Source organism: Bacteroides intestinalis, from assembly GCF_003464595.1.
Taxonomy (GTDB): domain Bacteria; phylum Bacteroidota; class Bacteroidia; order Bacteroidales; family Bacteroidaceae; genus Bacteroides; species Bacteroides intestinalis_A.
On sequence record NZ_QRZF01000030.1, the window covers coordinates 1 to 45,519 of the forward strand.

Below are 45,519 nucleotides of genomic sequence, written 5' to 3' on the forward strand. Positions count from 1 at the left end.
TGACGAAGAATGTAGCGAGTGGTATTTATCATATGGGTGATGACGAAACCCTATCTACAAATGAATTAATTGCTCTCATGTGTGAGGCTATGGGTAAAACACCTCACATCTGGAAGATGAACCGGAAGATGATGGAAGGTTGTGCAGGCTTAGGAACTTTACTTCATCTGCCGCTGAATACTGAACGTTTGCGGAAACTGACAGAGAATTATGTGGTGAGTAATGAGAAGATTAAAGCAGCACTTGGCATTGAACAAATGCCTGTTCGTGCTGCTAATGGGATTATGAAAACGATAAAATCGTTTTCAAATTAAGAATTAATAATTAAAAATTAAAGGGGCAAGTACGGTTATGTATTACCTGATTATATTGGTTCTGCTATTTCTGGCAGAACTTTTTTATTTTAGAATAGCTGATAAGTACAATATCATCGATAAGCCTAATGAGAGAAGTTCCCATACCCGGATTACTTTGCGTGGTGGCGGAATCATTTTCTATTTTGGTGCTTTGGCTTATTTCTTGAGTAATGAATGGGAATATCCCTGGTTCATGTTGGCATTGACCCTAATTACCTTTATCAGTTTTGTGGATGACATTCGTTCCACTTCTCAAGGCTTTCGGTTAGTGTTTCACTTTACCGCTATGGCTTTGATGTTTTACCAATGGGATCTATTTTCTCTTTCATGGTGGTGGATAATTATTGCATTGATAGTTTGCACAGGTATTATTAATGCTTATAATTTCATGGATGGTATCAACGGCATTACCGGTGGCTATTCATTGGTTATTCTAGGTGCATTAGCTTATATAAATTCTAAGATAATCACTTTTGTTGAACCCGCTTTGATTTATACCGTCCTTTGCTCTGTATTCGTATTTTGTTTCTTTAATTTCCGTAAAAAGGCGAAGTGCTTTGCCGGTGATGTCGGTTCTGTGAGTATCGCCTTTATTCTTCTTTTTCTGATAGGGAGACTCATTATTAAAACAGAAGATTTCAGCTGGATTATCCTGTTGTCCGTTTATGGTGTCGATAGCGTTCTTACTATCATTCATCGCTTGATGCTTCATGAAAACATTGGTTTACCTCATCGCAAACATATGTATCAGTTGATGGCGAACGAATTGAAGATGCCTCATGTTGTGGTTTCGTTGATTTATATGGTGGTACAAGCAATAATAATAATTGGATATATAGGATGTTTAAACTATGGTTATATATTCTTGCTGGGTGTAATTTTATTGCTTAGCTTTATCTATATATGGTTTATGAAGAAGTACTTTATCTTACATCAAAAGGTTTAATATCAATTGATTATATATTAATGTCAGAAAACAGCTCCCTGTGGGCTGTTTTCTTTGTTTATATCTGGCAATATCTTCACAGAACACTTACGGATAAAAATATTATAAATTCTGAAAGCGGGCAGTAAGAATATAGTTTGATGAACTATGTCTTACTGCCCGCTGTATTATTATAGTTTAAATTCTACAACTATTTTTCTATTCTTATAACTTTATTGTATATTTGCCGAAACAATTCTATATTCACTGAATGGGCTTATTTAGGAAAATAATATATAGCTTTCTGCTTTTCTTACTGATATCCCACATTGGGCTTTCATCGGCCTTTGCGGTGACTGGAGAACACCCGGTATTGATTATCAGTTCGTATAATCCGGACGCACGACAAACTTCTGGAAATATTTACGATTTTATGGAAGAATTTGAGCGACTGGGAGGAAAGGCTCCGATAGCTCTGGAAAACATGAACTGCAAAAGTTTCTCTGAAGCTCCTTTATGGAAAAATAAAATGGAGGAACTTCTTGCTAAATACCGGGGAAAACGTTCGCCTGTACTACTTGTGCTGATTGGTCAGGAGGCTTGGACAGCTTATTTATCACAAGCAGATTCCATACGTGGAAATGTTCCGGTGCTGGCTGCACTGGCAAGCCGTAATGCCATTATTCTTCCGGATGATTCAGTCGATCTGAAAACATGGATGCCTAATGCAGTGGATTTCTTTAATGACTTCCCTAATTCTTCAGTGAAAGCCGGATTCGTTTATGAATATGATGTAGAAGCCAATATTAATCTGATAAAGAAGTTGTATCCGAAAACCAGGAATATTGCTTTTGTTTCCGATAATAGTTATGGAGGTGTTTCTCTGCAGGCACATGTAGTGGAAGAGATGAAAAAACACCCGGAACTGAACCTTATTCTGCTGGACGGACGAACGAATACGATTTATACCATAAGCGATAAATTACATGAATTGCCTCCCAATACAGCATTGTTACTGGGTACCTGGCGCGTAGATATGTATGACGGATACTTTATGCGCAATGCGACTTATACGATGATGGAGGCTGCCGGTGATGTTCCTACTTTTTCTATAACTTCTGTAGGTATAGGCTATTGGGCCGTAGGTGGAGTGATCCCTTCTTACCGGGCATTGGGTAAGGATATGGCGCATCAGGCAGTTCGTTTGTTGCAGGGACCGGACAGCGACCGGGTGGAAGTAGAGGTAATTCCGAATAAGGTGCAGATGGATAGCAAGATTGTGAAAGATAAGCGTTTGGATCTGTCTTTCATTCATCAGCCTATAGAAATGGTCAATGAAAATCCATCGTTTTACGAACAATATAAATATCATATCTGGACCGTTGGTACTATCTTGGTCGTATTGCTGAGTGGATTGTTTATTTCTCTGTACTTCTACTATCATACCAAGAAACTGAAAGATGAACTGGAAGAGTCGGAGAGTGCTTTGAGAGAAGCGAAAGACCGTGCGGAAGAGTCAAGCCGTCTGAAGAGTGCTTTCCTTGCTAATATGAGCCATGAAATCCGTACGCCGTTGAATGCGATTGTAGGATTCTCCGATGTATTGGCTTCAGGAGGTACTTCGGTGGATGAACAGCAGGGATATGTCGATATTATTAAAACAAATTCGGACTTATTGCTTCGCCTGATCAATGATATTCTGGATGTTTCGCGTCTGGAGGCAGATAGGGTTACGTTTACAATTGAGAAGTGTGATGTAGTACCACTGTGTCAGCAGGTATTAGCTTCCGTCAGTCAGGCTCGTAAGTCGGAAAATAAGTATATTTTTGAATGTGATCGTGAGAGTGTGGATTTGCGGACGGATACCCAGCGTTTGCAACAGGTTATTATAAACTTACTCTCCAATGCCGATAAGTTCACCAGAAACGGTAAGATCACATTAAAGCTGGAAGTAGATGAAGAGAAGAGAGTAGCTACTTTTTCTGTATCAGATACCGGTACAGGTATTCCGTTGGAAAAACAGAAACTGGTATTTGAACGGTTTGAGAAACTGAATGAGTATGTGCAAGGCACAGGATTGGGCTTATCTATCTGTAAACTGACTGTAGAGAAGTGGGGAGGAGAGATCTGGGTAGATCCCGGATATACAGATGGAGCAAGATTCGTATTTACGCATCCATTTGAGATAGAACAACCAAATAAATAATTACTATGAAGAGATTTTACTTTTTCTTAGGGTGGATATTCTTCCTGACAGGAGCCGTGTTGGCTCAGGATAAAATAGTAAAGCTGAAAATTATAGAAACCAGCGATATACATGGTAACTATTATCCTTATGACTTTATACTTCGACATGAGGCAGGGGGAAGTCTGGCGCGTGTGTATGAGTTTGTTCAGAAGGAACGTGAGACTTATAAGGATAACCTGCTGTTATTGGATAATGGAGATATTCTGCAAGGTCAGCCTTGTGCTTACTATTATAATTATATTGATACCATTTCTCCGCATCTGGCTGCCGAAGTATTGAATTACATGAAGTATAATACCGGTAACATGGGAAATCATGATGTAGAAACGGGACGTGCTGTGTTCGACCGTTGGGCAGATGATTGCAAATTCCCTGTTTTAGGTGCTAATATCATTGATACGGCTACGGGGAAAACGCACTTCAAGCCTTATGAAGTATTGGAACGGGATGGTGTTAAGATTGTAGTGCTGGGAATGATTACTCCTGCTATTCCTGTGTGGTTGTCGGAAAACTTGTGGAAAGGTCTGCGCTTTGATGATATGGAAGAGACAGCCCGCAAATGGATGAAGATTATCCGTGAAAAAGAGAATCCGGATTTAGTAATCGGAATTTTCCATGCCGGACAAGATGCTCTGTTGATGGGAGGTAAATATCGTGAGAATGCTTCACTGGAAGTGGCCCGTAACGTTCCTGGTTTTGATATTGTTTTGATGGGACACGATCATGCCCGTGAGTTGAAGAAGATTAAAAATGTAGCGGGAGACTCTGTACTGATTATGAACCCTGCAAGCAAGGGAGTGGTTGTGGCGAATGCAGATGTTACTTTGAAATTGCGTAAGGGAAAAGTAGCCGAGAAACATATCGACGGAGTGCTGACTGAAATGAAGAACTATACTGCAAATAAGGATTTTATGACTCATTTTGCTCCACAATTTAGTGATGTTCAGAATTTTGTGTCCAAGAAGATAGGTAGTTTCACTGAAACGATTTCTACACGCCCTGCCTATTTCGGCTCTTCGGCTTTTATTGATCTAATCCATATGTTGCAACTTGAAATCACGAATGCGGAAATTTCTTTTGCTGCTCCTCTGTCGTATGATACCAAGATCAGCAAGGGTGATGTATTTGTAAGCGATATGTTCAATCTGTATAAGTATGAAAATATGCTTTATACTATGAAATTGTCCGGTAAGGAGATAAAAGATGCATTGGAGATGTCATATGCTTTATGGACAAACCAGATGAAATCTCCTGATGACCATTTGTTGCTGCTTCGTGAGAAGCGTCGTGAAGGAGCAACGGATCGTGCTTCATTCAAGAACTTCAGTTTCAATTTTGATTCGGCTGCCGGTATCATTTATACGGTGGATGTAACGAAATCCAAGGGAGAAAAGGTGACTATAACCAGTATGGCGGATGGAACTCCTTTCTCTTTGGATAAAATGTATAAAGTAGCACTGAATTCCTACCGTGGTAATGGTGGAGGAGAATTATTGACTAAAGGCTCCGGTATTTCTCAGGATGAATTGAAAGACCGTATCCTGTTCTCTACAGATAAAGACTTGCGTTATTACCTGATGCAATATATAGAGAAGAAAGGTGTGATTGAACCACATGCGTTGGGGCAATGGAAGTTTATTCCGGAAGAATGGGTGGAGCCTGCAGCTAAACGGGATTATGAGTACTTGTTTGGAAAAGTGGAAAAATAATCACTATCTTTGCAGTCGCAATTTTTAATAGACTGTAGGGACGTGAATAAAAAGATAAAGAGAATTATAGGGGCTGTATGCTTGTTGGTGCTGTTTGTGGCATATCAGACAAGTATTACAGCCTTTACTCATGTCCATTACGTCAATGGAGTGCTGATTACCCACTCGCATCCATTTCACGGTAAGCACACGCACTCTAAAAGTGAACTTGTCGTTATAGGTCGTTTGTCAACTTTCCAATCTCCGGAGGTTGATGTATATGAAGAACTGCACCCCATGCGGATACTTCTGGCTGTGCTGGAAGCAGAAAAACTAATATCCCTGGTGAAGGGAGAGTCGGGGCAGATCGTTTCTCTTCGTGCTCCGCCGGCGCTCGCGGCATAAATGATCCTTTATTTAATTTTTCAATACATACATTTTTGAGCGCAAATTAATGAAAAAACATATACTTGCGTTGGTGCTTACTATGGTTTGCATCAGCCTCTATGCCGTAAATCCTATAAAGGAAGGCAACATGATTTCCGGTCACGTGATAGTGAAAGGAACAGAAGAAAATATACCCTATGCAACTATATTAATCAAAGAAAGCGGTCAGGGAACAGTCTCTAATGAAGAAGGGCAGTTCGAATTCCGTAAACTTCCTGTCGGGAAATACACGCTTCGCGTATCAGCAGTAGGTTATAAGACGCAGGAAAAAGAGGTAACTGTCAGTAAAGACTTCACTGCAGTCATACATTTCCAGATGCAGGAAGAGAGTTTCATGACGGATGAGGTAGTGGTATCTGCCAATCGTAATGAAGTGAGCCGTAAGGAAGCTCCGGTAGTTGTCAATGTGATGAGTGCCAAGCTCTTTGAAATGGTCAATTCTACAGATTTGGCAAAAACACTGAACTACCAGTCTGGTCTGCGTGTGGAGAACAATTGTCAGAACTGTGGTTTTCCACAAGTACGTATCAATGGCCTGGAAGGTCCCTATTCTCAGATATTAATAAATAGTCGTCCTATCATCAGTGCCCTCAGCGGAGTATATGGACTGGAACAGATTCCCGTGAATATGATAGAGCGTGTGGAGGTAGTGCGTGGCGGTGGTTCTGCTCTGTTCGGGGCGAATGCGGTAGGCGGTACTATCAATATCATTACTAAAGACCCTATCAGTAACTCTTTCCAGGTATCGAGCATGTTTTCGTGCATGGATGGAAAATCGTGGGAACAATATATGGGTGGTAACGTCTCCCTGGTTGCAAAAGATAACTCTTACGGTATAGCCCTGTATGAAAGCTATCGTAACCGTAACCCTTATGACCGTGATGATGATGGTTTCTCCGAACTTGGTAAACTGAATATGAATACTTTCGGTTTCCGTGCTTACTATCGCCCTACGCACTTCAGTCGTATCAATCTGGAATACCATACTACTAATGAGTTCCGTCGTGGTGGTAATAAATTTGATCTGCAACCGCATGAGTCGGATATTACGGAGCAAACCAAGCACATTATTAATAGTGGTGGTGCCAGCTACGATTTATTCTGGCGTGAATATAAGCATAAGATTTCTCTTTATGGTTCTATTCAGCATACGGATAGAAACAGTTATTATGGAGCGCAACAGGACATGAATGCTTATGGTAAGACGGATGATCTGACCTGGGTAGCCGGTGGCATGTATGTAGGCAATATGAACAACTGTTTCTTTGCTCCTGCTACTTTTACCGGTGGCCTTGAATATCAGAATAACTCCCTGCATGATGTTATGACTGGTTATCATCGTGATATGAAGCAGGATGTACGCATAGCCAGTGCCTTTGTTCAGAATGAATGGAAGATGCGTCAACTCACTATGCTGGTGGGTGCCCGCCTCGATAAGCACAACCTGATAGACAAGTTGATTTTCAGCCCGCGTATCAATTTCCTTTATAAACCGACTGAGGATTTCCAGGCACGTTTGACGTATTCTACCGGTTTCCGTGCACCGCAAGCTTATGATGAAGATTTGCATGTGACAGCTGTAGGTGGTGAAGGAGTTCAGATTAAATTGGCTGATAACCTCCGTGAAGAGCGTTCCAATAGTTATAGTGGTTCTGTGGACTGGAGTACACATCTCGGACATTGGCAAGCGAATATTTTGTTGGAAGGTTTTTATACTGATCTACGCCATGTGTTCGTATTGGAAGATATCGGTAAGGATGATAACGGTGATGAGATCAAAGAACGTCGTAATGGTAGTGGTGCACGGGTATATGGTGTCAATCTGGATGCCAAGCTGGCCCATGGCAAAGAAGCACAGTTCCAGTTAGGTTTTACAGCACAACGCAGCCGTTATACGGATGCCGAAGTCTGGACCAAAGTGAATGGTGAAGAATTAACTACCAAACGCATGATGCGTACACCGGATTATTATGGCTATTTCACTTTCTCTTCCGCACCGTTGAAGAATTTCGATTTCTCTTTGTCAGGTATCTATACCGGAAAGATGATCGTTCCTCACTATGCTCCGGTGGATGCCCCGGAAGGTGCGTTTTGCAATATTGAGAAAGACCGTATGGAGAATACTCCTGATTTCTTTGATCTTAATCTGAAGTTAAATTATACCTTTGTTTTGCGTGATCACATCAAGTTGCAACTCAATGCCGGTGTACAGAATATCTTCAACAGCTTCCAGAAAGACCTGGATAAAGGTGAGTTCCGTGATTCCGGTTATTTTTACGGACCAACGCAACCAAGGACATTCTTTATCGGCTTTAAATTTATGAATTAGGCTGAGGTCTAAATTTAATATTGCAAGTGTTTGCAAAATTATTGCATGGGCTTATGAATTTATTGCAAGAGCATAATTTCATAAGCCCTTTCTAGTAGAAATGTTCCCTTTTTCTTTTTTTTAGGATATTTCGGACGGTTTTCAGCGAAATATTGCTTAAGTTTGCCACGCAAATAAGAAAGGGAGATGAAAAATATAAAGAACGTAGATATTGCAACTATTCGCCGTTTTCCGGCAATGGATTTTATTGGGAATGATTTTGCCATATTCGACAATATAGGAGATATCCCTTTGTTCGGTTATCCTACACGCCTGAATGCGTCTTGTCTGACACTCTGTATGAAAGGGCATTGCAAGATACGTATCAATCTGAAAGAATATGAACTTACCGAAGGTGTTCTTGTGGTTACTTTGCCCGAACAGATTTTGCAGCAGGTGGAGCGTTCGGATGATTTCACCGGTGTTTTTATAGTTGTCTCCGGTCAGTTTATAGATGATGTGCTCCCCACGGTACAGCAGTTATTCCCTCTGTTTTTTATGATTAAAGAGCAGCCCTGTGTGCGCCTCAATCCGGAACAAATGGAGGCTGTGCAGGAGTATTATTCTTTCCTCCAAAAGAAGGTAAAACTGAAAGACAATCCTTTCCGTAAAGAGATTACTCAGGGATTGATACTGTCTCTTTTCTATGAGATATATAGCATCTATCAAGGCAATGAACCTACTGTCAGAAAAGTAAAAAGCAGGAAAGAGGATCTTTTTGAACGTTTTGTCCGTGCAATTACAGAGTCGTACAAACAGGAACGCAGTGTTGCCTATTATGCCGACAAAATGTTCCTGACAGCCAAGCATCTTTCTACAGCAGTAAAAGAAGTCAGTGGAAAGACTGCCGGAGAGTGGATAGACAGTCTTGTTATTCTGGAGGCTAAAGCTTTGTTGAAATCTTCCGAAATGAGTATTCAGGAAATCTCCGATGAACTGCATTTTGCCAACCAGTCTTTCTTTGGCAAATATTTCAAGCATCACACCGGAATGTCTCCGAAAGAATATCGTAAGCAATAGTACACAGTGTCGGAATATTCTTTATTTTTGCAGGTATCAAATACCCCCAAAAATAAGAAAACATGGAAAAAAGAGAAATTGACCTTGCTGTTTCCTGCTATGGAAAAGTGAAGGATGTGAAGTATGATGCCGTTATACTTCCCTGGGGCGCAACAGAGCCTCATAACTTACATCTTCCGTATCTCACCGATTGCATTTTGCCCCATGACATTGCTGTAGACGCTGCTACGCTGGCACTGGAACGTTCCGGTGTGCGTTGTATGGTGATGCCTCCTGTTCCATTCGGTGCCCACAACCCCGGGCAGCGTGAACTTCCCTTCTGCATACATACCCGTTATGCCACCCAACAGGCTATTTTGGAAGATATTGTCGCTTCTCTTTATGCTCAGGGTATGCGTAAACTGATTATTGTCAGTGGACATGGCGGGAATAATTTCAAAGGTATGATACGCGACCTTGCCTTTAGCTATCCGGACTTCCTGATTATTGCTACCGACTGGTTTAGCCTCGTTCCCACGAAAGGTTATTTTGAAGCTGAAATAGATGACCATGCCGGTGAGCAGGAAACTTCCGTAATGATGCACTATCATCCGGAGCTGGTAAATCTGAATGAGGCAGGTGATGGGGATTCTAAGCCTTTTGCTATTTCTTCATTGAACGAAAAGGTGGGTTGGGCACCGCGCCATTGGGATAAAGCTACAGTGGATAGTGGGGTAGGGAACCCCAAGAAAGCTTCGGCTGAGAAAGGTGAACGCTATGTGAAACCTATTATCGAAAAGCTTGCCAAGCTCTTCACGGAAGTAGGGCAGGGTGAACTTTACTAAGTAAAATAAAATGGGCGGTCCGGTAAGAAATACTTTTCTTAACTGAACCGCCTTGTTGCTTATACTGAGATGAAAAGCTTACTTATCTATTGACATTAGCCATTTACCATCTCTTTTCACCATCGATTGCGTACCTTCTTGTGTTTCTCCGTTTCCGTAGGTTTGCTTTATTTTTACAGTTGCTGTGTTTCCATCTTCCGATATTTCTTCCGATAGAATCTCAATACTTTTCAGTCCACCCATTTTTTCATACTCTTTGCCCACTTTATCTCTCAGTAAGGCAACAAATCCTGCTTTTTGCTCTTTCAGTTTATCAGCAGTTTCGCTGTCACCCAAAGCAATACCATCTACAAACTTTTCATAGTCACCTTTGATAAGATAGTTGCTATACTTCTTCATCGCATCTCCCGGACTACTGGAAGAGGAGCAAGCTGCCATCATAAACATAGCCATAACCATCAGACTAAAATAAAATACCTTTTTCATACGCTTTTTTTTAAATGATTAATGTGTATTTAAAAATAGTATATCAAACAGAGGCGCTTACTCTGTGCAATATCGTTAGGCAGGAGATAATCTCCTTTGAATCCCGGAATATTCACGTGACTGATACGTCCCTCAGGCAAGTCTATTCCTTGTTTTTTGTATACGAAATCAACCAGTTCTGTACAGTACATTCGCGTTGTATCTGCCAGGTTATAATCATGGTCGAATAATACATGGGCATGATATAACCGTTCTGCCCGTACTGCTGCTCTGTATGCGCTTGCAGAATCCTCCGCTATACGCATAATGGCCCCGTTAATAGCTTTTCTTTCTTCAAAAAACACTTCAACAGTTTCCATTTTTACACGATCCGGGTCGTCTTTGAAATCCGGTTCGCCGGGCACAGCATGTATCACATACCATTGTCCGTCTTTCTTCTTCAGGATGCCGGTATGCGAATACGTTCCTTCACGGTCTGCAGCCAGCACTACTCTACTTGTAATCCCTGTTCCTCTTCTGAAAGCTATGTCTCCATCCCGAAATAATTCCTGTGGCAATTGCAGCAGGCGGGTCTTTTTATCAGGACTTCCCTGGCATCCCGCCAGTATAAGTGTGAACAACAGCGTTATTTTTAGTAGTGCTACGTGTGGCTTCGTTTCCATTAATACAAATATATGAATAAGTTTGCATTACTACATGTTTTTTAAATGAATTTTGTGGAGTGAACGAAAAAAGAGGTAACAACCTCTATACGTTGTTACCTCCTTTTTTAATTTATACCCTAAAAACTAATCTCTTTCCTTATAAAAACTAATTCTATTTCTCTTTTGATGGCGCAAAGTTAGAGAGTTCTTGGGGAATATGATTTGATATAAATCAAAAAAATGTAGATTCATATTGGCTTTTTTACAGTATGCCCGAGCGTACCCGGCTGAGGGTTTCGGGCGTCATCAGCAAATAAGATGCGATATGTGATAATGGTGCCCGTTTGATGACCTCCGGATGGGTATGTATCAGCATATTGTAGCGTTCGCGTGCTGTTTCGAACCGCCAGGAGTCAGCTTTTACTTGAGATACGATGAGTGAATACTCCAGTATCTTACGGTAGAACATATTGATTTCCCAGGAGATTTCCGTCAATCTCATGAATTTGTCGTAGGGGAGGAGGTATACTGTGCAAGGTTCCAGAGCTTCTGCCATCAGGCGGGTAGGTTCTTGCTTCAATGTACTTTCTATGCAGATGATGACACAGCCTTCGTAGGAAAAGTGCTCGGTGACGTCTTTACCGTTTTTGTAATAGAACTGGCGCATCATGCCTTTACCCACAAACACCATGTGGTGGCAGACTTGCCCTTCCTTGAATAAGAGTTCACCCTTTTCCAGCTCTTTGCGGATCAGAATATCTTCTATCAGTTTTCTACCCTCAGGTGCCATACCCGGATAACGGGAGTTCACAGTGGCATTAACTGTTTCTTTTAATAGTGTATCCATAATTGTTCGCTGGTATTTATAACCGTTTCCGGGCACAAAGGTACGAAAGATTTGATTTAAATCAAATCTTAACAAACCCTTTTGTCATCCACTTCATGCTATACCAGCGTCGCACGAAGATGGCTCCCCGGATATTTTCATCCAATAGGAAAGCAACCCACATGCCACAGATACCCCATTCCAAAGGAATACCGAAGATGTATCCCAGTCCGACGGCAATGCTCCACTGAACCACCAGTCCGACGTAGAACGGATAGTTGACATCGCCGGCTGCACGCAGGGCGTTCGTGGCAAAAATATTGATAGGGCGTCCGATTTCGAGAATAACGTCGATGATGAGGATGGTGGTACCCAGCCGGATGATCTCTTCGTTGGAGGTCAGCCAGTGGAAAATGGTGTTTCCAAAGACTGCCAGAACCGTGGAAAGTATGACGGTGATCATTACGGATTTCTTCATCACGTATTTTCCCATAAGGAAGGCAGCATGAGGTTTTCCCTCTCCGATGAGGTGACCGATACAGATGGCGCCTCCTTGTGCCATGGCAATGCTGAAGAGGTAGGCGAACATGATAATGTTGACGCAGTAGGTACGGGTGGCCAGTGCTTCGACGCCCAGCATGTTGATGAAAAAGGTAATCACTACTTGCGATGAACTGTAAGAGAGTTGCTCTCCGGCAGAGGGCAGGCCTACTTTCATCAGGTTCTTCAGCTCGGGCCACGGGAATGGACGGAAATAAGCGACAGGGAAACGGTGGATATGCTTGCGGAACAGGATAATGAATAGTAGTACCATGGAAACTCCGCGGCTGAAAGCTGTGGAAATGGCAGCACCTTCTACACCAAGTTCCGGGAAGCCGAAGCGACCGAAGATAAGGGAGTAGTTACCTATGATATTAAGTATGTTGACAACGACGGTTACCAGCATTGGGTAGATGGCTTTGTTGGCACTGCGTAGGGAAGCAGACAGGGTTAGGGAGATAGCTTGAAAGAAAGCGAAGGCACCCACGATGCGCATATAGTCCATACCGTCTGTCATCAGTTCGGGAGTGAGTCCCATGAGGCGTAGTATCGGTCCGGCACAGGAAAAAAGGAATAAGCTGACAGAGATGCCGATCACTATATTCACAAGGATGGATACGCCGACTACCTGAACTACTTTCTTCTGCAGGCGTGCACCGAGGTATTGGGAGCAAAGAACAGAGGTGCCAAGGTTGATAACCTCGAATATAAGGAAAGTAAGCATGATGATCTGGTTGACCACTCCTACGGCGGCAACGCTACTATCTGAGTGGCGGCTCAACATAATAGTATCTACAGCACCCAGCATCATGATGAGCAGGGTCTCTATAAATATAGGGGCAGCGAGTTTGGCAAGTCGCTTTTTTAAGCTTTCCTGATGTATCATTTCGTATGTGTTTGAAATCCGGTGATGAAAAACCGCGCAAAGGTACGGAATGGGAGGGAGGGAAGAATTGATATGAGTCAAATAAATTATTTTTTTTCCGACCTTTGCTTTTGACTTTTAACAGATTACCTCTTTTCCTGAAAAAAGTCAGAAAAAAATATGATGGAAAGATTTGCATAGTCCAAAAGTTTCCCATACATTTGCACCGCATTTGAGAAACAATGCAGGTTTAAGGAAGTGTGGGTGAGTGGCTGAAACCACCAGTTTGCTAAACTGACGTACGGGTAACTGTACCGGGGGTTCGAATCCCCCCGCTTCCGCAAACAGCCGGTGGATTCGTCTAACGGTTAGGACACATGCCTCTCACGCATGTAATACGAGTTCGATTCTCGTATCCACTACGGAAATTTTTAATGCACTCTTAGCTCAGCTGGTAGAGCAATTGACTCTTAATCAATGGGTCCAGGGTTCGAGTCCCTGAGGGTGTACGAAGAATAAGAAGACTGCTCCCGAAAAGAATGAAATATTTCATTCTTTTCGGGAGCAGTCTTCTTTTATGCCTATCGGGCAACAGTTTTGTTCAGGAAAATACGTTTTGCAATAAAAATTTTGACTTGATTTGATTTTATCTGATTTTTATTAATATTTTTGCAGCGCATATCAACAAAGTAATTCACGTATCTTAATAGGAAAGAGTATGGTTGTCATGCTTGGTGCAAAATTTTGCAATGGAATCGTTACAAAACTACGATTGTTATTTATTGTTTGTTTGTTACCTGTAGTGTTTACAGTGGCACAAACAGATAGAGAGAAGAACCGAGATTATATCTTAGTTATCAATACATATACGGAGGGCTCCGCCTGGAGCAATTATTGGCTTTCACAAGCCACCGATTACGTGAGAGAATCTTCTAATCTCTCTATTTATGCCGAACATATGAATATGCTGGATGTGAAAGACAGTGTTGCTTTGGAAAAACTCAGTAAGGGGATATTTGCGAAATATAGTGCCCATCCTCCACGTATATTGCTGCTGTTGGGAAACTCACCATTAATGATGCTCGATGATTTCAGAGCCAACTGGGGGGATATTCCCATTGTACTTTGTGCTGAGAGAGATTATACAGGACCCAAAGAGGCTTACCTTAAAAAGCAAGTCATTCCGGTTGCCGATCGTATTTCGATTGCAAGTCTGGCTCAGGCTAATAATATGACCTTTCTGTATGCCGATTTGTTTGTTCCGAAAAATGTGAAAATGATGTTCAGGATGATACCGGGAATGAAAAAGTTTATATTCATTGGTGATCAGCGGTATGTTAATCAGGAGAATGATGCTGAAATACAGGAAGTACTGGCGAAGAACTATCCGCAAGTAGAATATCAGTTTTTCTCACCTAAGGATATGTCTGTAAACCAGTTGCTTGACTCGCTGAACTCTATCGATCCGAAAACAACAGGGGTACTTTTCGGTTCCTGGTTCTTTAAGCCTACAATGGAAGAAGGGAACACGTCCTTAGTGACAAACTCTTATCGGATTATTGCTACGACTTCCGCTCCTTTGTTTGCCCTGAAAATGGATGCAATGGATGATGAAGCCGGTATGTTGGGAGGATATAGTTATGATGGCGATCACTTTAAGGAGGTACTGACACAAACATTGAAAGCAATAATTAATGGTAAACAAGCGCGTGATATTCCTTTTTATTTGCCTTCGGACGGGGAGCCTGTGTTTAATTACAAGGTGATGCTTCAAAAGGATATGCCTTTGTCGCTATGTCCTGCTGATACTCTGTTTATAAACAAACCGCCTACTTTTTGGGAGCAATATAAATATGTAGTCTGGATACTTATCTTTATCTTTATTACCGCTTTCTTTCTGTACCGCATGTATATGTTCGATCGGTATAAGAGGTTGCAGCAGAAAGAGATAGAAACGATGGCTAAGTATAAGAACCTGATTGGCTGTATGCCCATCATTTACATGCAGGAAGAGGTGGTGAGGAATGAAGCCGGGGCGGTTGTCGACCTGATCTACCGGAATGTAAATACTACATTCGAGAAGTATTTCCTTCCTAAAGAAAAAGTTATTGACAGAAAAGCGAGTGAGGTTTTCCCGGAGTCGTTGTTTGAATTCTTGCCTTTCATACAGGTAGCGTTGAGTGAAAATAAAACCATTACGTTTCCGTATTATTCCAAGAGGATAGACACCTTTTATGATGTAGTGTTGAGTAGAACCAATGCTGATGACGTGATAGACGTGTTCTGCCTTGACAGCACCGAACTGCACAAGGCACAGCAGAAACTGAGCTCTACTAATAATAAACTTGCGATGGCGCTGGATGTAGCCAGTATTGTGCCATGGAAGTGGGACCTGACTAATAAAACCATCCTTTGCGATATCAATCGCCCGATTGAGCTAAGTATGGAAGGAGGGGATGTGACTGAGGAACAACTGGCTGTGCCTGACGATCAATACTTTCAGAAAATATTTAAAGAAGATCGTGAAAGGGTGAGACAGGCTTATCAGGACTTATTGGAAGGGCGTTCGGAGAAAGTGAAAGAAGAATACAGGGTAGTGAGTATTGAGAACCATATACATAAGATAGAATGGGTGGAAGCACAGGCAGCCGTTGAAAAACGTGATGAAAACGGAAAGCCGTTGGCGTTGGTAGGGTCGTCGCTTATCATTACCAATCGCAAGAAGATGGAGCTGGAACTGATTACGGCAAAAGACCGGGCTGAAGAGTCGAACCGGCTAAAATCAGCTTTCCTGGCCAATATGAGCCATGAAATACGTACGCCGTTGAATGCCATCGTCGGGTTTTCGGGTATCCTGGCATCTACGGAAGAAGAACAAGAAAAACAGGAATATGTAAATATCATTGAGAATAACAATACTTTATTGTTGCAATTAATCAGTGATATCCTGGATTTGTCGAAGATAGAAGCAGGAGCGCTCGAATTTACGTACTCCAACATTGAATTGAACCATCTGCTGAAGGATTTGAGGGATACATTGCAATTAAGGATAAAAACGGATGCTGTGCAGTTGGAATTCGTTTCGCCAATGGAGGTATGCCATGTCCGTACAGAGAAAAACCGAATTTCGCAGCTATTTATTAATTTGGTGACCAATGCTATCAAGTTTACAATGGAAGGGAGTATTCGCTTTGGCTATGAGCTTCATGGAAAAGAACTCTATTGCTACGTTTCAGATACAGGAATCGGTATTCCAAAGGACAAGCAGGAAAATATCTTCGGACGTTTCGTGAAGCTGAATAGCTTCGCCCAAGGAACGGGGTTGGGATTGTCTATTTGCCATACACTGGTTGAACATATGGGCGGGCATATAGGAGTGGAATCGGAAGAAGGGCATGGCTCAACTTTCTGGTTTACGCTTCCGTATGAAGAGGCTATGACAGTGGAAGAAACTCCGGAACCTCAGTATCAGCCTATTGTTGTAGAAAAAGATAAGTTGACCATATTGATTGCAGAAGATAATGATAGCAACTACAAGCTGTTTATGTCAGTTCTGAAAAATGACTATAAACTGATTCATGCCTGGGATGGACGGGAGGCGGTAGAGATGTTTAAAACATACGAGCCGCAAATGATCTTGATGGACATTAATATGCCGGTAATGGACGGCTATGAGGCCACAAAGGAGATACGGAAATATTCGGCAAGGGTTCCGATTATTGCTATCACAGCTTTTGCCTATGCTTCGGATGAACAACGGGTAATGGAAAGCGGCTTTGATGGCTATATGCCAAAACCTATCAATGCACGGCTGCTGAAGACGCAGATAGGAAGCATTATGAAAAAAAGAATCTTATTATTGTAGAAGTTCTTTTCCTCTTCACCTAACAAGCGTGCTGTTTAACGTATACAGCCGCTTTTTTTGTGTGTTATTATTTCCTTTCTCCGGGAAATACTTCCTATCTTTGCGGACTGAAATCAATAAAACGTAAAAACATTGGATTGGTTATACAGTTTATTCATTGAACACTCCGCCCTGCAGGCGGTTGTGGTACTCTCGCTGATCTCTGCTATTGGTTTGGGACTGGGAAAGATACATATCTGCGGTATATCGTTGGGAGTGACGTTCGTATTCTTTGCAGGTATCCTTGCCGGGCATTTCGGATTGTCCATAGACCCGCAGATGCTGAACTATGCGGAAAGCTTCGGTCTGGTGATATTCGTATATGCACTGGGACTGCAGGTCGGTCCGGGCTTCTTCAGTTCGTTCCGCACAGGCGGTGTACAATTGAATATGCTGGCAGTAGGCGTGGTGTTGATCGGTACGCTGATGACACTGCTGGGAAGTTATGGGTTGGGAGTCTCTCTGCCGGATATGGTAGGTATCCTTTGCGGAGCAACAACGAACACACCGGCTCTGGGTGCTGCACAGCAAACGCTGAAACAGATGGGAATCGAAGCGAATACTCCGGCTCTGGGGTGTGCGGTGGCATATCCGATAGGAGTAGTGGGAGTTATTCTCGGTATTCTGATGATACGTAAGGCGCTGGTACGTAAGGCTGATTTAGAAGTCAAGGAGAAAGACGATGTGAATAAACCCTATATTGTTGCATTCCAGGTGCACAATCCGGCAATCTTTAATATGAGTGTGAAGGATATAGCTCAGTTGAGTTATCCTAAGTTTGTGATCTCCCGTTTGTGGCGGGATGGGAATGTCAGCATCCCCACTTCTGAAAAAGTGATTAAAGAAGGCGACCGCTTGCTTGTTATCACTTCAGAAAGAAATGTTCCTGCCTTGACTGTATTGTTCGGTGAGCAAGAAAACACGGACTGGAACAAGGAAGATATTGACTGGAATGCCATTGATAGCCAGTTGATCTCCCAGCGTATCGTGGTGACACGTCCGGAACTGAATGGAAAGAAACTCGGTTCACTCCATTTACGTAATCATTATGGTATCAATATCAGTCGCGTCTATCGTAGCGGGGTGCTGCTGCTGGCTACGGCGGAACTTACCTTGCAATTGGGCGACCGGTTGACGGTAGTGGGTGAGGCCGCTGCTATACAGAATGTAGAAAAGGTGTTGGGAAATGCAGTGAAGAGCTTGAAGGAACCTAATCTGGTGGCTGTATTCGTGGGTATTGTCCTTGGTCTTGCCTTAGGAGCGATACCTATTGCCATACCCGGTGTCAGCACTCCTGTAAAGCTGGGTCTGGCGGGTGGACCGATAATCGTAGGTATTCTTATCGGTACTTTCGGACCACGCATGCATATGGTGACTTATACAACCCGTAGCGCAAACCTGATGCTACGTGCCTTGGGCTTGTCACTCTATCTGGCCTGTCTGGGACTGGATGCGGGAGCTCATTTCTTTGATACGGTATTCCGTCCGGAAGGGTTGTTGTGGATAGCTATCGGCTGTGCACTAACCGTGGTTCCTGTGTTGATAATGGGAGTCATTGCTTTCCGTTGGATGAAGGTCGATTTCGGTTCGGTAGCCGGAATGCTGTGCGGAAGTATGGCGAATCCAATGGCTTTGAATTATGTTAATGATACCATTCCCGGTGATAATCCTTCAGTTTCTTATGCTACGGTTTATCCCTTGTGCATGTTCCTGCGTGTGATTATCGCCCAAGTGCTGCTGATGTTCTTCTTAAGTTGAGAGTGGAGAGTTGAGGATTGGGAACGTAGAGTTGAGGATTGGAAACATAGAGTTGAGGTTTGAAATGAAGACACAAGCCCATATATAATTTGTAATTTGTAAATTCTAATTAGATATCATGAGTAATATTACCCCTGAAAGCATCATGAGCGACTTGCGTTATTTGCAGTTGCTGTCACGCAGTTTTCCGACGATTGCGGATGCCAGTACAGAAATTATTAACCTGGAAGCTATTCTGAACCTCCCGAAAGGGACAGAGCATTTCCTGACCGATATTCATGGTGAATATGAAGCTTTTCAACATGTGTTGAAGAATGCTTCGGGAGCGGTGAAGCGGAAAGTGAATGAAATCTTCGGGCATACTTTGCGTGAGAGTGAAAAGAAAGAAATATGTACTCTGATTTATTATCCCGAAGAAAAGTTGCAGTTGATCAAAGAGCAGGAAGCCGATCTGGATGACTGGTATCTGATTACACTGAATCAATTGGTGAAGGTATGCCAGAATGTTTCTTCTAAATATACACGCTCTAAAGTGCGTAAGGCACTTCCGGCTGAATTCTCGTACATTATTCAGGAATTGCTGCATGAATCGAGCGTAGAGCCAAACAAACATGCCTATATTAATGTAATTATCAGCACTATCATTTCCACCAAGCGTTCGGATGATTTCATCATTGCAATGTGTAATCTCATTCAGAGGTTAACGATTGACTCTCTGCATATTGTAGGTGATATTTACGACCGTGGTCCGGGAGCACACATCATTATGGATACGCTTTGTGATTATCACAATTTTGATATTCAATGGGGAAATCATGATATTCTGTGGATGGGAGCAGCTTCCGGTAATGATGCCTGTATTGCCAATGTGATCCGTATGTCGATGCGTTATGCCAACCTGGCTACACTGGAGGACGGATATGGCATTAACCTGTTGCCACTTGCCACGTTTGCCATGGATACGTATGCGGATGATCCCTGTACAATCTTCGCTCCGAAGATGAACTTTGTGGACAGCAACTACAATGAGAAGACTTTACGGCTGATTACGCAGATGCATAAGGCGATTACGGTGATACAGTTCAAGCTGGAAGCAGAGATTATAGACCGTCGTCCGGAGTTCGGTATGCAGAACCGGAAGTTACTGGATAAGGTTGATTTTGAGAGAGGTGTCTTTGTATATGAAGGAAAAGAATATCCATTGCGCGATACAAACTTCCCGACCATAGATCCGGCTGATCCATACCGTCTGTCTGATGAGGAACGGGAGTTGATAGATAAAATCCATGCTTCGTTCATGAATAGTGAGAAGTTGAAGAAACATATGCGTTGCTTGTTTACATATGGAGGAATGTATCTGGTTTGTAACAGTAATTTGCTGTACCATGCTTCCATGCCTTTGAATGAGGATGGTAGTTTCAAACATGTCCGTATTGGAAAGAAGGAGTATTGGGGCAGGAAACTATTGTGCAAGACAGACCAGTTGATCCGTACGGCTTACTTCGATGAAGACGGTACGGAGGAGAAGAGTTTTGCACTGGATTATGTGTGGTATATGTGGTGTGGTCCGGATGCTCCATCGTTTGACAAAGATAAGATGGCGACTTTTGAACGCTATTTCATTGGAGAAAAAGAATTAGCTAAAGAGACGAAAGGATATTACTATACTCTACGTAATCGTGCTGATATTTGTGAACGCATCCTTGCAGAGTTCGAAGTCACGGGACCTCATTCACACATCATTAATGGTCATGTACCTGTGAAGATCATCAAGGGTGAAAAACCGATAAAAGCAGATGGTAAGTTGTTGGTGATTGATGGCGGGTTCTCCAAGGCATATCAACCGGAAACAGGCATTGCCGGATATACGTTGGTATATCATTCACATGGCTTGCAGTTGGTACAACATGAACCGTTCCAAAGCCGTCAGAAGGCTATAGAAGAAGGTCAGGACATCAAGTCTAATATCTTTGTCGTAGAGTTCAATTCACAACGTATGATGGTGAAAGATACGGATCAAGGAAAAATACTGGTGACACAGATACAAGACTTGAAGAAGTTGCTGGTGGCGTATAGGACGGGACTTATAAAGGAAAAGTGATTTTAGTATTTAAACAACACCACTCCTCCTTCCACAATCACTCCTTTATCGTAAGTGACCCCTTTGTTATAGTAGCGGCTGCCACCGTAACCACCTGTGACGAATACGCCTAAACGGTCGTTTAAACGATATTCCAGGTTGACACGTGCCTGGAGAGCGTAAAGGCGTGCAGGGAAGCCATAGTCTTTGTTCTTGAAGTTTTCGATGTGCTGGAAGCCCAAGTCACCGCTGATAAATAATTGCTTGTATAGGGGGAGCTCAAGACCTGCGCGATAGAAGAGAGAGGCCGAAAACTTATCGCTGAAATCCAGATAATGCGTACCACCGCCTAAGATGGTATAGAACAGATTGTTCTTGAAACGAGCACCTACATTCAGTTTTGTAGCATTGCCTCCGAAAAGCATTAACTGCACTTTAGTATCCGGATTGGCATTGACCAGACCTAACTGGAAACCGTCGAAACTATTCTTATAATAGTTGACTAATCCAATCTGTACACCTTTTCCTTTTCCGGCAAAATTGAAAGGGGCAACTTGTGCTCCTGTGAAGTGTTCACCTACCACATTACCCAGACCGGATATCTGTAAACCTTGCATGTTTTCTCCTGTGATGTTGCCCAAACCGCTGATTTGTACGCCTCGCAGATTTTCGCCTACAATGTTCAGCAAGCCGGAAGCAGTGATACCAATGAAATCTTCGCCTGAAATGTTGGCTAATCCTGCAATATGTGCTCCCGAAGAATTCTCTCCGGCAATGTTCAGCAAGCCACCAATGAGAACACCACTGGCATTGTCTCCTACAATATTGGTAAGTCCAGAGAATATAACACCTTGTGCATGATTTCCTGTGATACCGACTAAACCGGACAAGGATACACCACAGAGATTATCTCCGTTCACATTACTGATACCTGCTATCTGAACACCGCGCATGCTGCCTCCTACCAGGTTGGCAAGACCTGTAACCTGTACACCGTTCATGTCACGGTATACCACACTGCCCAGTAGGTTGATACCTACGCCGTTCAGACGGTTCATAGAAGAGAATAGACCGAGGTTGAAACAAGTACTTCCTACAGTATCAGTCTGTTGTGTGGACATATTCTTCCACAGGGAGAGATTGATGCCGACAGGTTCTCTGTTTTTCTTGGTTGTTTCAGTCGATTTGTTGTCTGTAGTCTGTGCAGAAAGTGTTCCTGCAACCATCAGTAATGCAATAATAGATGGAAATAATCTTCTCATTGATTTTAATCTTTAATTTCATCCGGCCAGGGCGCTAAGTTACCGGTTGCACGGAGCGTAGGACGCTGTGCATCTACCGACCGAAGGTAGTTACTTAATTTCTGTGCTAATTTCTTTACAATGCGTGGGTTTTCCATTGCCACGTCGTTTTTCTCGCTGATATCAGCGGGGACATTGAATAGTTCACGCTTACCGTCTGCAAAGTAGTAGACGAGTTTCCAGTCACCGGAACGAATGGAGCAAGTTGCTCCGATACCCGGTCCCGAAGGTCCCCAGCTATGAGGATAGTGCCAATAGATATCGCGGTCTTTTACCTTCCCTTTTCCCGTCAGCAATGGCATGAAGCTGATGCCGTCCCGTTGTTGTACGGTGGTATATTTTTGAATACCTGCTATTTCGAGGATGGTAGGATAAAAGTCTTCAATCATAAGATAATCTCCGCACTTCGTGTCCGGAGCCACTACACCAGGCCAGCTTACGATCATTGGCTCGCGGATACCTCCTTCATAGGCGGAACCTTTTCCACTGTTGAGCGGATAGTTCTGAGTATGGAGTTCTCCGGCGCGGGTATGTGCGGCCAGTCCGCCATTGTCGGACATGAAAAGGATTACGGTATTGTCTGTTAGCTGGTTACGTTCCAGATAATCCATCAGGTCTCCCAGGCTCTTGTCCATGCCTTCGATGAGGGTGGCATAAGCTGCTTCTACAGGAGGAAGCCCTTTATCCAGATATTTCTGGTAAAAACGATAATCGGGTTGTATGGGAGTATGGATGGCATAATGAGCCATGTATAGGAAAAATGGTTTATCCTTTTGCTGTGCCTTATCCAAAGCTTTTATGGCCTCTAATGTAAGTGCTTCGCTGAGGAAAGTATCCGTGCCATGATATTGCTCCAATCCGGGAACAGCAGCTAACGGACTTTTGCCATCCGGCTTATTCCCAAAATTATTTTTGCCGTAATAACTGGCAGGTGATCCGGCTGCATGTCCGGCTATATTCACTTCGAACCCCATTGTCAGCGGATCGGCTCCGGGTGTATCATTTGCTCCGAAATGGGCTTTACCGCAATGTATGGTCTGGTAGCCGTTATCTTTAAGTACCTGTGCCAACGTAGTCACTTGGGTAGTACGTTCAATTCCCGGTTCCTGGCAAATACCGTTTATATTCCATTCGGGATAGGTCATCACTGAGTCGGGTTGTTCGTGAGTGGTATTTTTACGTAATGTCCAACTGGTTACGCGATGACGGGCTGCATTCATTCCTGTGAAAAGGCTGACACGGGTAGGGGAACTGATACTACAGGCATACGCTTGTGTGAACATCTTGCCTTGTGTTGCCAGACGTTCCATGTTCGGTGTGTGGTAAGTATCGTTGTAGTGTGTCCGTTGAGTCCAGAAGGGCAGAGAAGTATCCTGCCATCCCATGTCATCAACCAGAAACAAAACAATGTTCGGACGTTGCTTTTCTTTCGGCACCCCTTTTTCCGGAGATGCTGCAATCGCTTCTCCTGCCATGCCCCACATGGGAATCATAGCAGCCGATATTAATAATTCGCTTTTCATTTGAGATAATACTTTAATAAAGGTTAGTCGGTTAATTACAATCTTATCCCTTCGCTTCCTGGTATAAGAATCGTTTAATGGAGCGTTTTGGAGTTTTCTCAAATTCTTCGGGATAGATTTTCATTTTGAATATCTGGCTGTATGCAGGCAACATGGTGTTTAGCGTGGCACGGTTTTCTTCCATGACCCGTTCTATATCTGCGGTAGTCAGACCGTGTGCAAAGGCATCGTCGAAGTCCGGATATACCAGTCCGACAAGCTTTTCATTCTGCTGCACGATAATACTTTCGGCAACGTACGGCATGTTATTCAACTTATCTTCTATTTCTTCGGGGTAGATATTTTGTCCACTGGAACCGAGCAACATATTCTTGCTGCGTCCTTTAATGGTAATATTCCCTTCGGCGTCCATCAGTGCAAGGTCGCCTGTATGCAGCCAACCGTCAGCGTCGATTGCTTCGCGTGTGGCTTCTTCATTTTTATAGTATCCAAGCATAACATTCGGTCCGCGGCATACGATTTCCCCCGGTATATTTTCCGGATCGGAAGAAAGAACCTTCACTTCCATACGCGGAACTGCCTTACCGCAGGAACCCGGTTTGAAGCGTGACCAGTCTTCGTAACAGATGATCGGACCACATTCCGTCATCCCATAACCTACCGTGTAGGGGAATTCTATCATGTGCAGGAATTGTTCTACTTCCTGATTGAAAGCGGCACCGCCTACGATGACTTCAGCGAAACGTCCGCCGAAAGCACTGACTACTCCTTCGCGTACAGTTGCTTTAATCTTGTCATTGATGATGGGAACTTTCAGCAATAGCTTCATGGTGGGTGTTTCCAGTTTTGGAAGCACGTTCTTCTTAATGATCTTTTCTATAATGAGCGGTACAGCCACTACAAGGTGGGGCTTCACTTCCGAGAATGCCTGGAAAATGATTTTGGGGCTTGGCATGCGGGTTAGGAAGTAGATCTGACATCCTGCCGAGAACTCGTACAGGAATTCGAATGCCAACCCGTACATGTGTGCCATTGGCAACATGGAGATAATCTTGTCTCCGGCTTTCAATGGCAATACTTCGAATGCGAATGCCGTATTGGACCACAGGCTGCGGTAGGGCAGCATTACCCCCTTGGAATAACTCGTCGTTCCGGAAGTATAGTTGATGACTGCCAGTTCTTCGGGCTGATCTTTATGATATTCAATGTGTTCTTTACGGAAATTCTTGGGGTATTTCTTGCCGAACAGTTCGTTCAGATGTTCACGGGCGTAATCCAGTTTCTGTGTACGTGAGATGAGAATGGAGAAGTCCGTCATCAGAATGATGCCTTCCAGGATAGTCATGGCAGATTCGTTGAGGTTTTCCCATACCTGATCACCCACAAAGAGTAATTTGGCTTCGGAGTGATTGACAATGTTGTGTACATTGTCCGCTTTGAACTCATGAAGGATAGGAACTGCAACCGCTCCGTAGGTAAGTGTGGCAAGGAAGGTGACTCCCCAGTGTGAACTATTACGTCCACAGATGGCTATCTTATCGCCTTTTTTAATACCGCTTGCTTCGAAGATTAAATGTACTTTCTCTATTTTGCGGGCTACATCTTTGTATTGTAGGGTAGCGCCATTATAATCTGTCAGGGCATCAAGGTCCCAATTCTCTTTAATACTATTCTCAATGTAGGCGATAAAGCTTTGTTCCATGATATTATATATTGCACATTTATTTGAAATTTGTGCAAATATAAGGCTTTATCAAAAGAAAGCAAATTTTTAGCTAAAAAAAGCGGGATATGTATATAATTTAGCCCTGGCATATTAAAATATGGCCAGGGCTATTGAAATATTTACGATTTTAAATACCAATGATAGATGCGTTGTACGCCTTCTTCTATTTCTACTTTGTGGTGCCAACCCAGAGAATGTAGTTTTGAAGGGTCGGTCAGCTTACGCATGGTGCCGTCCGGTTTGCTGCTATCGAAACTCAGTTGGCCTTTGTAGCCTACAGTAGAAACAATCAGTTCGGCAAGGTTGCGGATGGAGATTTCTTTACCTGTACCTATATTGATGTGGCAGTTACGAATGTCCTTATCGCCTGGTTTATAGGTGTCTTTGAAGTCTACATGTTCCATGACGAATACACTGGCATCTGCCATTTCTTCGCTCCAAAGGAATTCGCGAAGCGGTGTACCGGTACCCCAAAGTTTCACTTCATTGTCACTGATACCATATTTAGCAAGAATGGTGAGAATATCCTCTTTGCTGTCGGTTCCGTCAATGCCTTCTACGGGACGGAGATCCAGGTCTTTGCGTATGGCATCCCAATCACCTTGTTTCAAACAGTGGGCAAGGTGTATCTTGCGAATCATGGCAGGAAGTACATGACTGCGTTCCAGATCGAAATTATCGTTTGGGCCATAGAGGTTGGTAGGCATTACAGCAATATAATTCGTACCGTATTGCAGGTTGAAGCTTTCGCACATTTTCAGTCCGGCAATCTTAGCTATGGCATAGGGTTCATTGGTGTATTCCAGGGGAGAGGTCAGAAGTACTTCTTCTTTCATGGGTTGTTCGGCATCGCGTGGATAGATGCAGGTGCTGCCCAGGAAGAGGAGTTTCTTTACATTGTGGCGGAAGCTTTCTCCGATGACGTTCTGTTGTATTTGCAGGTTCTTGTAGATGAAATCAGCACGATAGATGCTGTTTGCCATGATACCGCCTACGAAAGCGGCAGCAAGGAATACATATTCAGGTTGTTCTTCATCAAAGAATCTACGAACGGCAACGGCGTCCAGCAAGTCGACTTCTTTGTGGGTTTTGCCAATAAGATTGGTATATCCTTTATCTTGCAGGTTCTTCCAGATTGCAGAACCTACCAGGCCACGATGACCTGCTACGTAGATTTTTGCGTTTTTGTCTAACATTATATATTTAAGTTTTATGTATTAATTCTCTTGTGATCTCAGATACAGCTTTCTCACAAACTTCATGTCATGCGTTGCCATAATCTTCACGAGATTTTCAAAGCTAGTTTGTCTTGGGTTCCAGCCCAAAAGTGTTTTGGCTTTGGTAGGATCACCCAGCAATTGTTCAACTTCGGCAGGACGGAAGTATTTTGAATCTACTTCTACAATGATTTTGCCTGTCTTCACATCAATGCCTTTTTCTTCGACACCTTCACCTTCCCAACGCAGTTCAATACCTACTTCTTTGAAGGCGAGTGTGGCAAACTCACGAACAGTATGCATTTCTCCTGTGGCAATCACGAAATCTTCCGGTGTATCATGCTGAAGAATGAGCCACATACACTCTACATAATCTTTCGCATATCCCCAGTCACGGCGTGCATCCAGATTACCTAAATACAATTTATCCTGAAAACCTTGTGCTATGCGTGCAGCAGCCAGCGTAATCTTGCGGGTTACAAATGTCTCACCTCTGCGTTCACTTTCATGATTGAAAAGGATGCCGTTTACGGCAAACATTCCATAACTTTCGCGGTAGTTTTTGGTGATCCAGAAACCATATTGTTTGGCTACTCCGTACGGGCTACGGGGATAGAAAGGCGTTGTTTCCGTTTGAGGAACTTCCTGTACTTTTCCGTAGAGTTCCGAAGTAGATGCCTGGTAAATCTTTGTTTTTTTCTCCATGCCCAGAATGCGGACAGCTTCCAGCATACGGAGTGTACCAATGGCGTCCGCTTCAGCTGTGTATTCCGGTACATCAAAAGATACCTTTACATGACTTTGTGCGGCAAGGTTATAGATTTCATCCGGCTGTACCTGCTGAATGATCCGAATGAGCGAACTGCTATCCGTCATATCGCCGTAATGCAGGTTGATAGTACGTTTCTGTTTCATGTCGCGCACCCATTCGTCGAAGTACAAGTGTTCGATACGTCCTGTATTGAATGAGGATGAACGGCGGAGAATACCGTGAACTTCATATCCTTTTTGTAATAAGAATTCGGCAAGAAACGAACCGTCCTGACCTGTTATTCCGGAGATTAGAGCTGTTTTCATATTGTAGGCTTCGTTATAAATTGATTTTAAGAGGACAAAATTCGTTGTTTTTTACGAGAAAACAAAACTTTTTTCATTTATATATCTTATCCACTACCAATGCAATCGCCCCGTCTCCCGTCACATTACAGGCAGTACCGAAGCTATCCATCGCAATGTAGAGTGCAATCATCAGTGCTTGTGCCGATTCATCGAAACCAAGCATGGACTGTAATATACCCAAAGATGCCATGATAGCACCACCAGGAACTCCGGGAGCCGCTATCATGGTAATTCCCAGCATGAAAATAAAACCGGCAAATAACGGAAAGTCGAAAGGTATGCTTTGCATCATCATCAAGGCAAGGGCACAGGCAACTATCTTGAGTGTACTTCCGGATAGATGTATCGTAGCACAAAGTGGAATCACAAAACCTGCTATATCAGATGATACTCCATTTTTCTTAGTCTGTTCCAATGTGACAGGAATAGTGGCAGCAGAAGACTGTGTGCCTAAGGCGGTGAAATAGGCAGGCAGCATCCGTCCCAATAATTTGAAAGGATTCTTACGGACGAATAGTGCGGCAATGCAATACTGGAACACTAACAGGAAGATATGCAGCAGGAAGATCACGCCGATTATCTTTATGAATACCATTAATACGGAGAATACCTGACCCGAATGTGTCATATTAAGGAATATACCGAATATGTAAATAGGGAGCAACGGCAGAATGACTGCACTGATCATGCGGACAATAATATCCTGGAAGTCGCGGGCAGCATTTTTCAACGTATCATTTTTTAGTTGAGCAAGTCCAAGTCCTAATGTGAAAGCCAATACCAAGGCTGTCATAACATTCATCAACGGAGGTATGGCTACTGAAAAGAAAGGTAGTATACCTTGCGCTTCACTGACTTTTTCTAATGGAACTCCCGGTTCTATCAGGTGGGGAAATACAGTTACACCGGTAAAGTAAGACAAGAAACCGGAAAACAAGGTTGTCCCGTAAGCAATCAGTGCTGTAATTAATAATAGTTTTCCGGCACCTTTACCAATATCGGCAATTGCCACTGTCACCAACCCTACAATAATAAGTGGTATGGAGAAGTTCAGGAATTCACTGAAAATACCGTTGAACGTAACGAAAAAGCGTACTATACCTCCGGGAAGAAAATTACCCAGAAGAATACCCAATGCTATGGCTATTATGATACGTGGCAGTAGTCCGATATGTAGTTTTTTCATAAATCTGTATTTAAGTTTTTCAGGTGAAATGTAGTCATGTTTGCAAAAGTACGATTTTTATTCGAAATTCATACGAACAAATGCCCTTGGCATATTGTTTCCATTTCAATGAAACAATAACAAAAAAAATGCAAGTTATGACCAAAAAAGAACAAAGGACAGACATCGGCTTAATTGGACTTGCCGTAATGGGGGAGAATCTAGCCTTGAACATGGCAGATAAGGGATGGCACGTATCCGTGTATAATCGAACCGTTCCGGGAGTAGAAGAAGGCGTGGTAGAACGCTTTACCAATGGCCGTGCCAAAGGAAAGACTATTGAAGGATATACTGAAATACCCGACTTTGTGGAGTCCATTTCTACACCGCGCAAAATAATGATGATGGTTCGTGCGGGTAATGCGGTAGATGAGTTGATGGAACAGCTTTTTCCGTATCTTTCTCCGGGAGATATACTAATAGATGGTGGAAATTCAAATTATGAAGATACCAATCGCCGTGTGGCATTGGCCGAACAAAAAGGTTTTCGTTTTGTCGGAGCAGGTGTTTCCGGCGGAGAAGAAGGAGCGCTGAATGGTGCTTCTATTATGCCGGGTGGTTCTGTTACTGCCTGGGATGAAGTGAAACCCATTCTGCAAAGTATCGCTGCACGTGCTGCTGATGGTACTCCTTGCTGTGACTGGATTGGCCCGGCCGGTTCGGGACACTTTGTCAAGATGATACATAATGGTATCGAATATGGCGATATGCAGCTCATTGCCGAAGCCTACTGGGTGATGAAGAATCTATTGCAACTGGACAATGAAGAAATGGCTTCTGTATTTGCTCATTGGAATGAGGGTAAATTGCGCAGTTATCTGATAGAAATCACTGCCAACATTTTACGTCATAAAGATAAGGCAGGCGGGTACCTGATTGATAAAATCTTGGATACTGCCGGACAGAAAGGTACCGGCAAATGGTCTGTTATCAATGCCATGGAACTGGGAATGCCTTTAGGACTGATTGCTACGGCTGTTTTTGAGCGTAGCCTTTCGGCACAGAAAAATCTGCGTGAAGCGGCTTCCAAGCAATTTGTTTGCCAGCGTTCACAAGTGGTATATAATAAACCGGAACTGGTGAAGGATATTTATTCAGCCTTGTATGCTTCCAAACTGGTATCTTATGCACAAGGTTTTGCCGTATTGCAAAAAGCATCCGAAACTTTCGGTTGGGATCTCGATCTGGCATCCATTGCCCGTATGTGGCGTGGTGGTTGTATTATCCGCAGCATATTCCTGAATGACATAGCTGCTGCTTTTGAAGCATCGCAGAAGCCGAAGCATTTGCTGCTTGCTCCTTATTTCCGGGAAGAAATTAAAGAGTTGCTTTCGGGTTGGAAGCATCTTGTAGCTCATGCAATGAAAGAAGAACTGCCTGTTCCTGCTTTCTCTTCTGCACTGAATTATTTCTATTCACTGGTATCTGCGAAGTTACCTGCCAATATGATTCAGGCACAACGCGATTACTTTGGTGCGCATACTTTTGAACGTACTGACGAACTTCGCGGGCAATTCTTCCATGAGAACTGGACCGGACATGGCGGAGATACAAAATCGGGTACTTATAATGTGTAGTCACTAACTACTAATCACTAACCACTAATCACTAAATTAAATGAGTAAATTTGTAATGATCATATTTGGCGCTTCGGGTGACCTGACGAAGCGCAAACTTATGCCGGCACTCTACTCTCTATATAAGGATAATCGGTTGCCGGAAGAGTTTAGCATTTTAGGCATTGGGCGCACAGACTACGCGGATGATACTTACCGTGACTATATATTGAATGAGCTGGAACATTTTGTCACTCCCGTTGAAGTAGGGATGAAGGAGTTTTGTACTCATTTACATTATCTCAGCATAGACCCTGCTAAAGAAGAAGGTTACGAAATGTTGGGCAAGCGTTTACAGGAAATCACGGGTGAGAAAGCTCCGGATAATTTGCTGTTCTATCTTGCTACACCTCCTTCGCTTTATGGAGTTATTCCCCTGCATCTGAAAAAAGCCGGATTGAATCGTAAACATACCCGTATCATCGTTGAGAAACCTTTCGGTTACGACTTGAAGTCGGCACAAGAACTAAACAAAATATACGCTTCCGTCTTTGAGGAGCACCAGATTTATCGTATCGATCATTTTCTCGGTAAGGAAACAGCTCAAAATATTCTTGCTTTCCGTTTTGCCAACGGCATCTTCGAACCGCTGTGGAATCGTAATTATATCGATTATGTGGAAGTTACGGCAGTCGAGAATCTGGGTATTGAACAGCGTGGCGGTTTCTATGATGGAACAGGAGCTTTGCGGGATATGGTGCAGAACCATCTTATCCAGTTGGTAGCTCTTACTGCTATGGAACCTCCTGCAGTTTTTACGGCTGACAATTTCCGTAATGAGGTGGTGAAAGTCTATGAATCCTTGAAACCTCTGACGGATGAAGATTTGAATGAACATATAGTCCGCGGGCAATATACGGCTTCCGGTTCTAAAAAGGGCTACCGTGAAGAAAAGAACGTTCCTGCCGACTCGCGCACTGAAACTTACATCGCCATGAAAATCGGCATCGATAACTGGCGTTGGAGTGGTGTACCTTTCTACATCCGCACAGGAAAGCAGATGCCTACGAAGGTGACGGAGATTGTAGTGCATTTCCGTGAGACACCGCATCAGATGTTTCATTGCCATGGCGGACACTGTCCGCGGGCTAATAAACTTATCCTCCGCTTGCAACCCAATGAGGGCATCGTGCTGAAGTTTGGTATGAAAGTGCCCGGTCCGGGATTCGATGTGAAGCAGGTGATGATGGATTTCAGTTACGACCAATTGGGCGGAAAGGCTACAGGCGATGCTTATGCCCGCCTGATAGAAGATTGTATTCAGGGTGATCCGACCCTTTTCACTCGTAGTGATGCTGTCGAAGCTTCCTGGCGTTTCTTCGATCCGGTATTGCGCTATTGGAACGAATATCCGGATGCACCTCTCTATGGCTATCCCGTCGGAACCTGGGGACCTCTGGAGAGTGAAGCTATGATGCACGAACATGGTGCTGACTGGACCAATCCGTGTAAAAACCTAACGAACACTGATCAATATTGTGAGTTATGAAAACTTATATCTATAGTACAGCTGTTGAAACGGCACGCGCTCTTATCAAACACATCATAAGTCTGATGGAGGCGGAGCCGGAAAAGATTTTCCACATAGCATTCAGCGGAGGCAGTACACCTTCGCTCATGTTCGATTTGTGGGCGGATGAGTTCAAGGATGCCACTCCCTGGTTGCGTATGCGCATCTATTGGGTGGATGAACGTTGTGTACCTGCCGAAGATTCGGAAAGTAATTATGGCACTATGCGCCGTTTGTTGTTGGATAAGGTTCATATGCCGGAGGAATACATTTTTCCTATCGACGGTAGCAATCGTCCCGACGATGAGGCGAAGCGTTATTCCAGTGTAGTGCGTTGCCATGCTTCTCTTTGGCATGGATTCCCGGCTCTCGACATCGTGTTGCTCGGTGCTGGCGAAGACGGACATACCTCGTCTATTTTTCCCGGACAGGAGCATTTACTTTCTTCCTTTCATCCGTATGAAGTGAGTGTGAATCCTTACAATGGTCAGAAACGTATTGCTATGACCGGCTGTTTATTATTCAATGCTAAGCAACTGATTTTCTTCGTTACAGGCAGAAATAAAGCTAATGTTGTGCAAGATATTTTGGACTCGGGTGATACCGGTCCGGCTGCCTATGTAGCTCATCACGCATGGAATGTAGAGGTATTTATGGATGAGTTGGCAAAACCTTAACCCATCCATAAAAACAATTATTGAGAGAGCGATTTATTAGTTGGATGTCCCGCTTTCAAGGATGCTGACGATGGAGAACAGCGTGAAGCAGATGCCACCTAATCCGGCCAATACACGTGCAGGAACAAAGTAAACATCATTTAGTGTTGCCATCTCAAACATAAAAGCAGATAAGAAGAGACAGGCTAGTGCAGTGAGTACTGGAATAAGCGGGATGCGGTTCGCTAGTTTGAAAACATTCCGCCAGATAACTGCCAACAGGATCACTTTACTGGAAATGCTGTAACAAACTAAACCTAGACCTATCATTATATATCCAATGGAGGACTTATCAGGATCAATGTCAGTCAGTATCCAAAGTCCCCAGAGGATACTAAGTGTACCCATTACCAATACAAGGACAGGCCACCATTTTCGTTCCGAACCGGCATAAGTATTCCGTATCTGTCGTGAAATGGTAGCTACAAGCGCCACTAAGCTGGTGCATATGCAAGCTAATCCTGCCATAACATGTCCGGCTACGAAATAAGCGATATGAGTACTGCTTTGTCCTAACAACCAGAAAGTCCACACCCATGTGATCACAGCAAAGATGACTGCAAGAATGATCAGTGCATCTCCTTGTGCGGACGAGAAAGCTTTTGCCGGTACAGTATGATCCGTTCGTTTTGAGTTTTGCGGGATGAGAGTGAAACGGGTGGATGCTGTGGCAGTGGTAGCTACACAGGCAGTGATAAATGCTACTCCGCAGATGACGTGTCCTGCTACGAAATGAGCGGCAGTAGTACCGTCATTTATATAAGTCATTCCACCGATGAAACATACTATTGCGGCCAGATAACCGAGAATGGGCAATACGTATTTTGCCGCAGTGCTGTATGTGTGGATAAGCTGCCGGATGATAGTAGCTGCTGTAGCAAACAGTGCGATGCATATCATTCCTAATGAAAACACTACGGGTCCGGCAACAAATCGGTTTACGTCCGTCCCCATGTCGAGCACAAAGGCTCCGTAACCGAAGCAGAAAAGGGCCATCAGCAGTGGGATAGCCCTGAAAAGGATACTAATACCGTAATTCATAACTGTTATCGTTTTTAAGTTTCTCCTTCCAACAGCATTTCTTGCGGTTTGTTTTCATTTTTAATATTTATTTATTTCCGGTAGATAGTCTCCCGGTTCTTTTAAGAACTTTGTAGTCTGTACTTTTGTTAGTATTCATACTTACTAACAACTTAATATCAGATAATAATGTGTAAGACAAATGTGTTTTTAATCACCGCGCTTGTGATTATATTCTCAGTAATACCTCAAAAACGTGTAAGCGCTTGTACACGTGTAGTTTATCAAGGAAACAAAGATATGGTGATAACAGGCCGTACCATGGACTGGAAAGAAGATACCCGTAGTAATATCTGGATTTTCCCGCGAGGCATGGAGCGTAATGGAGAAGTGGGAAAGGACCCGATGCGTTGGAAATCTAAATATGGTAGTGTGGTTACTTCGGCTTATGATATATGTAGCACTGATGGCATGAATGAAAAAGGACTCGTTGCTAATTTATTATGGTTGGCAGAATCGTCTTATCCTCAATGGAATGGTGAAAAACCGGCTTTGTCCATAGCTGCCTGGGTACAATATATGCTTGATAATTTTGCAACGGTGAATGAAGCGGTTTCCGAAATAGAAAAGAATACCTTCGATGTGGTATCGGATATGATGCCTGACGGTACACGTATGGCTACTCTTCATCTTTCCATTTCAGATGCTACGGGTGATAATGCTATCTTTGAATATATAGATGGAAAGCTGAATATACATCATAGCAGGTCCTATCAGGTGATGACCAATTCACCCGTTTTCGATCAGCAATTGGCACTTGATGATTATTGGAAGACTATTGGTGGAACGACCTTCTTACCCGGCACTAACCGGGCTGCCGACCGTTTTGTGAGGGCTTCATTCTATATTAATGCAATTCCTAAGACCGAGGATGCACGTACAGCACTGGCCAGTGTTTTCAGTGTGATACGTAATACTTCTGTTCCTTTTGGCATTAGTACTCCTGATCAGCCGAACATATCTTCAACGCGTTGGAGAACAGTTTCCGATCAAAAGGATAAAGTTTATTACTTTGAGTCTACTTTATATCCCAATGTATTCTGGGTTGACTTTAAAGATGTGGATTTTTCAGAGAAAGCACCTGTCAAGAAGTTGAACCTCCTTGATGGTAAGACGTATGCGGGAAATACTGCTAAAGAGTTTGTTACTACCAAGCCTTTCCAGTTCTTAGGGATAAAATAATTCAAAAAGAACAAAAAGAAAATGCACCCCTGACTAAAGGTGCATTTTCGCAAAACAAACGCCTAATTTTTATCTTCCCAGACTATTTAGACTATTAACAACGAAGACAAATTAAGTGATTAAATAAAAAAGTATTCTCATTTAATTTTCAGTTGTTATTAATAAAAGTCCTTATCTATATTAATAAAAGTGTCAGGAGTATGTAAATCAACTATTTGATACTTTGCTTGAGGTGGGTATTGTGGAAAACAAAAAGCACTTCCTGTCGTTCGCTTACGGAGGAAGTGCTTCACACAAAAACTAAACTAGACTTAACTAAACTATTCTATTGGGGGAAGTTTCACAACTTCCTTTATCTGTTCGATGCAAAGGTAAAAAAACATTTTTTAATATGCAATAGGAAATTATGTTTTGTCGACGGATTCGGATATTTTATCGACAAATGAATGTTATATTCTAACTCCTTTTATCCAGGAATGCCTGAAATACCTGTTTATAACTATCGCTGACGGGGATATACGTTTTATCGAACACAATTCGTCCGCGGTCAATAACTCTTATTTTTTCTTTCTGGACAATATAAGATCTGTGAACCCGCATGAAACGGGAAGCTGGTAATAATTCCTCCATTGATTTCATGCTCATAAGGGATAATATAGCCCGGGTACTATCCTCTGTATAAATCTTAACATAATCTTTCAAACCCTCCACATAAAGTATCTTTTTAAGCTCTATTTGCACTAGCTTATAGTCGCTTTTTACAAATATGCTTTCAATTTCTTCTTTAGGTTGCTGTAACAGCTCAAACCATTGCACTGCTTTATTGGCTGCCTGCAAAAAATCTACGTAGGAGATTGGTTTTAACAGATAATCCAGGGCATTTACTTTATAACCATTGATAGCGTATTGCTCAAAAGCGGTACTAAATACGATGCGGGTATGCGGATCTACCATTTTAGAGAACTCGAGGCCATTAAGTTCTGGCATTTGTATATCGAGGAAAAGCAAGTCAACTCGCTTCTCTGGTAGCTCTTTCATAGCCTGTACGGCACTGGAATACTTTCCGTTCAATGTCAGGAACGGGGTCTTATTGACGTAGCTTTCCAATAGGTCTAAAGCTAACGGTTCGTCGTCTACTATGGCACAAGTCAAGTTCATAATGTTGAATATTTAGGGTGATAGAGCTATAACCCTATCACCAATATTGATTTATATTCTTTCCCGTCGTCACTCACTCCCTGCTTCCATTCATACCGACCGGGATAGGTCAGTTCCAGACGTTTCCGTACCTGCTCCAGCCCTATACCACTTCCACTTTTATCAGCTTGGCTTTTGGGATGGTAGCTGTTGGTTATTTCACAGCACACCTGACCGGGACTTTCGCTGAAATGGATGCGGATAAAGCTGGGCTCAGTAGGGGAGATGCCATGTTTGAAGGCATTCTCTATGAGGGAGATGAAAATGAGTGGGGCTATTTCCGTACGGCTATCGGCACGGACATCGATTTGGGTCTCTACGGTCACGTTGGAGGCAAGACGGATACGCATCAGCTCGATATAGTTGCGGATGAAGTCCATTTCTTTGCCCAAGGCAACAAAATTTTGTTGGTTATCGTAGAGAACATGGCGCAAAAGACGACTCAACTCCTGGACAGCAGCTTGTGCTTTATCGCTATCGAAAGCGATAAGGGCATAGATATTGTTCAGGGTATTGAGCAGGAAGTGCGGATTCAGTTGATTACGCAAGTTTTTCAATTCAGCTTCTGTACGGCTTTTCTCTGCTTCCCGACGGGCAGCCTCCACTTTTACCCAGCGACCACTCATGCGGATTGCAGCCGCCAGACCAACAGTGAGAACCATTGAGAATACGTCGCGCAGGATAAATATCCAACTGGGAGGTCCGGGACGTTTGGGGGGAGTAGACTTCACATAGGTATGGAAGATGAAATCCTGCCAGAAGTGTACACCAGTAGCGGTGCAAAGTATAAGCAGGAGGTTCAGTAAGACATACTGTTTAATTCGTCCCTCAAACAGAAAGCGTGGAATAAAGAAGCAGTAGTTTATATAAAACACGATAAGGAACGATATCGGAACTGCACTGCCATGACGCAGGTAGTCCACCCAGCTAACCGTGAATCCACTGCGGTTCATCAGCAGAAATGGGAAAGCAAAAACAATGCCCCATCCGATGATATGAATGAGGACTTCTACAATCCGGCGTGTTTTGGGTTCTTGCATAATCATGTTACAAAAATAGGTATTTTAATTTTGAATTATGAATTATGAATTATGAATTTCACTGCACCGTCTGCTGCATAGCCATTCATAATTCATAATTTATCATTCATAATTCTCTTACTCGTATCTGATTGCCTCTATCGGATCCAGATCAGCTGCTTTCTTAGCCGGATACCAGCCGAAGAATACACCGGTGACGGTACACACAGCAAAGGAGAGGAATACACTCCATGCCTGGATGTAGATGGGCCAGTGGGCTACGTTCTTCACAATGAATGAGGCACCGCAGCCGATGACGACTCCAATGATACCACCTGTAATACTAATAAGGATGGCCTCAATCAGGAATTGTGAAAGAATATCCACACCACGTGCTCCTACGGACATACGCAGACCGATTTCACGGGTACGTTCGGTTACACTGACATACATAATGTTCATGATGCCGATACCACCTACTACCAGAGAAATACCGGCAATACATGCCAAAAGTGTGGTCATCAAGTCAGTGGTAGAATTTAGCATCGTACTGAGTTCCTGCTGGCTACGGATGGTGAAGTCATCGTCATCACTTTCTTTCAGCTTGTGATTACGGCGCAGGATGGTGGTAATTTCGTCCGTGGCATAATCTGTCATGTCTTCGGAGAGGGCAGAGGCAAAGATACCTTGAAGATAGGTAACGGCCAGCATACGTTTCATTACGGTGGTGTAGGGGGCCAGCACGATTTCATCCTGGTCCATACCCATGGAGTTGTATCCTTTCGCTTTGAGCACACCTACTACACGTAGGGGAACCTGATTGAAGCGGATAATATGCCCGATAGGGTCCTGTCCGCTAGGGAAGAGGTTGTCTACAATAGTCTTACCTATGATACAGACTTTTGCTGCATTCTGAATGTCGGCTTCGGTGAACATTTCACCGCTTTCCACACTTAACTGGCGAATATCGAGGTATTCGGTACCTACGCCATTTACGGAGGCAGGATAGTTATTGTTTCCGGCAATAAGCTGTCCGCTGGACGATACGTTGGGACTGACAGCTGCCAGGAAGTTAGTCTCATCCCGTAGTGCTTCGTAATCGGTCAGTTTCAAAGTCTGCATGGAAGAAGCATCTTGACGGACACCACCACGCATATCACCGCCCGGGTGAATCATGATCATGTTCGAGCCCATTTCCGATATCTGTGCCTGGATACTTTTCTTCGAACCCTGTCCGATGGCAAGCATGGTGATGACGGAGGCCACACCAATGATGATACCCAGCATGGTGAGGAAGGCGCGAAGCTTGTTGTTGGCAAGGGCGCGGAGGGCTATTTTGAAAAGGTTTGTTCCGTTCATAATTTATATTTCTTAGTCTTCATCATTTTTCGGCAGTGCTGCCAATGCCGCTGCTGCCGAGAGAATTTTCGTATTCACCGTGTCTTCCGTCACGTGCCCGTCACGCAGACGAATGTTCCGACTGCTGTACTGGGCTATTTCGGGATTATGGGTAACGAATATAATGGTGCGTCCTTCGGCATGTAGTTTTTGGAAAAGAACCAATATCTCAAAAGAAGTACGCGTGTCCAGATTACCTGTTGCCTCATCGGCAAGGATTACGGCAGGGTTGTTTACCAAGGCACGGGCAATGGCTACACGTTGCATCTGTCCACCCGACATCTGGTTCGATTTGTGTTCCAGACGGTCGCCCAGTCCTACGGCTTGCAGGGCTTCTATGGCCCGGCGTCTGCGTTCGGCTGCTGAGACGGAAGCATTATACATCAAAGGTAATTCCACATTTTCCACGGCAGTCGTCTTTGCCAGCAAATTATAGCTTTGGAATACGAAACCGATTTTCCGGTTTCGTAATATGGCGCGTTGAGGCTTGCTCATGGTACGTACGGATATACCGTCCAGCAAGTATTCTCCACTGGTGGGAGTATCGAGGCAACCCAGGGTATTCAACAGTGTCGATTTACCGGAACCGGACGTGCCCATGATGGTGACGAACTCTCCTTCGGCAATGGAAAAGGAGATGCCACGCAGGGCATGCACCGTTTCCTCGCCCACCTGGAAATCACGCCGGATGTTTTGCAATTCTATGACTGTTTTACTCATAATATGATTACTTATTATTTTTCTTCTTATTGTTTCCCGGAGGGCCAGGCATGAAAGGACTTCTTTCTCCACTTTCCTGTCCTTCGGCTACAGCTGCCTGTTCGCCGCCTGTACTGATTACTGCATCTGCTACGACTTGCGTATTTTCATTGATGCCACCTGTAATTTCCGTCATAATTCCGTTAGAGATACCGATGCTGACCGGATGCGCAGTAAATGTATCTCCTTCACGGGTCCATACCTTATGCTCTCCTTCGCAGTCCTTGATTACGGCATCCTTGCCTACCAATGGAACTGCCGGTGTAAAGCGTAAAGCCTTTGAAGGAACACTCAGTACTCCTTGTTTATCCAGTGTATAGATAGTAATGTTTGCTGTCAATCTCGGTTTCAATTTCAAATCCGGGTTATGGGCGGAGATCACTACTTCATAAGTTACCACAGTGGTAGATGTAGTGGTACTGCTTGAACTGCTGGTTGCTCCAAGACGGATTTGTGTAACTTTACCTTCGAATACATCATTCGGATAAGCATCTACTGTAAAGCTCACGCGTTGTCCTTCTTCCACATCGCCTATGTCGGCTTCATCTACATCGGCCACTACTTGCATTTGTGTCAAGTCTGCAGCAATGGTGAAGAGGGTCGGAGTTTCGAAGCCGGAAGCTACTGTCTGTCCTTCTTCCACATCACGGCTGATAACAACGCCGTCGATAGGAGAAGTGATGGTGGCGTACGACAAGTTACGTTCTGCCTTGGCAAGAGATGCCTTACTACTGTCATAGGCACTTTTGGCTTTCTGGTAGTTGTAGAGGCTTTGCTCGTAATCCGTATCGCTGATGAGTTGCTTCTCGTGCAGACCTTTGTTGCGTTCGTAATTCTTCTGTTGATATTCATATTCGGCTTTGGCACCATCATAGGTTGCCTTTTGTGAAGCAAGCTCGCTTTGCAGGGTCACTTTATCCATTTCGGCAATGAGTTGCCCTTTGGTCACTACCGAATTATAATCTGCATACAGTTTATCAATGATACCACTGACCTGTGTACCTACTTCCACTTCGGTCACAGGTTCGATGGTACCTGTGGCAGTCACAGAGTTGGAAATGTCGCTACGACTTACGGTAGCCGTCTCGTATACCACTTTCCGTTTTTTGGCATCTCCGCCAAATATCCAGATAGCTATGCCGGCCACAATGATGATGCCGACCGCTACGATGATAATTTTTTTCTTACTCATATCGTTTCTTTTATTTATCACTAATCACTCTATCGCTAATCACTAATCACTTATAATTGTATTCCTTCTCCCTGGTAGAATCGCAATAACTGTGCATTCAATATAGCCATATATTTGGCTTGCAATGTTTCCTGTTGCGCATTGAGCAGGTTATTCTTCTCTGTCAGCAGTTCTACTGTATTCTTCATGCCCAGGTTGAACTGCTCTTGAATGAGATCGTAACTTGTCTGTGTACTACGTAGTTTCTCGGCAGCTGCGACATATTGTTGTTGTGCACTATTGGCATCTAACCATAAACTTTCAATAGTCTTGTACAATGTCTTCTGCTGATCCTGTAAGTCCAGTTCGCTGGTCTGTTTTTGCAGGCGGGCTTTCTGTACCGCACTTTTGGTTTGACGGTTGTTGAAGATAGGAATGCTCACGGTCAGACCTAATGAGTTGTTCCAGTTATTCTTCACCTGTTCGGAGAAGGAGAAATCATTGCCGTTGGCGTTCGTTGTACCGATACCGGCACTGAGGCTCAGTGTAGGGATATATCCTGCTTTGGCAATACTGATATCCAAATCGGAAGCCTGTACATTCAGCTTGCCCGATTCTATCTCAGGACGGAAAGTGAGAGCAGCTCGATACACATCTGTTTTGGTGGGCAGGGGTGTCAGCACATTTTCATCACCTAAGGCAGGCAGATAGAGATTCATTTCACTTTCACCATCCAATTCCAGAAGTTGTTTCAGTTGTAATTTGTAATCTTGCAAGGTGGCTTGTGCCGTCACTAACTGATATTTATCAGTGCTGACCTGTGATTCTAACTGTGCGAGGTCGCTCTTGGCGATACTTCCGGCCTCCAGCAACTGCTGTCCGCGATCACGTTCGGCCTGGCTGACGGCAAGAGTGTTCTCATTCACTTTAACAGCTTCGGCAGCATAGAGTATCTGCACATATATTTGTGCAATGCTCTCTTCGATAGAATTTTCACTTTCGGCTACATTGAGTTCGGCAATGCGGTTGTTCAGTTTCTGCTGCTTGATGGTGTTCAGGCGCTTGCTGCCATTGTAGAGGGTCCAACTGGCATCAATACCATAGCTACCGTTGTACGACGTCTTACTGGTGCTACTGGTGATGTTGTCACCATCGATAATCGTATTCGTCTCGCTGTTGGGGCGGTTTACGATACGTTGGCTGACACTTGCTGACAAACTGGGAAACAGGGCTGCTTTCGCAGTTTTCACATCCACTTCGGCGCTTTCCGCACTGATACGGTTACGCTTCAGGGTGATGTTGTGTTGCAGGGCATAGTCAATGCAGGTTTGCAAGTCCCACTGAGAGGGGAGTGCCGCATCGTCTTGCGATGAAGTACTTTGTACTGTGATTTCCTGCGCTGCAGTGGGAGTCACATCCTGTGCCTGCAGTGTCGTGCTGCCGACACAGGCGCTTGCCACACTGAGTGTTATCACTGTCAATCTTCTTACGTTTCTCATATCTTCGTTATACTATATTGTTTTACGATTGCGAAGATACGGTGTCGTAAAATGCCCTGCAAAATAGATAGACGGTTCGGAATTTTTCGACGCCGGAATGCTTTTTTGTGTCGATAACTAACTTTTTGCCCTTTTATTTGTTATTTAAAATATAAAAGTTTTATATTTGTAATGATTATAATTTCTCTATTATGAAGAATACAATCCAGAAAATCTGGCGGTTTTACGTCGATGGATTCCGAGGTATGACGTTCGGGAAAACTCTGTGGCTCATTATTCTGGTGAAACTGTTCATCATGTTTTTCATATTGCGTATATTCTTCTTCCCCAATTATCTGAACTCGTCTGCGGTAGGCGAAGATAAGGAGGAGTATGTGAGTAGGGAGCTTATTGACCGTGCGCTTAATATTGTAAATCACTTATAACTTCATAATTAATAACTTGATTTCTTATGCTTGAACACATCGACACTTCTCTGATTGACTGGTCGAGGGCGCAATTCGCACTGACAGCCATCTATCACTGGATTTTTGTGCCGCTCACATTGGGGCTGGCAGTCATCATGGGTATCATGGAGACCATGTATTATCGTACGGGGGATGAGTTTTGGAAACGCACCGCCAAGTTTTGGATGAAACTATTCGGCATCAACTTTGCCATAGGAGTAGCCACGGGTCTGATTCTCGAATTTGAGTTCGGAACCAACTGGAGTAACTACAGTTGGTTTGTGGGCGACATCTTCGGAGCACCGCTTGCCATCGAGGGAATCCTGGCTTTCTTTATGGAGGCTACCTTTATTGCGGTCATGTTTTTCGGCTGGGATAAAGTGAGTAAAAAGTTCCATCTGGCATCTACCTGGCTGACAGGACTGGGTGCGACAATCTCTGCCTGGTGGATACTTGTGGCAAATGCATGGATGCAGAATCCGGTAGGGATGGAGTTCAATCCTGATACGGGAAGAAATGAAATGGTGGATTTCTGGGCAGTAGCATTATCACCTACAGCGGTAAATAAGTTCTTCCATACCGTGTTGTCCGGTTGGGTACTGGGTGCTGTATTTGTGGTGGGTGTTGCCTGCTGGTTCCTGCTAAAGAAGCGGGATAAGAAATTTGCATTGTCAAGCATAAAGATAGCTGCCTGGGTAGGTTTGGCTTCGGCCGTGCTTTCTGCGTGGACCGGTGATGGTTCGGGCTATCAGGTGGCACAAACGCAGCCGATGAAATTGGCAGCAATGGAAGGTTATTACAAGGGACAGCAAGGGGCCGGATTGGTAGCAATTGGTATGCTGAACCCTGAAAAGAAGACATACAATGACGGACAGGATCCTTTCCTGTTCAGGATGGAGATACCAAAGATGCTCTCTTTGCTTGCTGAAAGAAAGATGGATGCGTTTGTACCCGGTATTGCAGATCTGCTGGAGGGCGGATACGAATTGAAAGATGGTACCAAAGCACTTTCTGCAGAAGAGAAGATAGAGCGTGGAAAGATAGCGATTGGTGCATTTGAGGCTTATCGTGATGCCAAGTCGGCAGGTAACGAGGAAGATGCGAAAGTAGCAGCCAAAACGTTGAAAGAAAATGTAGCTTATTTCGGTTATGGATATATTAAAGATGTGAATGATCTGGTACCTAATGTACCGTTGACATTCTATGCGTTCCGTGTGATGGTAATGCTGGGCGGTTACTTTATATTATTCTTTATTGTAATACTGTTCCTGGCGTATAAGCGTGATTTGTCGAAGATGAAGTGGATGCATTGGGTGGCATTGCTGACCATTCCGTTGGGCTATCTGGCCGGACAAGCCGGATGGGTAGTTGCAGAGTGCGGGCGTCAGCCGTGGACCATACAGGATATGTTGCCTGTGAATGCGGCTATCTCTAAGCTGGATGTCGGTTCCGTACAAGCTACATTCTTTATCTTCCTGGTGCTGTTTACTATTATGCTGATAGCAGAAATCGGTATTATGTTGAAGGCAATAAAGAAAGGACCGGAGAATAATTAATAATTAAAAATTAAAAATTAAAAATTAAAGTTCATGTCTTACATATTTCTACAACAATATTGGTGGTTCGTGGTATCATTGCTGGGGGCCCTTCTTGTATTCCTGCTGTTTGTGCAGGGAGGTAATTCGCTTATCTTCTGTCTGGGTAAGACGGAAGAACACCGGAAGATGATGATTAACTCCACAGGACGAAAATGGGAGTTTACATTTACGACGTTGGTTACGTTTGGTGGTGCGTTTTTTGCATCGTTTCCGTTGTTTTACAGTACGAGTTTCGGTGGTGCATACTGGTTGTGGATGATTATCCTGTTCAGCTTTGTGTTGCAGGCTGTCAGTTACGAATTTCAGAGCAAGGCGGGGAATTTGTTAGGAAAGAATACATATCGCATTTTTCTGGTGATTAACGGTGTAGTAGGGCCGGTGCTGCTGGGAGGTGCAGTAGCTACGTTCTTTACAGGTTCGGAGTTTTATGTCAATAAAGCCAACATTACGAATACGGTGATGCCCGTTATCAGTCAGTGGGCAAATGGCTGGCACGGACTGGATGCATTGACTAATCCGTGGAATGTAGTGCTGGGATTGGCTGTGTTTTTCCTTTCACGCATTCTGGGTGCTCTGTATTTTATTAATAATATTGATGATAAAGATTTGGTGGCACGTAGCCGTCGTTCCCTGATAGGAAATTCGGTGTTGTTCCTGGTATTCTTTTTGTCATTCGTTATCCGTACACTGTTGGCGGATGGATATGCTGTGAAACCGGAAACGGGAGAAATCTTCATGGAGCCTTATAAGTATCTGACGAACTTTATTGAAATGCCGGTGGTGTTGGTGCTTTTCCTTATTGGGGTGGTACTGGTGCTTTTTGGTATTGGGAAGAGTTTGTTGAAGCCTAAATTTGATAAGGGTATTTGGTTTACAGGTATCGGTACGGTGCTTGCAGTGTTGGCATTACTGCTTGTTGCGGGCTACAATAATACGGCTTATTATCCTTCTACAAGTGATTTGCAAAGTTCACTGACGCTGGCAAACAGTTGTTCCAGTGAGTTTACATTGAGGGTGATGTTCTATGTTTCTTTCTTGGTTCCGTTTGTGCTTGCGTATATCTTCTATGCTTGGAGGAGCATTGATATACATAAGATCGATGAGAAAGAGATGAAGGACGGAGGGCATTCGTACTAAGACTATTGATTTATTTGTTCTATATAAGTCATTGTTTTGTTCAGGATTAATGAATATGACTTAATACAGAAATGGTTTACACCTATTTAACTAAAAACGGT

34 protein-coding genes, 3 tRNA genes and 1 pseudogene are annotated in these 45,519 nt (G+C 43.6%); 21 read left to right on the top strand and 17 right to left on the bottom strand.

All coding sequences use genetic code 11. From position 1 onward, the window contains the following. The 8 genes and pseudogenes from DWW10_RS24050 to DWW10_RS24085 all read left to right on the top strand — a co-directional run. Positions 1 to 314: pseudogene (locus DWW10_RS24050) on the top strand (NAD-dependent epimerase/dehydratase family protein); the annotation flags it as partial. 37 nt (positions 315 to 351) lie between these two features. Beyond that, positions 352 to 1,302: an MraY family glycosyltransferase gene (locus DWW10_RS24055; RefSeq protein WP_118422400.1), complete on the top strand. Its 951-nt coding sequence runs from the start codon at positions 352 to 354 to the stop codon at positions 1,300 to 1,302. A gap of 250 nt (positions 1,303 to 1,552) precedes the next feature. After that, on the top strand, positions 1,553 to 3,487 hold the full coding sequence (locus DWW10_RS24060; RefSeq protein ID WP_118422399.1) for a sensor histidine kinase: 1,935 nt from the start codon (positions 1,553 to 1,555) through the stop codon (positions 3,485 to 3,487). Between the two features lie 5 nt (positions 3,488 to 3,492). Then, on the top strand, positions 3,493 to 5,238 hold the full coding sequence (locus DWW10_RS24065; protein WP_118422398.1) for a bifunctional metallophosphatase/5'-nucleotidase: 1,746 nt from the start codon (positions 3,493 to 3,495) through the stop codon (positions 5,236 to 5,238). A 42-nt stretch (positions 5,239 to 5,280) separates the two neighbouring features. Continuing rightward, positions 5,281 to 5,622, top strand: coding sequence for a hypothetical protein (locus tag DWW10_RS24070; RefSeq protein ID WP_118422403.1), 342 nt, complete (start codon positions 5,281 to 5,283; stop codon positions 5,620 to 5,622). A 49-nt stretch (positions 5,623 to 5,671) separates the two neighbouring features. Next, positions 5,672 to 7,993 (top strand): TonB-dependent receptor, encoded by a 2,322-nt coding sequence (locus DWW10_RS24075; RefSeq protein WP_022394102.1) that lies wholly within the window; start codon positions 5,672 to 5,674, stop codon positions 7,991 to 7,993. A gap of 186 nt (positions 7,994 to 8,179) precedes the next feature. Next, a complete protein-coding gene (locus tag DWW10_RS24080) occupies positions 8,180 to 9,052 on the top strand; it encodes an AraC family transcriptional regulator (protein WP_022394103.1) in 873 nt (290 codons plus the stop codon). A 62-nt stretch (positions 9,053 to 9,114) separates the two neighbouring features. Continuing rightward, complete coding sequence (locus tag DWW10_RS24085) at positions 9,115 to 9,876, top strand: creatininase family protein (protein WP_022394104.1); 762 nt, start codon at positions 9,115 to 9,117, stop codon at positions 9,874 to 9,876. A gap of 78 nt (positions 9,877 to 9,954) precedes the next feature. Here DWW10_RS24085 and DWW10_RS24090 read toward each other — a convergent pair whose 3' ends face one another. From DWW10_RS24090 to DWW10_RS24105, 4 genes are all read right to left on the bottom strand, one after another. Then, entirely contained in the window at positions 9,955 to 10,362 is a 408-nt protein-coding gene (locus DWW10_RS24090; RefSeq protein ID WP_022394105.1) for a DUF4878 domain-containing protein, read from the bottom strand. 29 nt (positions 10,363 to 10,391) lie between these two features. Continuing rightward, the gene (locus tag DWW10_RS24095; protein ID WP_118422397.1) at positions 10,392 to 11,024 is read right to left on the bottom strand and encodes a YiiX/YebB-like N1pC/P60 family cysteine hydrolase; all 633 of its coding nucleotides are present in this window, start codon (positions 11,022 to 11,024) and stop codon (positions 10,392 to 10,394) included. A gap of 244 nt (positions 11,025 to 11,268) precedes the next feature. Next, positions 11,269 to 11,853 (bottom strand): Crp/Fnr family transcriptional regulator, encoded by a 585-nt coding sequence (locus tag DWW10_RS24100; protein ID WP_022394108.1) that lies wholly within the window; start codon positions 11,851 to 11,853, stop codon positions 11,269 to 11,271. A 61-nt stretch (positions 11,854 to 11,914) separates the two neighbouring features. Next, entirely contained in the window at positions 11,915 to 13,258 is a 1,344-nt protein-coding gene (locus tag DWW10_RS24105) for an MATE family efflux transporter (protein ID WP_022394109.1), read from the bottom strand. Positions 13,259 to 13,491: 233 nt separating this feature from the next. Here DWW10_RS24105 and DWW10_RS24110 point away from each other — a divergent pair. The 6 genes from DWW10_RS24110 to DWW10_RS24135 all read left to right on the top strand — a co-directional run bounded on the left by DWW10_RS24110 (position 13,492) and on the right by DWW10_RS24135 (position 21,000). Next, positions 13,492 to 13,578, top strand: a tRNA-Ser gene (locus DWW10_RS24110). Positions 13,579 to 13,587: 9 nt separating this feature from the next. Further along, positions 13,588 to 13,659, top strand: a tRNA-Glu gene (locus tag DWW10_RS24115). Between the two features lie 14 nt (positions 13,660 to 13,673). Then, positions 13,674 to 13,746, top strand: a tRNA-Lys gene (locus tag DWW10_RS24120). Positions 13,747 to 13,955: 209 nt separating this feature from the next. Continuing rightward, entirely contained in the window at positions 13,956 to 17,102 is a 3,147-nt protein-coding gene (locus DWW10_RS24125) for an ATP-binding protein (protein ID WP_022392144.1), read from the top strand. A 132-nt stretch (positions 17,103 to 17,234) separates the two neighbouring features. After that, positions 17,235 to 18,899, top strand: a complete 1,665-nt coding sequence (locus tag DWW10_RS24130) for a putative transporter (protein ID WP_022392145.1) — start codon at positions 17,235 to 17,237, stop codon at positions 18,897 to 18,899. Positions 18,900 to 19,017: 118 nt separating this feature from the next. Beyond that, positions 19,018 to 21,000: a fructose-bisphosphatase class III gene (locus DWW10_RS24135; protein WP_022392146.1), complete on the top strand. Its 1,983-nt coding sequence runs from the start codon at positions 19,018 to 19,020 to the stop codon at positions 20,998 to 21,000. A gap of 2 nt (positions 21,001 to 21,002) precedes the next feature. Here the strand turns inward: DWW10_RS24135 and DWW10_RS24140 are convergent, their stop codons facing one another. The 6 genes from DWW10_RS24140 to DWW10_RS24165 form a co-directional block, all read right to left on the bottom strand. After that, positions 21,003 to 22,241: an LA_2272 family surface repeat-containing protein gene (locus DWW10_RS24140; protein ID WP_022392147.1), complete on the bottom strand. Its 1,239-nt coding sequence runs from the start codon at positions 22,239 to 22,241 to the stop codon at positions 21,003 to 21,005. A 5-nt stretch (positions 22,242 to 22,246) separates the two neighbouring features. After that, complete coding sequence (locus tag DWW10_RS24145) at positions 22,247 to 23,803, bottom strand: sulfatase (RefSeq protein WP_022392148.1); 1,557 nt, start codon at positions 23,801 to 23,803, stop codon at positions 22,247 to 22,249. A gap of 43 nt (positions 23,804 to 23,846) precedes the next feature. Continuing rightward, positions 23,847 to 25,505, bottom strand: coding sequence for an AMP-binding protein (locus tag DWW10_RS24150; protein ID WP_022392149.1), 1,659 nt, complete (start codon positions 25,503 to 25,505; stop codon positions 23,847 to 23,849). A 143-nt stretch (positions 25,506 to 25,648) separates the two neighbouring features. After that, on the bottom strand, positions 25,649 to 26,725 hold the full coding sequence (locus DWW10_RS24155) for a GDP-L-fucose synthase family protein (protein ID WP_022392150.1): 1,077 nt from the start codon (positions 26,723 to 26,725) through the stop codon (positions 25,649 to 25,651). A gap of 21 nt (positions 26,726 to 26,746) precedes the next feature. Then, positions 26,747 to 27,823 (bottom strand): GDP-mannose 4,6-dehydratase, encoded by a 1,077-nt coding sequence (gene gmd / locus DWW10_RS24160; protein ID WP_022392151.1) that lies wholly within the window; start codon positions 27,821 to 27,823, stop codon positions 26,747 to 26,749. A 73-nt stretch (positions 27,824 to 27,896) separates the two neighbouring features. Then, complete coding sequence (locus DWW10_RS24165) at positions 27,897 to 29,051, bottom strand: dicarboxylate/amino acid:cation symporter (RefSeq protein WP_022392152.1); 1,155 nt, start codon at positions 29,049 to 29,051, stop codon at positions 27,897 to 27,899. Positions 29,052 to 29,179: 128 nt separating this feature from the next. On the opposite strand from DWW10_RS24165, the gene gnd reads away from it, so the two are divergent. From gnd to pgl, 3 genes are read left to right on the top strand one after another with little or no spacing between them, the layout of a single operon-like run. Then, on the top strand, positions 29,180 to 30,667 hold the full coding sequence (gene gnd / locus DWW10_RS24170) for a decarboxylating NADP(+)-dependent phosphogluconate dehydrogenase (RefSeq protein ID WP_118422402.1): 1,488 nt from the start codon (positions 29,180 to 29,182) through the stop codon (positions 30,665 to 30,667). A gap of 40 nt (positions 30,668 to 30,707) precedes the next feature. Next, positions 30,708 to 32,195, top strand: a complete 1,488-nt coding sequence (zwf, locus tag DWW10_RS24175; RefSeq protein WP_022392154.1) for a glucose-6-phosphate dehydrogenase — start codon at positions 30,708 to 30,710, stop codon at positions 32,193 to 32,195. After that, a complete protein-coding gene (gene pgl / locus DWW10_RS24180; RefSeq protein ID WP_022392155.1) occupies positions 32,192 to 32,893 on the top strand; it encodes a 6-phosphogluconolactonase in 702 nt (233 codons plus the stop codon). Before zwf ends, pgl begins: the two co-directional genes overlap by 4 nt. Positions 32,894 to 32,929: 36 nt before the next feature. Here pgl and DWW10_RS24185 read toward each other — a convergent pair whose 3' ends face one another. Continuing rightward, a complete protein-coding gene (locus tag DWW10_RS24185) occupies positions 32,930 to 33,973 on the bottom strand; it encodes a DUF2776 family protein (RefSeq protein WP_022392156.1) in 1,044 nt (347 codons plus the stop codon). Between the two features lie 168 nt (positions 33,974 to 34,141). Between DWW10_RS24185 and DWW10_RS24190 the strand changes: the two genes are divergently transcribed. Continuing rightward, positions 34,142 to 35,194 carry a linear amide C-N hydrolase gene (locus tag DWW10_RS24190; protein ID WP_022392157.1) on the top strand — a complete coding sequence of 351 codons (1,053 nt, stop codon included), beginning with the start codon at positions 34,142 to 34,144 and terminating at the stop codon, positions 35,192 to 35,194. Between the two features lie 456 nt (positions 35,195 to 35,650). Here the strand turns inward: DWW10_RS24190 and DWW10_RS24195 are convergent, their stop codons facing one another. The 6 genes from DWW10_RS24195 to DWW10_RS24220 form a co-directional block, all read right to left on the bottom strand. Then, positions 35,651 to 36,352, bottom strand: a complete 702-nt coding sequence (locus DWW10_RS24195; protein WP_022392158.1) for a LytR/AlgR family response regulator transcription factor — start codon at positions 36,350 to 36,352, stop codon at positions 35,651 to 35,653. 26 nt (positions 36,353 to 36,378) lie between these two features. Beyond that, positions 36,379 to 37,437 (bottom strand): sensor histidine kinase, encoded by a 1,059-nt coding sequence (locus DWW10_RS24200; protein WP_118422395.1) that lies wholly within the window; start codon positions 37,435 to 37,437, stop codon positions 36,379 to 36,381. A 111-nt stretch (positions 37,438 to 37,548) separates the two neighbouring features. Further along, the gene (locus DWW10_RS24205; protein ID WP_022392160.1) at positions 37,549 to 38,769 is read right to left on the bottom strand and encodes an ABC transporter permease; all 1,221 of its coding nucleotides are present in this window, start codon (positions 38,767 to 38,769) and stop codon (positions 37,549 to 37,551) included. A gap of 12 nt (positions 38,770 to 38,781) precedes the next feature. Continuing rightward, the gene (locus DWW10_RS24210) at positions 38,782 to 39,528 is read right to left on the bottom strand and encodes an ABC transporter ATP-binding protein (RefSeq protein WP_007663465.1); all 747 of its coding nucleotides are present in this window, start codon (positions 39,526 to 39,528) and stop codon (positions 38,782 to 38,784) included. 7 nt (positions 39,529 to 39,535) lie between these two features. Further along, positions 39,536 to 40,759, bottom strand: coding sequence for an efflux RND transporter periplasmic adaptor subunit (locus DWW10_RS24215; protein WP_022392161.1), 1,224 nt, complete (start codon positions 40,757 to 40,759; stop codon positions 39,536 to 39,538). A 50-nt stretch (positions 40,760 to 40,809) separates the two neighbouring features. Then, the gene (locus DWW10_RS24220; RefSeq protein ID WP_022392162.1) at positions 40,810 to 42,237 is read right to left on the bottom strand and encodes a TolC family protein; all 1,428 of its coding nucleotides are present in this window, start codon (positions 42,235 to 42,237) and stop codon (positions 40,810 to 40,812) included. 191 nt (positions 42,238 to 42,428) lie between these two features. Between DWW10_RS24220 and DWW10_RS24225 the strand changes: the two genes are divergently transcribed. Genes DWW10_RS24225 through DWW10_RS24235 form a run of 3 tightly spaced genes read left to right on the top strand, consistent with a single transcriptional unit; the run spans position 42,429 to position 45,418 of the window. Beyond that, positions 42,429 to 42,662: a DUF4492 domain-containing protein gene (locus DWW10_RS24225; protein WP_022392163.1), complete on the top strand. Its 234-nt coding sequence runs from the start codon at positions 42,429 to 42,431 to the stop codon at positions 42,660 to 42,662. Positions 42,663 to 42,688: 26 nt separating this feature from the next. Beyond that, positions 42,689 to 44,239, top strand: coding sequence for a cytochrome ubiquinol oxidase subunit I (locus tag DWW10_RS24230; RefSeq protein WP_022392164.1), 1,551 nt, complete (start codon positions 42,689 to 42,691; stop codon positions 44,237 to 44,239). 33 nt (positions 44,240 to 44,272) lie between these two features. Next, entirely contained in the window at positions 44,273 to 45,418 is a 1,146-nt protein-coding gene (locus DWW10_RS24235; protein WP_022392165.1) for a cytochrome d ubiquinol oxidase subunit II, read from the top strand. The last annotated feature ends 101 nt before the right edge of the window (positions 45,419 to 45,519 follow it).

Bases quoted from the DNA above. Each gene is read 5' to 3' on its own strand.
- DWW10_RS24055 (WP_118422400.1), top strand. From the start codon at position 352: ATGTATTACCTGATTATATTGGTTCTGCTATTTCTGGCAGAACTTTTT.
- DWW10_RS24150 (WP_022392149.1), bottom strand. From the start codon at position 25,505: ATGGAACAAAGCTTTATCGCCTACATTGAGAATAGTATTAAAGAGAAT.
- DWW10_RS24155 (WP_022392150.1), bottom strand. From the start codon at position 26,725: ATGTTAGACAAAAACGCAAAAATCTACGTAGCAGGTCATCGTGGCCTG.
- DWW10_RS24200 (WP_118422395.1), bottom strand. From the start codon at position 37,437: ATGATTATGCAAGAACCCAAAACACGCCGGATTGTAGAAGTCCTCATT.
- DWW10_RS24225 (WP_022392163.1), top strand. From the start codon at position 42,429: ATGAAGAATACAATCCAGAAAATCTGGCGGTTTTACGTCGATGGATTC.
- DWW10_RS24205 (WP_022392160.1), bottom strand. From the start codon at position 38,769: ATGAACGGAACAAACCTTTTCAAAATAGCCCTCCGCGCCCTTGCCAAC.
- DWW10_RS24195 (WP_022392158.1), bottom strand. From the start codon at position 36,352: ATGAACTTGACTTGTGCCATAGTAGACGACGAACCGTTAGCTTTAGAC.
- DWW10_RS24095 (WP_118422397.1), bottom strand. From the start codon at position 11,024: ATGGAAACGAAGCCACACGTAGCACTACTAAAAATAACGCTGTTGTTC.
- DWW10_RS24105 (WP_022394109.1), bottom strand. From the start codon at position 13,258: ATGATACATCAGGAAAGCTTAAAAAAGCGACTTGCCAAACTCGCTGCC.
- DWW10_RS24220 (WP_022392162.1), bottom strand. From the start codon at position 42,237: ATGAGAAACGTAAGAAGATTGACAGTGATAACACTCAGTGTGGCAAGC.
- DWW10_RS24165 (WP_022392152.1), bottom strand. From the start codon at position 29,051: ATGAAAAAACTACATATCGGACTACTGCCACGTATCATAATAGCCATA.
- DWW10_RS24235 (WP_022392165.1), top strand. From the start codon at position 44,273: ATGTCTTACATATTTCTACAACAATATTGGTGGTTCGTGGTATCATTG.
- DWW10_RS24090 (WP_022394105.1), bottom strand. From the start codon at position 10,362: ATGAAAAAGGTATTTTATTTTAGTCTGATGGTTATGGCTATGTTTATG.
- DWW10_RS24190 (WP_022392157.1), top strand. From the start codon at position 34,142: ATGTGTAAGACAAATGTGTTTTTAATCACCGCGCTTGTGATTATATTC.
- DWW10_RS24065 (WP_118422398.1), top strand. From the start codon at position 3,493: ATGAAGAGATTTTACTTTTTCTTAGGGTGGATATTCTTCCTGACAGGA.
- DWW10_RS24125 (WP_022392144.1), top strand. From the start codon at position 13,956: ATGGTTGTCATGCTTGGTGCAAAATTTTGCAATGGAATCGTTACAAAA.
- zwf (WP_022392154.1), top strand. From the start codon at position 30,708: ATGAGTAAATTTGTAATGATCATATTTGGCGCTTCGGGTGACCTGACG.
- DWW10_RS24185 (WP_022392156.1), bottom strand. From the start codon at position 33,973: ATGAATTACGGTATTAGTATCCTTTTCAGGGCTATCCCACTGCTGATG.
- DWW10_RS24075 (WP_022394102.1), top strand. From the start codon at position 5,672: ATGAAAAAACATATACTTGCGTTGGTGCTTACTATGGTTTGCATCAGC.
- gnd (WP_118422402.1), top strand. From the start codon at position 29,180: ATGCAAGTTATGACCAAAAAAGAACAAAGGACAGACATCGGCTTAATT.
- DWW10_RS24080 (WP_022394103.1), top strand. From the start codon at position 8,180: ATGAAAAATATAAAGAACGTAGATATTGCAACTATTCGCCGTTTTCCG.
- DWW10_RS24215 (WP_022392161.1), bottom strand. From the start codon at position 40,759: ATGAGTAAGAAAAAAATTATCATCGTAGCGGTCGGCATCATCATTGTG.
- DWW10_RS24100 (WP_022394108.1), bottom strand. From the start codon at position 11,853: ATGGATACACTATTAAAAGAAACAGTTAATGCCACTGTGAACTCCCGT.
- DWW10_RS24135 (WP_022392146.1), top strand. From the start codon at position 19,018: ATGAGTAATATTACCCCTGAAAGCATCATGAGCGACTTGCGTTATTTG.
- DWW10_RS24085 (WP_022394104.1), top strand. From the start codon at position 9,115: ATGGAAAAAAGAGAAATTGACCTTGCTGTTTCCTGCTATGGAAAAGTG.
- DWW10_RS24060 (WP_118422399.1), top strand. From the start codon at position 1,553: ATGGGCTTATTTAGGAAAATAATATATAGCTTTCTGCTTTTCTTACTG.
- DWW10_RS24145 (WP_022392148.1), bottom strand. From the start codon at position 23,803: ATGAAAAGCGAATTATTAATATCGGCTGCTATGATTCCCATGTGGGGC.
- gmd (WP_022392151.1), bottom strand. From the start codon at position 27,823: ATGAAAACAGCTCTAATCTCCGGAATAACAGGTCAGGACGGTTCGTTT.
- DWW10_RS24230 (WP_022392164.1), top strand. From the start codon at position 42,689: ATGCTTGAACACATCGACACTTCTCTGATTGACTGGTCGAGGGCGCAA.
- DWW10_RS24140 (WP_022392147.1), bottom strand. From the start codon at position 22,241: ATGAGAAGATTATTTCCATCTATTATTGCATTACTGATGGTTGCAGGA.
- pgl (WP_022392155.1), top strand. From the start codon at position 32,192: ATGAAAACTTATATCTATAGTACAGCTGTTGAAACGGCACGCGCTCTT.
- DWW10_RS24210 (WP_007663465.1), bottom strand. From the start codon at position 39,528: ATGAGTAAAACAGTCATAGAATTGCAAAACATCCGGCGTGATTTCCAG.